Source organism: Hohaiivirga grylli, assembly GCF_039655745.1.
Lineage (GTDB): Bacteria > Pseudomonadota > Alphaproteobacteria > Rhizobiales > Beijerinckiaceae > Hohaiivirga > Hohaiivirga grylli.
Window position 1 is genome coordinate 574,434 of record NZ_JBBYXI010000002.1, and the last position, 57,671, is coordinate 632,104.

Annotated in this window: 55 protein-coding genes (2 of these 55 cut by a window edge); 32 read left to right on the forward strand and 23 right to left on the reverse strand. The window is 47.9% G+C overall.

Going from position 1 to position 57,671, the window contains the following annotated elements; all coding sequences use genetic code 11:
• The 4 genes in view from WJT86_RS06990 to hutX are tightly spaced (at most 10 nt apart) and all read left to right on the forward strand, a layout consistent with a single transcriptional unit that may run on beyond the window.
• A protein-coding gene (locus tag WJT86_RS06990) for a TonB-dependent hemoglobin/transferrin/lactoferrin family receptor (protein WP_346336828.1) crosses the window boundary here: on the forward strand, positions 1 to 174 show its 3' end. 2,043 nt of this gene lie to the left of the window's left edge; only the last 174 of its 2,217 coding nucleotides appear in the window; its start codon lies beyond the left edge, outside the window; the stop codon is at positions 172 to 174.
• 4 nt (positions 175 to 178) lie between these two features.
• A complete protein-coding gene (locus WJT86_RS06995; RefSeq protein ID WP_346336829.1) occupies positions 179 to 1,243 on the forward strand; it encodes an energy transducer TonB in 1,065 nt (354 codons plus the stop codon).
• A gap of 10 nt (positions 1,244 to 1,253) precedes the next feature.
• Positions 1,254 to 1,589, forward strand: a complete 336-nt coding sequence (locus WJT86_RS07000) for an antibiotic biosynthesis monooxygenase family protein (RefSeq protein ID WP_346336830.1) — start codon at positions 1,254 to 1,256, stop codon at positions 1,587 to 1,589.
• Between the two features lie 4 nt (positions 1,590 to 1,593).
• The gene (gene hutX / locus WJT86_RS07005; RefSeq protein ID WP_346336831.1) at positions 1,594 to 2,103 is read left to right on the forward strand and encodes a heme utilization cystosolic carrier protein HutX; all 510 of its coding nucleotides are present in this window, start codon (positions 1,594 to 1,596) and stop codon (positions 2,101 to 2,103) included.
• Positions 2,104 to 2,261: 158 nt separating this feature from the next.
• Here the strand turns inward: hutX and WJT86_RS07010 are convergent, their stop codons facing one another.
• The 7 genes from WJT86_RS07010 to WJT86_RS07040 all read right to left on the reverse strand — a co-directional run bounded on the left by WJT86_RS07010 (position 2,262) and on the right by WJT86_RS07040 (position 9,943).
• Complete coding sequence (locus tag WJT86_RS07010) at positions 2,262 to 3,488, reverse strand: molybdopterin molybdotransferase MoeA (RefSeq protein ID WP_346336832.1); 1,227 nt, start codon at positions 3,486 to 3,488, stop codon at positions 2,262 to 2,264.
• Positions 3,485 to 3,964 (reverse strand): cyclic pyranopterin monophosphate synthase MoaC, encoded by a 480-nt coding sequence (gene moaC / locus WJT86_RS07015; protein ID WP_346336833.1) that lies wholly within the window; start codon positions 3,962 to 3,964, stop codon positions 3,485 to 3,487. Before moaC ends, WJT86_RS07010 begins: the two co-directional genes overlap by 4 nt.
• A gap of 4 nt (positions 3,965 to 3,968) precedes the next feature.
• Positions 3,969 to 4,766: an indole-3-glycerol phosphate synthase TrpC gene (gene trpC, locus WJT86_RS07020; protein WP_346336834.1), complete on the reverse strand. Its 798-nt coding sequence runs from the start codon at positions 4,764 to 4,766 to the stop codon at positions 3,969 to 3,971.
• Entirely contained in the window at positions 4,763 to 5,782 is a 1,020-nt protein-coding gene (gene trpD, locus WJT86_RS07025; protein ID WP_346336835.1) for an anthranilate phosphoribosyltransferase, read from the reverse strand. Before trpD ends, trpC begins: the two co-directional genes overlap by 4 nt.
• Positions 5,783 to 5,819: 37 nt before the next feature.
• Positions 5,820 to 6,416, reverse strand: a complete 597-nt coding sequence (locus WJT86_RS07030) for an anthranilate synthase component II (protein WP_346336836.1) — start codon at positions 6,414 to 6,416, stop codon at positions 5,820 to 5,822.
• Between the two features lie 101 nt (positions 6,417 to 6,517).
• Complete coding sequence (trpE, locus tag WJT86_RS07035) at positions 6,518 to 8,035, reverse strand: anthranilate synthase component I (RefSeq protein ID WP_346336837.1); 1,518 nt, start codon at positions 8,033 to 8,035, stop codon at positions 6,518 to 6,520.
• A 12-nt stretch (positions 8,036 to 8,047) separates the two neighbouring features.
• Positions 8,048 to 9,943, reverse strand: a complete 1,896-nt coding sequence (locus WJT86_RS07040; RefSeq protein WP_346336838.1) for a SurA N-terminal domain-containing protein — start codon at positions 9,941 to 9,943, stop codon at positions 8,048 to 8,050.
• Positions 9,944 to 10,085: 142 nt separating this feature from the next.
• On the opposite strand from WJT86_RS07040, the gene tpiA reads away from it, so the two are divergent.
• The 5 genes from tpiA (at position 10,086) to kdsA (ending at position 14,507) form a co-directional block, all read left to right on the forward strand.
• A complete protein-coding gene (tpiA, locus tag WJT86_RS07045) occupies positions 10,086 to 10,850 on the forward strand; it encodes a triose-phosphate isomerase (RefSeq protein WP_346336839.1) in 765 nt (254 codons plus the stop codon).
• Between the two features lie 167 nt (positions 10,851 to 11,017).
• Positions 11,018 to 11,371 (forward strand): preprotein translocase subunit SecG, encoded by a 354-nt coding sequence (secG, locus tag WJT86_RS07050; protein ID WP_346336840.1) that lies wholly within the window; start codon positions 11,018 to 11,020, stop codon positions 11,369 to 11,371.
• Between the two features lie 118 nt (positions 11,372 to 11,489).
• The gene (locus tag WJT86_RS07055; RefSeq protein WP_346336841.1) at positions 11,490 to 13,118 is read left to right on the forward strand and encodes a CTP synthase; all 1,629 of its coding nucleotides are present in this window, start codon (positions 11,490 to 11,492) and stop codon (positions 13,116 to 13,118) included.
• 84 nt (positions 13,119 to 13,202) lie between these two features.
• On the forward strand, positions 13,203 to 13,625 hold the full coding sequence (locus WJT86_RS07060) for a DUF350 domain-containing protein (RefSeq protein WP_346336842.1): 423 nt from the start codon (positions 13,203 to 13,205) through the stop codon (positions 13,623 to 13,625).
• Positions 13,626 to 13,664: 39 nt separating this feature from the next.
• The gene (gene kdsA, locus WJT86_RS07065) at positions 13,665 to 14,507 is read left to right on the forward strand and encodes a 3-deoxy-8-phosphooctulonate synthase (protein ID WP_346336843.1); all 843 of its coding nucleotides are present in this window, start codon (positions 13,665 to 13,667) and stop codon (positions 14,505 to 14,507) included.
• On the opposite strand, the gene WJT86_RS07070 is transcribed toward kdsA, so the two are convergent.
• Positions 14,488 to 15,588, reverse strand: coding sequence for an acyltransferase family protein (locus WJT86_RS07070; RefSeq protein ID WP_346336844.1), 1,101 nt, complete (start codon positions 15,586 to 15,588; stop codon positions 14,488 to 14,490). The two genes, kdsA and WJT86_RS07070, sit on opposite strands and share 20 nt — an antisense overlap.
• 38 nt (positions 15,589 to 15,626) lie before the next feature.
• The gene (gene queF / locus WJT86_RS07075) at positions 15,627 to 16,079 is read right to left on the reverse strand and encodes a preQ(1) synthase (RefSeq protein ID WP_346336845.1); all 453 of its coding nucleotides are present in this window, start codon (positions 16,077 to 16,079) and stop codon (positions 15,627 to 15,629) included.
• Positions 16,080 to 16,243: 164 nt separating this feature from the next.
• Between queF and eno the strand changes: the two genes are divergently transcribed.
• Entirely contained in the window at positions 16,244 to 17,527 is a 1,284-nt protein-coding gene (gene eno / locus WJT86_RS07080) for a phosphopyruvate hydratase (protein ID WP_346336846.1), read from the forward strand.
• 109 nt (positions 17,528 to 17,636) lie between these two features.
• Here eno and WJT86_RS07085 read toward each other — a convergent pair whose 3' ends face one another.
• From WJT86_RS07085 to WJT86_RS07100, 4 genes are all read right to left on the reverse strand, one after another.
• Positions 17,637 to 18,473 carry a BKACE family enzyme gene (locus WJT86_RS07085; RefSeq protein WP_346336847.1) on the reverse strand — a complete coding sequence of 279 codons (837 nt, stop codon included), beginning with the start codon at positions 18,471 to 18,473 and terminating at the stop codon, positions 17,637 to 17,639.
• Between the two features lie 18 nt (positions 18,474 to 18,491).
• Positions 18,492 to 19,703 carry an MFS transporter gene (locus WJT86_RS07090; RefSeq protein WP_346336848.1) on the reverse strand — a complete coding sequence of 404 codons (1,212 nt, stop codon included), beginning with the start codon at positions 19,701 to 19,703 and terminating at the stop codon, positions 18,492 to 18,494.
• A gap of 17 nt (positions 19,704 to 19,720) precedes the next feature.
• Entirely contained in the window at positions 19,721 to 20,491 is a 771-nt protein-coding gene (locus WJT86_RS07095) for a cyclase family protein (RefSeq protein WP_346336849.1), read from the reverse strand.
• A 278-nt stretch (positions 20,492 to 20,769) separates the two neighbouring features.
• On the reverse strand, positions 20,770 to 21,465 hold the full coding sequence (locus tag WJT86_RS07100; RefSeq protein WP_346336850.1) for a TetR/AcrR family transcriptional regulator: 696 nt from the start codon (positions 21,463 to 21,465) through the stop codon (positions 20,770 to 20,772).
• A 127-nt stretch (positions 21,466 to 21,592) separates the two neighbouring features.
• On the opposite strand from WJT86_RS07100, the gene WJT86_RS07105 reads away from it, so the two are divergent.
• The 13 genes from WJT86_RS07105 to WJT86_RS07165 all read left to right on the forward strand — a co-directional run bounded on the left by WJT86_RS07105 (position 21,593) and on the right by WJT86_RS07165 (position 32,254).
• The gene (locus WJT86_RS07105) at positions 21,593 to 21,904 is read left to right on the forward strand and encodes an FtsB family cell division protein (RefSeq protein ID WP_346336851.1); all 312 of its coding nucleotides are present in this window, start codon (positions 21,593 to 21,595) and stop codon (positions 21,902 to 21,904) included.
• A gap of 180 nt (positions 21,905 to 22,084) precedes the next feature.
• Complete coding sequence (pdhA, locus tag WJT86_RS07110) at positions 22,085 to 23,131, forward strand: pyruvate dehydrogenase (acetyl-transferring) E1 component subunit alpha (RefSeq protein WP_346336852.1); 1,047 nt, start codon at positions 22,085 to 22,087, stop codon at positions 23,129 to 23,131.
• A 49-nt stretch (positions 23,132 to 23,180) separates the two neighbouring features.
• Positions 23,181 to 24,566 (forward strand): pyruvate dehydrogenase complex E1 component subunit beta, encoded by a 1,386-nt coding sequence (locus WJT86_RS07115; protein WP_346336853.1) that lies wholly within the window; start codon positions 23,181 to 23,183, stop codon positions 24,564 to 24,566.
• Between the two features lie 5 nt (positions 24,567 to 24,571).
• A complete protein-coding gene (locus tag WJT86_RS07120) occupies positions 24,572 to 24,859 on the forward strand; it encodes a DUF5076 domain-containing protein (RefSeq protein WP_346336854.1) in 288 nt (95 codons plus the stop codon).
• Positions 24,860 to 24,881: 22 nt separating this feature from the next.
• Positions 24,882 to 26,225: a pyruvate dehydrogenase complex dihydrolipoamide acetyltransferase gene (locus tag WJT86_RS07125; RefSeq protein WP_346336855.1), complete on the forward strand. Its 1,344-nt coding sequence runs from the start codon at positions 24,882 to 24,884 to the stop codon at positions 26,223 to 26,225.
• An 87-nt stretch (positions 26,226 to 26,312) separates the two neighbouring features.
• A complete protein-coding gene (gene lpdA / locus WJT86_RS07130; protein WP_346336856.1) occupies positions 26,313 to 27,734 on the forward strand; it encodes a dihydrolipoyl dehydrogenase in 1,422 nt (473 codons plus the stop codon).
• Positions 27,735 to 27,849: 115 nt separating this feature from the next.
• Positions 27,850 to 28,809, forward strand: a complete 960-nt coding sequence (gene lipA / locus WJT86_RS07135; RefSeq protein ID WP_346336857.1) for a lipoyl synthase — start codon at positions 27,850 to 27,852, stop codon at positions 28,807 to 28,809.
• An 8-nt stretch (positions 28,810 to 28,817) separates the two neighbouring features.
• The gene (locus WJT86_RS07140; RefSeq protein ID WP_346336858.1) at positions 28,818 to 29,279 is read left to right on the forward strand and encodes a type II toxin-antitoxin system RatA family toxin; all 462 of its coding nucleotides are present in this window, start codon (positions 28,818 to 28,820) and stop codon (positions 29,277 to 29,279) included.
• An 11-nt stretch (positions 29,280 to 29,290) separates the two neighbouring features.
• A complete protein-coding gene (locus WJT86_RS07145; protein WP_346336859.1) occupies positions 29,291 to 29,980 on the forward strand; it encodes a helix-turn-helix transcriptional regulator in 690 nt (229 codons plus the stop codon).
• A 91-nt stretch (positions 29,981 to 30,071) separates the two neighbouring features.
• Positions 30,072 to 30,440 carry a VOC family protein gene (locus WJT86_RS07150; protein WP_346336860.1) on the forward strand — a complete coding sequence of 123 codons (369 nt, stop codon included), beginning with the start codon at positions 30,072 to 30,074 and terminating at the stop codon, positions 30,438 to 30,440.
• Between the two features lies 1 nt (position 30,441).
• Entirely contained in the window at positions 30,442 to 31,083 is a 642-nt protein-coding gene (locus tag WJT86_RS07155) for a type 1 glutamine amidotransferase family protein (RefSeq protein ID WP_346336861.1), read from the forward strand.
• A complete protein-coding gene (locus WJT86_RS07160) occupies positions 31,073 to 31,516 on the forward strand; it encodes an EVE domain-containing protein (RefSeq protein ID WP_346336862.1) in 444 nt (147 codons plus the stop codon). The genes WJT86_RS07155 and WJT86_RS07160 overlap by 11 nt, the downstream gene beginning before the upstream one ends.
• A gap of 102 nt (positions 31,517 to 31,618) precedes the next feature.
• Complete coding sequence (locus WJT86_RS07165; protein ID WP_346336863.1) at positions 31,619 to 32,254, forward strand: hypothetical protein; 636 nt, start codon at positions 31,619 to 31,621, stop codon at positions 32,252 to 32,254.
• 239 nt (positions 32,255 to 32,493) lie between these two features.
• On the opposite strand, the gene WJT86_RS07170 is transcribed toward WJT86_RS07165, so the two are convergent.
• Positions 32,494 to 32,994, reverse strand: coding sequence for a CinA family protein (locus WJT86_RS07170; protein WP_346336864.1), 501 nt, complete (start codon positions 32,992 to 32,994; stop codon positions 32,494 to 32,496).
• Positions 32,994 to 34,178, reverse strand: coding sequence for a bifunctional 2-C-methyl-D-erythritol 4-phosphate cytidylyltransferase/2-C-methyl-D-erythritol 2,4-cyclodiphosphate synthase (locus WJT86_RS07175; RefSeq protein WP_346336865.1), 1,185 nt, complete (start codon positions 34,176 to 34,178; stop codon positions 32,994 to 32,996). The genes WJT86_RS07170 and WJT86_RS07175 overlap by 1 nt, the downstream gene beginning before the upstream one ends.
• Before the next feature lie 159 nt (positions 34,179 to 34,337).
• Here WJT86_RS07175 and dusB point away from each other — a divergent pair, with 159 nt between their 5' ends.
• From dusB to WJT86_RS07220, 9 genes are all read left to right on the forward strand, one after another.
• The gene (gene dusB / locus WJT86_RS07180; RefSeq protein ID WP_346336866.1) at positions 34,338 to 35,336 is read left to right on the forward strand and encodes a tRNA dihydrouridine synthase DusB; all 999 of its coding nucleotides are present in this window, start codon (positions 34,338 to 34,340) and stop codon (positions 35,334 to 35,336) included.
• The gene (locus tag WJT86_RS07185; RefSeq protein ID WP_346336867.1) at positions 35,337 to 36,416 is read left to right on the forward strand and encodes a two-component system sensor histidine kinase NtrB; all 1,080 of its coding nucleotides are present in this window, start codon (positions 35,337 to 35,339) and stop codon (positions 36,414 to 36,416) included. It begins immediately after the preceding gene.
• Positions 36,416 to 37,903, forward strand: coding sequence for a nitrogen regulation protein NR(I) (ntrC, locus tag WJT86_RS07190; RefSeq protein ID WP_346336868.1), 1,488 nt, complete (start codon positions 36,416 to 36,418; stop codon positions 37,901 to 37,903). Before WJT86_RS07185 ends, ntrC begins: the two co-directional genes overlap by 1 nt.
• A 159-nt stretch (positions 37,904 to 38,062) precedes the next feature.
• Entirely contained in the window at positions 38,063 to 40,309 is a 2,247-nt protein-coding gene (locus WJT86_RS07195) for a PAS domain-containing sensor histidine kinase (protein WP_346336869.1), read from the forward strand.
• Positions 40,306 to 41,676 carry a nitrogen assimilation response regulator NtrX gene (gene ntrX / locus WJT86_RS07200; RefSeq protein ID WP_346336870.1) on the forward strand — a complete coding sequence of 457 codons (1,371 nt, stop codon included), beginning with the start codon at positions 40,306 to 40,308 and terminating at the stop codon, positions 41,674 to 41,676. Before WJT86_RS07195 ends, ntrX begins: the two co-directional genes overlap by 4 nt.
• Positions 41,677 to 41,880: 204 nt before the next feature.
• Positions 41,881 to 42,135 carry an RNA chaperone Hfq gene (hfq, locus tag WJT86_RS07205; protein WP_346336871.1) on the forward strand — a complete coding sequence of 85 codons (255 nt, stop codon included), beginning with the start codon at positions 41,881 to 41,883 and terminating at the stop codon, positions 42,133 to 42,135.
• Positions 42,136 to 42,139: 4 nt separating this feature from the next.
• Complete coding sequence (gene hflX, locus WJT86_RS07210; protein ID WP_346336872.1) at positions 42,140 to 43,567, forward strand: GTPase HflX; 1,428 nt, start codon at positions 42,140 to 42,142, stop codon at positions 43,565 to 43,567.
• A 311-nt stretch (positions 43,568 to 43,878) separates the two neighbouring features.
• Complete coding sequence (locus WJT86_RS07215; RefSeq protein ID WP_346336873.1) at positions 43,879 to 49,326, forward strand: autotransporter outer membrane beta-barrel domain-containing protein; 5,448 nt, start codon at positions 43,879 to 43,881, stop codon at positions 49,324 to 49,326.
• A gap of 111 nt (positions 49,327 to 49,437) precedes the next feature.
• On the forward strand, positions 49,438 to 50,028 hold the full coding sequence (locus tag WJT86_RS07220) for a phosphatase PAP2 family protein (protein ID WP_346336874.1): 591 nt from the start codon (positions 49,438 to 49,440) through the stop codon (positions 50,026 to 50,028).
• 14 nt (positions 50,029 to 50,042) lie between these two features.
• On the opposite strand, the gene mazG is transcribed toward WJT86_RS07220, so the two are convergent.
• From mazG to WJT86_RS07260, 8 genes are all read right to left on the reverse strand, one after another.
• Entirely contained in the window at positions 50,043 to 50,873 is an 831-nt protein-coding gene (gene mazG, locus WJT86_RS07225; protein WP_346336875.1) for a nucleoside triphosphate pyrophosphohydrolase, read from the reverse strand.
• 127 nt (positions 50,874 to 51,000) lie between these two features.
• Positions 51,001 to 51,306 (reverse strand): YdhR family protein, encoded by a 306-nt coding sequence (locus tag WJT86_RS07230; RefSeq protein ID WP_346336876.1) that lies wholly within the window; start codon positions 51,304 to 51,306, stop codon positions 51,001 to 51,003.
• A 285-nt stretch (positions 51,307 to 51,591) separates the two neighbouring features.
• Complete coding sequence (locus WJT86_RS07235; protein ID WP_346336877.1) at positions 51,592 to 52,434, reverse strand: alpha/beta fold hydrolase; 843 nt, start codon at positions 52,432 to 52,434, stop codon at positions 51,592 to 51,594.
• Between the two features lie 180 nt (positions 52,435 to 52,614).
• Positions 52,615 to 53,277, reverse strand: a complete 663-nt coding sequence (locus tag WJT86_RS07240) for a DUF1345 domain-containing protein (RefSeq protein ID WP_346336878.1) — start codon at positions 53,275 to 53,277, stop codon at positions 52,615 to 52,617.
• A gap of 92 nt (positions 53,278 to 53,369) precedes the next feature.
• The gene (locus WJT86_RS07245) at positions 53,370 to 54,173 is read right to left on the reverse strand and encodes an MBL fold metallo-hydrolase (protein ID WP_346336879.1); all 804 of its coding nucleotides are present in this window, start codon (positions 54,171 to 54,173) and stop codon (positions 53,370 to 53,372) included.
• Position 54,174: 1 nt separating this feature from the next.
• Positions 54,175 to 54,972 (reverse strand): TatD family hydrolase, encoded by a 798-nt coding sequence (locus WJT86_RS07250; protein ID WP_346336880.1) that lies wholly within the window; start codon positions 54,970 to 54,972, stop codon positions 54,175 to 54,177.
• Positions 54,973 to 55,057: 85 nt separating this feature from the next.
• Positions 55,058 to 56,620 carry a methionine--tRNA ligase gene (metG, locus tag WJT86_RS07255; protein ID WP_346336881.1) on the reverse strand — a complete coding sequence of 521 codons (1,563 nt, stop codon included), beginning with the start codon at positions 56,618 to 56,620 and terminating at the stop codon, positions 55,058 to 55,060.
• Between the two features lie 33 nt (positions 56,621 to 56,653).
• A protein-coding gene (locus WJT86_RS07260) for a DNA polymerase III subunit delta' (protein ID WP_346336882.1) crosses the window boundary here: on the reverse strand, positions 56,654 to 57,671 show its 3' portion. Its footprint extends 50 nt past the window's final position; 1,018 of the gene's 1,068 nt are visible here — the last part of the coding sequence; its start codon lies off the right edge, out of view; the stop codon is at positions 56,654 to 56,656.

The window sequence follows — 57,671 nt, forward strand, 5'->3', positions numbered from 1 at the left end:
TTCTTCTATGATTACTCTGAGCATCTGTCGTTTAATGCGGGTGTCTACAACGTCTTTGACCGTAAATACTTCAGCGCTCAGGATGTTGTCGGGGTTTCAAGCAGCAGTTCAATTCTTGAGCTGTACCGTTCTCCGGGCCGAACGATCGCAGTAAACGCAACCGTTCGCTGGTAAGACGATGGTCAGCACACTGGCATGTCTGGATATTAAAGCAGTGAACGAGCGCTCCTGCGATCGTTCACTCATGTCTGAGCCATGCGGTGTGCTGCCTTACTGCCCGGTTATTAGGGCCAAGGCCTTGCTGTTTCCTGAAACGGTAAAAAATTATATTGCCGTTGAACATAAGCAACAGGTAGAGGCCTGTGCTGCCATCTGGCCAACAATTGCCCCGGAAGAATGTTGTCGCAACAGGAAAAAATCTGGCTGGAGATATTCTTTTGCAGGCGGAATTCTCTCTCTCGCTGTTCATTTAAGTGTTGTTGCTCTTGCGATTAATTTCCTGCCAGCTATGGCGGAGCTGCCTTCCGGGAGTGAGGTTGCTGTTTCTCTTGATGTTATGGATGAAGCAGCTTTTGCTGCCATGCAGGAGGGAACAAAGCAGGTTGGGGTTGAGCCTCAGATTGATTTACCTGAACCAGTCCAGCCTGATTTGAGTGGGCTCATTCAGAAACAGACCGAAGTTGCCAGTTTGCCGGAAAGTGACACTGCTGATTTTACGAAGCAGAAAACTGTTGCTGAAAAGGAAGCAATAACACTTCCCTCTAAGCCTGAACCCGTAAAGAAAGTGGTTCAACAACAAGTCAAAAAACCGGATGTGAAAAAGCCTGAAAAAACTAAACCTAAAAACACACAGATGGCTAAATCATCTGAAGGCAAGACAGGTGAGGGTACGCAGGCCCGCTCAACGACACGTTCTGTTAAAGGTAAGGGCAGTCATACATCGGGTATGGGCGGGGCCAGTGCAACAGCAGGACAGCGTTCAGCCGTTCTCGCTCATCTTAAGCGTTACAAGAAATACCCACCTTCAGCCTATTCCATGCGTTTGGAGGGCAGTGTCGGAATTACATTTTCCATTGGTGCAGATGGCCTTGTGAAAGAGGCCAGGGTGCATGCCTCGTCCGGTCAGGGAATCCTTGATCGTGATGCCTTAGCCATGCTGCGCAAAGCTCAGCCATTTCCCGTTTCCTCAGTTGGCAGCGGGATCACGATTACAACCCAGATTGGTTACGAATACCCACGTTAAGGAGATGACAATGTACGTTGGAATGAACCGTTTCAAGGTTATGAAGGAAGGTGCAGAGAAGTTTGAGGCCCGTTGGCTGTCACGCGAGAGCTATCTGCATGAGCTGAAGGGCTTCATGGGCTTCCAGATGCTGCGTGGGCCAGAACGTGAAGATCACGTTCTCTATTCTTCCTATACCCTTTGGGAAAGCAAGGATGATTTCACTGCCTGGACTAAGTCTGACCAGTTCCGCAAGTCCCATGAGCGTGCTGAAGCACCACAGGAGAAACTGACAATTGGACATCCGGAATTCGAAGGCTTTGATGTCCTACAGTCTATTGACGTTCCTTCAAAAGTAGCTGCGTAAGGTCATGAGCGTTTCCATTACCTCGCAGCAGAGGGAAGCCATCATTCAGGGGCTCTCTGATGCCCCTGATGGTGTGCTGGAAGCACTGGCTGGACGCGTTGGTGTTCCATTACGGGCTGTTCTTGATTGTCTCCCTGAAGAGAATGCAAGGCGTATTGATGCCGAGCACTTTGAAAAGCTCTGGCAGGATATGACCTCATGGGGAGAGATTGTGTTCATTGTTCACACTGAAGATGGTGTGTTTGAATGCAAGGGTACAATCCCTCAGGGGCAGGAAGGCCGTGGCTACTTCAATATCCATGGTGACAGCCCGATTGGTGGGCATATTCGTAAGGACCGTTGTGAGGCCATCTACTTTATCGACAGGCCATTCTTTGGCAAGCGCTCATGCTCGGTTCAGTTCGTAAACCGTGATGGTGGCGTGATGTTCAAGGTCTTTGTCGGGCGTGATGAGAACCGTGCGCTTAAGCCTGAACAGCTTGAAAAATTTGAGGCATTACGCCAGTCTTTTTGATGCTGCATCATTAGAATTGAAAAGCGCGGGATTATTTCCCGCGCTTTATTAAATCAGCCCTGATTCAGGAATTTATTCATGAAAGTGGGAGGCATGCTCTTAGGCTTATTGTGAGTGGCGAAAAAACTTGCTCACCACTTTTGTTTTAATGCTTGCGCTTAGAGTTCAGATAGTCGGATTATTTTGCAGAAACTTCCTGCTTTTAAAGGAGCTTCAAAAGGCTCTCTGACGATCAGGGCATCTGCTTGAGATAAAATGGACAGGAGTGATGAATCCTGTGATGCAAATGGCGTTGCAACCAGTTTGCCATTCTTATTAAAACTCAGCTTTGCCCTCAGGTTATCCTGACGTTCACCGTTTGCGGGTAGGTCGGCACCAAGGATGCATAATTCCGTCTGAATATGTCCGGCATTTGCGACATGGTTCATGCTCTTGATCGCGGGAACAACAAACAGGAGACAGGTGATATAGGCTGATACAGGATTGCCGGGGAGGCCGAAAACGAGAGTATCGCCAAGCTTGCCAAACATCAGTGGTTTTCCGGGCCGGACGGCAACCCGCCAGAACTCAGAGGACATGCCGTTTTCAATCAAGACCGGCTGAACCAGATCATAATCGCCGACCGATACACCACCCATGGTGATTAGAATATCAACCTTTTGCGTTTTAAGATGGGTGAGTGCCGCTTCAAGAGAAGCCTTGTTATCCTTGGCAATACCCAGATCTATAACATTGCCACCGTGCTGTTCGATTAAAGCTTTTATAGCGTAAGAGTTTGATGAAAAAATCTGATCTTCTTGGCGATGTGAACCGGGAAGAGCCAATTCATCACCCGTAGCCAGAATTGCAATATTGAGTGGCTGAAAGACTGTTAATTCAAAGAAGCCAGCTGCAGCTGCAAGACCAATGTGGCGGCCATCAAGTTTCTGGCCTTTTGAAAGTAATACCTGACCTGTTTTGAAGTCGGTTCCGGCATCCCTGATGTTTGTTTTCGTTTGTGGCTGAAGGATTGTTACAAAGCCATCTGCGCTTTCTGTATCCTCCTGCATGATCACCATATCTGCGCTGTCTGGAACGGGAGCGCCGGTATAAATGCGAATAGCTTCCTGAGAGCCTATCGTACCTTTGAAGCCTTTACCCGCTGCGCTTTCACCTATCAGTTTGAACTGGGATGGTATGGAGCTAATATCCGCTGATCTGACAGCATAACCATCCATTGCTGATGAGCGGAACGGGGGCTGGCTGTGCTGTGCAATCAGGTCTGTCGCAAGATAGCGACCAAGGCATTGGGCGAGGGGTAGAATACATGTTTCAAGCCGGGGCACTGCGCAACTTACGATTTGCTCAAGGGCTTTTTCAACGGAAAGGAGCCCCTGGCTACTCATCTTGCTACCTCGTAAGTTCCTGATTTTCCGCCGTCTTTATGGAGGAGGCGAATACCCTCAATCTGCATGCTGCGATCGGCTGCTTTCAGCATGTCGTAAATTGTCAGGCAACAGACAGAGACAGCTGTCAGTGCTTCCATTTCAACTCCGGTCTGGCCTGTAACCCGAGCCTCAGCTGAGACACGAATACCGGGAATGTTTTCATCAAACTGACAATCAATACTGATTTTAGAAAGCGACAATGGATGGCAAAGAGGGATCAGATCATGGGTTTTCTTTGCAGCCATAATCCCGGCAATACGTGCCGTTGCAATCACATCACCCTTTTTGGAGTTACCGCTACGAGCAAGTTCCAGCGTTTCCTTTTGCATAACAATCTGGCCTTCTGCAATAGCCGTTCGGGCTGTTGCGTCCTTGCCGGAAATGTCAACCATATTGGCATTTCCGGATTTGTCCAGATGTGTCAATTTGTTCATTTATTCAAAGGGTTCCGAATAGAAGATCATTCGTTGCCTGAGCAACATCCTGCTGGCGCATCAGGCTTTCACCGACAAGGAATGTCCGAATATTAAATGGTTCCAGACGAACAATATCCTCGTGGGTAAACACACCACTCTCCGAGACAATAATACGATCATCCGGGATATGAGGTGCAAGAGCCTCACTTACCGAGAGCGAAACTTCAAAGGTCTTGAGATCCCGGTTGTTAATACCAATAAGTTTGGTTCCCAGTGGGAGAGCCCGATCAAGCTCTTCCCGGTTATGAACCTCAACCAGAACATCCATCCCAAGGTCATGGGCAGTCTGTACTAACTCTTTGGCTTCCGCATCGGTCAGGCTAGCCATAATAACAAGAATACAATCAGCACCCCAAACTCGGGCTTCAACAACTTGATAAGCTTCAAACAGAAAGTCCTTACGTAACGCTGGCAGAGGGCAGGCGTTGCGGGCATCCATCAGATATTCAGGTTTACCCTGAAATGATGGTGCGTCAGTTAAAACGGAGAGGCATGATGCCCCGCCATCCGTATAGGCACGGGCAAGAGATGGCGGGAAGAAGTCTTCCCGTATCAGCCCTTTCGATGGGCTTGCCTTCTTGATCTCTGCAATCAGTGCCGGGCGATCTTCCGCAAGGTGATGCATGATACTGTTTGCAAAACCGCGGGTAGGAGAAGCCGTTTTAAGTTTACCTTCAAGCTGGGCAAGGGGCACCGCAGCTTTTGCGGCAGCAATCTCTTGACGCTTATAAGCTTCAATCTTTTCAAGAATATTTGTCATGATGCGCTATTCGATACAGAGATAAGACGTTCCAGAGCCATCAGGGCTTTTCCGCTATCAAGAGACTCTTGGGCCATCTTGACGCCTTCCTGAAGAGTAGCGGCTTTTCCGGCAACAACAAGGGCACCAGCTGCATTCAGAACCGCCACATCACGATAAGGGTTCTGGGCGCCATCAAGAACAGCGCGAAGAGCCTTGGCATTATAATCCGGGTCGCCCCCTTTGAGGTCGGCAGGCTCAGCGCGTTTAAGGCCAACTTCCTCCGGTGTGACTGAGAAACGGCGCAGCTCACCATTCTCAACCGCAACAACATGTGTTGGGCCCGTTGTTGTCATTTCATCCAGCCCGTCAGAGCCATGAACCATCCAGACCCGTTCTGACCCCAGATCGCGCAGAACCTTGGCAAGTGGTTCAAGCCACATCTCGGCCGGGACACCAATCAGATTGTATTTTACACCAGCCGGGTTTGCGAGAGGGCCAAGTAAATTGAACAATGTACGTGTGCCAAGTTCAACGCGGGCCGAAGCAACATGGCGCATTGAGGCATGGTGGGTCTGAGCAAACATGAAGCAGAGACCAGCTTCCTTGAGACACTTCTCAATGCCGGCTGGTGTAAGCCCCAGTTCAATACCAAGGGAACTCAGAACATCAGCTGAACCGGATTTTGACGAGGCGGCTTTATTGCCGTGCTTGGCAACTGTTACACCACAGCCGGCAATAATCATCGCGGCAAGCGTCGAGATATTATAGGAACCGGAATGATCTCCACCTGTCCCAACAATATCGACAGCGCCTTCAGGTGCTTTAACACGAAGCATCTTTTCTCGCATCGCGGTAACGGCACCCGTAATTTCTTCAACAGTTTCACCACGAACCCGCAAAGCCATAAGGAAACCACCTGCCTGTGCCGGGGTGACTTCGCCTGAAAGCAGGGCATCAAACGCAGCCTTGGCTTCTTCTCTTGTGAGAGAAGCACCAGTTGCGACCTTTGCCAGATAGGGTTTGAAGGATTCCATTTGGTTCTACCTTAGTTTCTTTCGTTCTTTATCGGGTTCAGGCTTGTTTCTTGTTCCAGTCGTCTGCAAGCGCAAAGAAGTTTCGCATCATTGTCGTGCCGTGCTCAGACATGATGCTTTCTGGATGGAACTGAACACCATGAACCGGAAGTTCTTTATGGGATAACCCCATAATCAGTCCGTCTTGAGTTTCGGCCGTAACCACTAACTCAGACGGGCATGTTTCTCTGTCAACAATCAGAGAATGATAACGGGTGGCTTTGAATGGGCCGTTAATGCCCCTGAAAATTGTCTGGCCCTTATGCTCAACATCAGAAACCTTACCGTGCATTGGTACGGGCGAGCGAATGACGGAGCCACCAAAGTGTTGCCCCATTGCCTGCAAGCCAAGGCAAACACCAAACATCGGAATATGGTCCTTTGCTTTTGCAAGCAGATCCAGGCAGATACCAGCTTCATTGGGTGTGCAGGGGCCAGGAGACAGCACAATGGCACGAGGTTTCTTGGCAATGATATCTTCACTGGTCAGAACGTCATTACGGATGACCTCGATGTTGTCGACCAAAGGCCCAATCAGATGAACAAGATTCCAGGTAAAGGAATCGTAGTTATCTATAACGATGACCTGTGACATGAATCTATCCCGTAACAACGGCGCATTCGCGCAGCTTATTAAGTCCCGCGTTTAGATTTGCGCCCTCAAACAATTTTGGTCAAGGGCACAAAGGTTTGATTTCATTGCCCGAAGTGTGAGCGGCTGGCAAAGTGCACAGCTTCCTCAGCAGCTTTGAAAAGGGCTTTGGCTTTGTTTATGCATTCCTGCTGCTCAGAGGCCGGGTCGGAATCGTAAACGATGCCGGCGCCAGCCTGAACATACATACGTCCATTCTTGACGAGTGCGGTGCGCAGGACAATACAGGTATCCATCTCGCCATCAGCACTGAAATAGCCGATACAGCCAGCGTAGACCCCGCGCTTTTCTTTTTCCAGTTCATCAATGATTTCCATTGCACGAACTTTTGGGGCTCCAGAGACGGTACCCGCCGGAAAACCTGCCTGAAGCGCATCAAGTGCATCATATTTTTTCACATCGAGGTCGCCCTCAACATTGGATACGATGTGCATGACCTGACTGTAATATTCCAGGAAGAAGCTGTCTGTGACTTTGACAGAGCCAATTTCAGAGACACGACCGACGTCATTCCGCCCAAGGTCAAGGAGCATCAGGTGTTCAGAACGCTCCTTCGGGTCAGCCAGCAGGCTTTCTGCATGCGCTTTATCTTCAGCCGCGGTTTTACCCCGCGGACGTGTTCCTGCAATTGGGCGGATAGAGACTTTTCCATCTCTGACACGAACCAGAATTTCTGGGCTCGAGCAGACAATTTGAAAATCCTCCAGATCAAGGTAGCCCAGAAATGGAGCAGGGTTTGTTCGCCGCAATGCCCTGTAAAGAGCGAAGGGCGGTAATGGGAAATCTGTTTCAAACCGCTGAGACAGCACAACCTGAAAGACATCGCCTGCACGCACATATTCTTTGGCGCGTGCGACCATATCTGCGTATTCTTCAGGAGTTGTGTTGGATACGGGATCAGAGACTGAAATATCCTGATCGGCGCGGTCTGTGATTGAGATTGACTGTTCCAGAGCAATTTCAACCTGCTGTAATCTTTCAATCGCAAGATCGTAGGCTTTCTCTGCATTCAGTTTCTGATCTGGACGCACAGGTGTGACAAGCGATATCTGGTCAAGGACACTGTCAAAGACCATCATGATTGTTGGGCGGATCAGAATTGAATCCGGAACCTGAAGAATATCTTTATTGGGATATGGCAGACGTTCCATCTGTCGAACCATGTCATAGCCCAGATATCCGAACAGTCCTGCTGCCATTGGGGGATAATCTTCACCAAGGGGCAGGGCACTTTCTGCAAGGACGGCCCTCAGGCTTTCCAGGGCCTTGGCTTCATGGTTTTCGAAAGATGTTTTGTCGATTAATGCATTGCGGTTAATCGCGGCCTGACCGTTCTGGCACTTCCAGATCAGATCAGGTTCCAGACCAATCATGGAGTAACGGCCACGTGCCGCTCCACCTTCAACTGATTCAAAGAGAAAGGCTGCCCCGTTTTTCGGCTGTCTCAGCTTCAGGAATGCAGCAACCGGTGTCAGTAAATCGCCAACCAATGTGGTTTTCACTGCAATAGGGTTGCCTGCATTATATTCCTTGGCAAAGACCGCGAAATCAGGGGTAACCATTTAAACCTCTTTTTATTCTCCGTTGCCACCAAACAGTCGGTCTGCAACGTTTTGATTGACAACAACGCCAATTTCTTTCTGGGCACGATTGATGAACTCCACCAGGAGGTCATCACCTAAGCCGACAGAGAGCTGATTACTGAGCTGTTCAACATCCTGATCAAATTTTTTGAACTCAGGAACTGTTGCTGCAGTGACCACAAAGATAACCTTGCCGTTTGGCCCTGTTACAAATGTCGCCTTATTGACAGGTGTTGCGAATATCTGACGAAGACCATTGGCGCCAATATCAGCAGGAGCTGTACTGGTACGCACAAGATCCTGAGCTGACTTAACTTCAGCTTTAATCGTTGCTGCCTGTTTCTTCAGGTCATCAACACTTTTAATGTTAGCCAGCTGTTCATCAGCAATCTTGGACAGACGCGTATCAATTTCACCCTGTTTCCAGATATCCGTAATCTGAGGGCGAATTTCATCCAGTGTGCGGTCTCGTGAGGCGATTACGTTGGTGACATGATACCAGATATAACCGCCATTATCGGTGCTCAGTGCCGTATTATCGACGCCGATGTCAGAGGCAAAAACAGCCTGGATAAGACGTGAGGCATCGGGCAGACCTTCAACCTGCTTGCCGTCTGTATCAAGACCAGCCTTATCAACGGCTTTGATTTGAATGAGCTGCAGGTTTTTCTCTTTAGCAACATCTGGCAGGGAGCGGCCCATTGCTGTTGCGTCTTCGATGAAATCCCGCATGTCAGAAATCTGATTTTCAGCACGTGAGCGGACCAGATTTGTCTTGATCTTGTCTTTGACAGCATCAAAACCAGTCTTGATATCTGTAACACGCAGAATGGCTGGGCCAAGGCTGCCATCAACAACGGCACTGACTTTGCCTTTCTCAAGAGAGAAGGCCGCATCAGCAACCTTTGGATCAAAGATATCTGATTTCTGTAATGAGCCAATTGAGAGGGCTTCTGGTGCGATATTCTTTTCTTTTGCAAGCGAATCGAATGTTGCCTTGCCAGAGTTCAGACGATCCTGAGCATCTTTGGCCTCATCAGCGTCTGCAAAAATAATCTGCTGAATTGTTCTGTACTCAGCATCAGCAGACTGGGTTGTCTTGCTGGCCTCATAGGCCTTGCGAACGTCTTCATCCGTGACGGGAGCAAGTGAGGGCAGAGTATCAGGCAAAACGGCAATTGCATCAAAACTACGATATTCCGGTGCACGGAACTGAGCCTTGTTTGCGTCATAAGCCGTCTGAAGCTGTTCATTTGTTGGAGCCGGTATTTCACCAGCTGCAGCATTGTTCAGAACATAATAGCTGACATTACGTTTCTCATGGAAAAGACGGAAGGAAAGCTGCTGCATGGCCTCCGGCATTGTCAGGCCAGATGAAAGTGTGGAAATAATCTGGTTGCGCATCAGTTCAGAGCGGAAATTCTGGATAAAACCAGATTCCGTCATATTGGCCGTGTCCAGATATCTTTTGAAGGCTTCTGCATTAAAGCCATTCGTCTGCTGGAATGCCGGAATGCTGTAAATCGCCTGACGAACCATATCATCACTGATCGCAAGTCCCATGACGCGTCCGGTTTCGTCCAGAACGGCCTGAGATGCCAGCTGTGATAATACCTGGCGGTCAAGCTGCATGGCTCTGGCTTCAGTTGGCGACAACTGCTTACCAAGACGTTCCTGCAGAACGCGCTGCTGCTGGTTGAAAGCTGTCTGGTACTCAGCGAATGAGACCGTCCGCTTGCCAGCTTTGACAACTGTATCCGGTGCCGTTGTTTGCAGATAAGGTGTTACAAACACCATCGCAAAACTGATAATCAGAATTCCAAACAGAAATGAAATGATAATTTTACCAAGCCAGTTCTGTTGAGCTTTGCGCAGACCTTCGAGCATTGTTCTTCCGCTTTATAAAAAACCTATCAGACGCGGATAACCTATTGTGGGGCCGATAGGAAGAGGGAAGGTTGGATTCTGGCACAATTCTCTGCTAGTTGTGACGGAATAACATTCTGTTTTGGTCTTCAGGAGTTGTCTTATGAGTAATTCTTTTCCTCGTCCTCTCGTTGCTGGTAACTGGAAAATGAACGGTTTGCGGGCGTCTCATGAAGAGCTGATCAAAATGCAAAAGGGTTATTCAGCGGAACTCAAGGGAAAAGTTGATCTGCTGATCTGTCCACCGGCAACACTTGTGCATGCTTTTGCCCATGCGAATCTCGGATCCCGTATTGGAACAGGAGCTCAGGATTGTCATGCCCAGCAATCTGGCGCTTATACAGGCGAGATATCAGCAGAGATGTTAGCAGATTGTGGTGCATCTTATGTGATTGTCGGCCACTCGGAACGTCGTCAGTATCAAAAGGAAAAAGATGCTGATGTTGCGGAAAAGGCAACAGCTGCTCACCAGAATGGCCTGATTGCCATTGTCTGTGTTGGCGAAACGCAACAGGAGCGCGAGGCCGGTCGCACACTGGCCGTTGTCCGTAAACAGCTTAAAGGCTCGATACCTGCCGGTTCTTCTGCAGATAATCTGGTTGTTGCCTACGAACCTGTCTGGGCTATTGGAACGGGACTGACACCAACAGCGAAAGATGTTGAAGAAGTACATGCCCTGATCCGCTCCGATCTGCGTCGTATTCTTGGAAAAGTTGAAGCAGACAAGGTGCGCATTCTTTACGGCGGTTCAGTTAAGCCGTCTAATGCCAAAGAGCTTATGTCTGTTCCAAATGTGAATGGTGCGCTTGTGGGTGGAGCAAGTCTCAAAGCTGATGATTTTCTGGGCATTGCAACTGCTTACTTGTGATCTTATATAATTCAGGTCACGGATTTTTTCGGAAAACATTCACTTTTTCGGAATAAATTCGATTTTCGGTCTTTGAACACAGGATGGCCTGTGCTAGAGGCTGAGGAAGAACATTTGGCAAGTAGCGGCTTGGCGAGAGCACGGCCGCTTGAGGTTTTTGGAATTTCATGAGTACGCTTCAAACGGTTATCATTGTTATTCATCTGGTTCTGGTGCTGGCACTTATCGGTGTCGTATTGCTCCAGCGTTCAGAAGGTGGTCTCGGCCTTGGTGGTGGAGGCGGCGTTTCTGGCTTTATGACCGGGCGTGGCTCAGCCAACGCTTTGACGCGTGCGACGGCATTTCTGGCAACTGGGTTCTTTATTACCAGTTTGACCCTGACAATTCTTGCCACCCGTAGCTCTGGCCCTCAGTCAATTCTTGATCAGGGTGCGCCACAGCCTGCGACAAGCCAGCCAGTTGCTCCTGCAGCCCCGGCTGCTCCGGTTCCGACAGGGCCACAGGTCCCTCAGTCGCAGTAATCGGAAAGAACCTGGTTTCACGAAGGGCCGTTAGTCGGCCCTTCTTTTTGTGGAAGGTTTGGCAAAGTGAATATTCAGCTTTGTCGAATCATCATTTTTGCTTTACGGATTTAGGTCCATGACGCGGTACATTTTCATAACTGGCGGCGTGGTGTCTTCGCTCGGCAAAGGTTTAGCTTCGGCAGCCTTAGGAGCGCTTCTCCAAGCTCGCGGATACAAAGTTCGGCTTTGCAAGCTGGACCCATATCTCAATGTCGATCCGGGCACGATGAGCCCGTACGAGCACGGTGAGTGTTTCGTAACCGATGACGGGGCGGAAACCGACCTCGACCTCGGTCACTACGAGCGCTTTACCGGACGTCCTTGTACGAAGGGTGATAACATCACCACTGGTCGGATTTATTTGGACATCATCACCAAGGAACGTCGTGGAGATTATCTCGGTGCGACGATTCAGGTTATCCCGCACGTTACAAATACAATCAAGGATTTCGTCCTCTCGACAGATGGCGAGTTTGATTTCGTGCTGGTAGAAATTGGTGGCACAGTTGGTGATATCGAAGGACTGCCGTTCTTCGAAGCCATTCGCCAGCTCAGTCAGCAGCTGGATCGTGATCAGTCCGTCTTCGTGCATCTGACACTTCTGCCTTACATTCCATCAGCTGGTGAGTTGAAGACGAAACCAACACAGCATTCGGTTGCCGAGCTCCGCTCAATTGGTATTCAGCCAGATGTTCTTCTGTGCCGTACGGATCGTCCAATTCCCAAGGAAGAGCGTCGTAAGCTTGGCCTGTTCTGTAACGTTCGCGAAAGCGCTGTTGTAGAGGCTCGTGATGCCCGCTCAATCTATGATGTGCCATTGGCTTATCATGAAAAGGGTTTGGATACTGAGGTTCTGGCAGCATTTGGTATTAAAGATGCTCCAAAGCCTGACGTTGCACGCTGGCTGGAAATTTCAGAGCGCATTGCCAATCCGGAAGGTGAGGTCAATGTTGCGATCGTCGGTAAATATACCGGCCTGAAAGATGCTTATAAGTCTATCATTGAAGCGCTGACCCATGGCGGCATTGCAAATAAGATCAAGGTCAACCTGAAATGGATTGATAGCGAGCTGCTCGAGACAGAAAAGCCAGCTGATCACCTTGGTGATGTTGATGCTATTCTGGTTCCCGGTGGATTTGGTGAGCGTGGTGCAGAAGGCAAGATTGTTGCTGCCCAGTTTGCTCGCGAACGCAAGATTCCATATCTCGGAATTTGCTTTGGCATGCAGATGGCAGTTGTTGAAGCTGCCCGCAATCTGGCAGGTGTGAAGGATGCAAGCTCCAGTGAGTTTGGCCCAACACCAGAACCCGTTGTTGGTCTGCTGACAGAGTGGCTGCAGGGCAATGAACTGCAAAAGCGCAATATCGGTGATGACCTTGGTGGAACAATGCGCCTTGGTGCTTACCGTGCTCAGCTTGTTGCTGGCTCTAAAGTTGCTGAAATCTACGGCACTACCGACATTTCAGAGCGCCACCGTCACCGTTATGAGGTGAATATGGCTTACAGACAGCGTCTTGAAGACAAGGGAATGGTGTTCTCTGGTCTTTCACCAGATGGCCTGTTGCCTGAAATTGTCGAGCTGAAAGAGCATCCGTGGTTTATTGGTGTTCAGTTCCACCCAGAGCTGAAATCGAGACCATTTGATCCTCACCCATTATTCAAGAGCTTTATAGAAGCTGCCGTTGAACAAAGCAGGCTCGTATAAAATAAACAGCATATCGGGGGTGAGTAATATCACCTCCGATTTTATTTAAGCTGCTATAAAAAAATTAACAGACAGGAAACGACTATGGGTTCAGATATTTCGTTGTGGTTTGATGCTCTCCTGAATTTTTGCGCGCTGTTTGGCATCGCGCTTGTTCTTTCGGCTGTTTATCTTGTTATCTACGTCTTGTTGACGGCTCATAACGAGATCAAGCTTATCCGACGGAATAATATCTCTGCCTCGGTTGCATTAAGCCTCAGTCTTGTTGGTTTTTCGATGCCTTTGGCGAGCTCATTCGTTCATTCTTCTACAATTCTGGAATGCGTCGCCTGGGGGCTTGTTGCTCTTGTGGTTCAGATTGTTGTTTACTGGATCGTTCGTCTGATTATTCCAAACCTGTCCCAGAGAATTGCCGCCAATGAATTGGCTGCCGCTTTATTCCTTGGGGCTGCATCTGTTGCAGCCGGGCTGGTCAATGCATCAGCTATGGCAATCAGCACGTCGTGATCTAGGCACCTGATTACTGTATTTTTTGTTGGAGTTATTATGTCTACTGCCGCCAAGCCCCAGAATGTCGTTACCGTTGGTTCTGTTCGTTTTGGTAACGAGCTGCCTCTTTCGATTATTGCTGGTCCCTGTGCTATGGAGAGCCGTGAGCATGCCTTTGAAATGGCAACTGCTCTGAAGGAAATCACAGAACGGCTTGGAATTGGGCTGGTTTACAAATCCTCTTTTGATAAGGCAAACCGGACATCCGGCTCCAGTGCACGCGGTATTGGTCTGGATAAGGCACTGACCATCTTCTCTGATATCAAGGAAACCTTTGGGTTGCCGGTTGTGACGGATGTTCACGAAAAAGAGCAGTGTGCTGAAGTTGGTAAAGTTGTCGATATTCTGCAGATTCCAGCTTTCCTTTGCCGTCAGACAGACCTGTTAATTGCTGCTGCAAAAACAGGTAAGGCCGTTAACGTCAAAAAGGGCCAGTTTCTCGCCCCTTGGGATATGGCCAATGTTGCTGCTAAAGTAACAGATGCTGGTAATCCAAATGTCATGCTCTGTGAGCGTGGAGCATCTTTCGGTTATAATACACTGGTGTCTGATATGCGGTCTTTGCCGATTATGGCAACGACAGGCGCACCGGTTATATTTGATGCAACCCATTCGGTTCAGCAGCCGGGTGGTCAGGGGACAACATCAGGCGGTCAGCGCGAGTTTGTTCCTGTTTTGGCACGTGCTGCGGTAGCGGTTGGTGTTGCAGGTGTATTCATTGAAACCCATCAAGACCCGGACAAAGCTCCATCAGATGGTCCAAATATGGTGCCATTGAAGGAACTTGAAGGCCTTCTGCGTGATCTCAAAGCTTTTGATGCTATCGCAAAGAAGCTGTAATACCTGATCGGTTTTCTGGAAAAGCGGCCTGAGTGCCGCTTTTTTTGTTTAATAAACGGTCCCGAAGAAAGCGATTGCTGGGTTCTTCAAACAATCGGTAAAGGACGATGGCTACCAGTGAGGAAAGCAGTGCGGCAAGGATAACAAAGCCAATGAGCGGTAATGTATCGCCAACGACAGACATCCAGATATTTCGAAGGGGCCGCAGTACGAACGGATGTACAAGGTAAAGACTGTAGGATGCATTCCCCAGAGCAACTAAAAAGAACAGGGGTTTTTGTACCTGCTTTGTGCAAAGGGCTACTGCGGAGACAATCAGGAGCGCTGGTATTCCCCACCTGATAGCTTCCGGAGCAATGAATGACAGAGCCGGTATATTGATCATACCAATAAGACCAACCGCACAAATAATAAGGGCTGATATGCCGCCAAGTCTTATGTTTTTTAGGTAGGCAACGGCTAAAAGGCAGCCAAAGATAAATTCCAGTACAAGAGATTGGGTCCAGAAGGCTATGTGGGTCTGTTCTGGACGAATAAATAGCCCGTACAAGGCAAGAGACACCATAATGGCTGTCAGAAATGCAATGCCGTATCTGATCGGAAAGAAAAGAGCGACTGCAAAAAGAATATAGAAGAACATTTCCATATTCAGCGTCCAGCCAAGGGAAAGAACTGGCCTGATCTCTCCGGCCGCACGGACAGCTGGGATAAAGAAATAAGACGAAATAATATACTGCCAGTTACCTAATGGGACATTGAGAAGACTGGGAATAACGAGAGCCCCTGCAATCATCGCTGTCGTCAGGAGCCAGTAGAGCGGAATAATTCTGATAAGGCGCCGAACCAGAAAAGTCTGCCATCCATTCGGTTGGTTGAATAAACCGTGGGATGAATAGACCATAATAAAGCCTGAGATGACGAAGAAAATATCAACGCCAATGCCCCAGTTAAACCATCCATAATTAATCGTTGATTGCCCCGTCGTGGAGGCAATCATCATTGTCTCATAAAATGAGTGCCCAATGACGACCAGCAGGGCTGCAATAGCCCTTAGAGCCTGGATGTTTAGATTTTGCCGCATACACCTTCATAATTTGGAGTTTGAAGGGCTGAAGTGGCTCAGCCCCGTCCTCTATAAGGTGCAACACCTTGCTCTGGCAACCAAAGATTGGCTGGCACTTCACCTGTCTGCCAGAAAACATCAATCGGAATGCCACCACGCGGATACCAGTAACCACCGATACGGAGGTATTTAGGCTCCAAAAGATCAACAAGGCGTTTGCCAATTGCAACCGTGCAATCCTCATGGAAGGCACCATGATTACGAAAACTCGTCAGATAGAGTTTCAAGGACTTTGATTCGACAAGCCATTGACCGGGTACATAATCAATCATCAGTGTTGCAAAGTCCGGCTGTCCTGTAACCGGGCAGATTGAGGTGAATTCCGGACAGGTAAAGCGTGCGACATATTCGACGTCCGTATGTGGATTTGGGACGCGGTCCAGCTGTGCAGCCTCAGGAGACTGGGGAATTTCACTTTGTTGTCCTAATTGTAGCATCTTATCGTTCATCTAATTACCTGCTATGCTGTATCGTCACCCTTATGTGACTAAAGTAGAAATCTGTTCCGAAATGACGGAAGCTTCTTGCTCTGTTTCATATTTCGGTCAATAACCTGCTTCATAGTCCATAATTGGCGTATATTCACGCCGTTTATTTCTCAGGAGAGGTCTCAATGACAGCAATCGTCGATATTATAGGACGCCAGATACTTGATAGCCGTGGAAATCCTACCGTTGAAGTAGATGTCATCCTTGAGGATGGTTCCCTTGGTCGTGCTGCTGTCCCATCAGGGGCCTCAACGGGTGCGCATGAAGCTGTTGAGCTGCGCGATGGTGATAAGAGTGTTTATCAGGGTAAGGGCGTTCTGAAGGCTGTCGAAGCTGTCAATACAGAAATCCTTGAAGCAATCGGTGGTCTGGATGCCGAAGATCAGGTTCTGATCGATGAAGTCATGATTGAGCTTGATGGCACACCAAACAAGGCTCGTCTTGGCGCAAACGCTATTCTTGGTGTTTCTCTGGCTGTTGCCAAAGCTGCTGCTGATGCAGCTGCTCTGCCTCTCTACCGTTATATTGGTGGCACACAGGCCCGTATCCTGCCGGTTCCAATGATGAATATCATCAATGGTGGCGCTCATGCCGATAACCCGATTGATTTTCAGGAATTCATGATCCTGCCAGTTGGTGCAGATTCAATTGAAGAAGCTGTTCGTACAGGTGCGGAAATTTTCCATACTTTGAAGAAGTCCCTACATGATGCTGGTCACAACACCAACGTTGGTGACGAAGGTGGTTTTGCTCCAAACCTGCCATCTGCAGAAGCAGCACTCGACTTCATCATGAAGTCAGTTGAAAAGGCTGGCTATAAGCCAGGTCAGGACGTCTTCATTGGTCTTGATTGTGCCGCAACTGAATTCTTCAAGGATGGCGTTTATAACTACGAAGGCGAAGGCAAGAAGCGTTCCATTCAGGAACAGGCTGAATATCTTGCCAAGCTGGCTTCCGACTACCCAATCGCAACAATCGAAGATGGTATGGGTGAAGATGACTGGGAAGGCTGGAAGATACTGACCGATCTCATTGGCAAGAAGTGCCAGCTCGTTGGTGATGATCTGTTCGTCACGAACGTTGATCGTCTGTCTCAGGGTATTGATAAGGGGGTTGCCAACTCTCTGCTCGTTAAGGTCAACCAGATTGGTACGCTGACAGAAACACTGAATGCTGTCGATATGGCTCACCGTGCAGGTTACACGGCTGTTATGTCTCACCGCTCCGGTGAAACGGAAGATTCAACAATTGCTGATCTTGCTGTTGCAACCAACTGCGGTCAGATCAAGACAGGTTCACTGGCCCGCTCTGACAGACTGGCAAAGTACAACCAGCTGATCCGTATTGAGGAAGAGCTCGGCCCGCAGGCAATTTATGCAGGTCGCTCCGCTCTGAAGGCTCTGCGCTAATCCATAAATAGAGAAGGGCGGTTTATCCGCCCTTTCTTTTGGCCAATATAAAACGCCCCGCTTGTTTTCACGAGCGGGGCGTTTCATTTAGCAGAACCTGAAAAAGAACTTAGGGAGTTCTCAGGTTCAGCATCTCACGAGCATCATTCGGTGTTGCAACTGTTCTGTTGGCTTCTTTTGTCAGACGAACAGCACGCTCTACGAATTCAGCGTTAGACTTTGCCAGGCGGCCTTTGGAGTACAGAACGTTATCTTCCATACCGACACGGATGTGGCCACCCATTGCAAGAGCTGCAAGAAGGATAGGCATATGGCCTTTACCAATACCAATTGCAGACCATTTGGCTTCTTTTGGCAGAAGGTTCTTGAGGTAAACAAGGTTCTCAACTGTTGCTGTTGAACCACCTGGAGCACCAAGAACGAACTGATAATATGCAGGAGCCTGCAGGAAGCCCTTCTTGATGTAGTATTCTGAGTTGTAATACATACCGGCATCAAAGATTTCGATTTCTGGCTTTACGCCATTCTCAATCATTGTTGTGCCGAGCTTCTCAAGAAACTTCGGATGGTTCACAAACAGGGTTGAATGACCCCAGTTCATGGTTCCGCAGTCATATGAACCCATTTCTGGCTTCAGTTCGACCAGATGCAGCATACGGGTTTCGTCTGTTGCATTGAGATCGCCGGAAGTTGTCAGGTTGAGAACGATATCGCAACGCTCACGGATCAGGCCAACAGTCTCACGGAACTTGTTGACGTCCATTGTGCCTTTGCCTTCGTCATCACGCATGTGGAGGTGGGCAATGGTTGCGCCAGCCTGCCAGCATTCATAGACATCTTCCGCAATTTCCTTTGGTGTTAAAGGAATATTTGGATTGTGTTCCTTTGTCGGGAACGCACCGGTTGTTGCAACCGTAATGATTGTTTTATCAGCATCATCACTCATAGAAGTAACTCCTAAAATTTAAGCTTTTTTGTTGTCAGCATCGATGTTTGGCAGAGCAAACATAACGATGGCAGCAATTCCAAAGAAGGCTGAACAGATCATAAGCCCTGTTGCAAAGCTGTATTGTGTTGCGATAACGCCCATAAAGAATGGTGCAAAAGCTGAGAGGCCACGACCAACGTTAAAGCAGAAGCCTGCACCAATTGTACGAACGCGTGTGGGGAACAGATCTGGGAAGTAAGAGCCCATCAGACCGACGAAGGCGGTAAAGAAGGCATAAACTGGGCCCATGATCAGCAGGGATGTTTCACCTGTCATGGAAATATAGATTGGCAGTGTAATTGCTGTTCCAAAGAATGAGATAATAAGGGCCTTATGGCGACCAATTTTATCTGCAATGTAGCCAAATACATTGTAACCAACAAACATACCTACGTTCAAAATAACAAAGAACAAGAATGCTGTTTCATCAGGTAGTCCCCGTTCTTTAATCAGGAACATTGGCAGCCATGTGCTACCACCCCAATAACCAATCAAGCCGCAGCTTGCTGCAAGTGTTCCGAAAATAGTTTTCTTCCTCAGGCTGGAAGAAAAAATTTCCCCAATTGAAACTTTTTCGCCTTCTTTTTGAGTAGATTTTTGCTTTTGCCATACTTCAGATTCAGGAACGAAAATCAGGAAGTAAAAAGCAGCCAAAATTGAACCTGCGCCTGTGAGGAACAGGGCATGCCAGCCAAAGTTTGGAATAATGAGAACCGCGAGATAGGAAGCAAGGCCTGCACCAACAGGAAAAGAACTCAGCACAAATGAGGCTGCACGCCCACGTTGATGAGCCGGCCATGTTTCTGCAATGTATGAAACAATGATGCTCCAGACACCACCGAGGCCAAGACCTGCGAGGAAGCGCAGAACAAGGATTTCCCACCAAGTTGTGGCAAAGTAGATAGCAGCAGTCAGAATACCGAACAGGAAAAGACTCCAGAACAGAGTTTTACGACGGCCGTAGTTATCTGCACACCAGCCAATTACGACACTGCTGAGGCCAACACCAATCATAGTTGCTGTTGCGAGCAACCCACCGTCAGCATTTGTGATTCCTAAATCTGTAATGATGTACTTCATTGCCATGGCGAGCAGGAAGATATCCATGGCATCGAATGTGTAGCCAAAGAAGCCACCGATGAGGGTATGCCATTTGACGTCTAGTTTACCGGGTTTTGAATGTGTCATTGTAAGCCCCCAGAATGTTATTTGTCGAAAATAGCAACTGTGCGGCACCAGCCACCACTTGTTGCTTTAATTTTGACAGGGAAGCAGGAAATTTTGAAACCGAATGGCGGGAGCTGATCAAGGTTGGTCAGCTTTTCCATCTGGTAGTATTCCTTCTCGATACCGGCGTAGTGGCCTTCCCAGATCAGAGATGCGTCTCCAGTTGCTTCAAATTCCTTGGCGATCAGGCCAAGAGGACGATCCCAGCTCCATGCATCTGTCCCGACGACTTTCACCCCACGGTCGAGCAGATAAAGAGTTGCCTCGCGGCTCATGCCGCAGCCAGTAACCAGATATTCTGGTGTACCCCAAGCTTTGTCAGCACCAGAGCGGATAACGACAATATCAAGAGGCTTAAGTGTGTAATTAATACGCTTCAATTCTTCTTCAACGTCTGCGGCCATAATTCTATAGCCCGTCGGTTTGTTGGAGAAATCAAGCACAACACCATCGCTGTAGCACCATTCCAGAGGGGCCTCATCGATTGTTCTGGCGCGTTCCCCATTATTCATTGTTGGGTGGAAGTGCCAGGGGGCATCCATATGGGTGCCGCTGTGTGTTGTTAATTTAATATATTCTATTGCCCATCCGAGACCATTTGGCAGGTCTTTATCTGTTGCGGTTGGGAAGAACTGACGCATGTGTTCTGCGCCTCTTTTATGATCCCAGTATTCAATGGTTGTTGGCATAGATGGGGGATCACACGGTGTGTGATCTTCGATTGCGACACTTAGATCGACGATTCTCATTGTTTCCCTCTGCCTTTCTCCTGCATCGAGCAGAAAACTTCCAGCTGTTGACGGTTTGTTACCGTTCGTTGTTGGACGAGTGTCCAAATATTATTTAACATAAATTAATAAATCGTCCAACGTTGTTTATGGCTGGAGAAAAGCTTTCTAAAAAAATAAAAATAATAGCGGTATCAATGTGTAAATGCGTATCAGCAGAATATTAGTCTGCTGATATCAGGTGCGACATAATGATACATGTGAGGCGAGGGGCTAGCCTAGGGAGGCGCTGGCTCCGCTTATTCAGATTTCAGGATATCCAATGAATGCAAGATTTCGAGCGGTGATGCAAAAACGAATTTTTCATTCTGTCCCAGAGCAGTAAGGCCATGAGTAATAAAGCTCACCATATAGGCGCAGGCATCTTCGATCTGTTCTGTTGAACAAAGTCCATTTGAGAGGCCGCGTATGCGGTCCACTTCAGCAAAGGTGTTGCACATGAGGCCAACCATGAAGTCAAATCCCCATTGAATACTTGCTTCCTCTGCATTGGGTAATGACCGGCGCATCTCTTTCAGGAATATCTGGGCACTTGGATCAAACAGTTCCTGTAGGACTTTGAGGTTATAGCCCAGAAGACCAGCAACCAGACGGGCGTAGTTATTCCAGCCTGGCCCACCAGACATCGACCAGTAAAGGTATGGGGTGATGAAGGCCGCAACAAGCTGCTGGACGGGTAGGGGATTACCGTCATTCTTTTCAAGATATTTATAGAGCAATTCTTTACGGCAGCGGCTCAGTAAATCGATTCTACGATGAATGACCGCATTAAAAAGGTCTTCCTTGGAACCAAAGTGATAATGTGCAAGGCCCAGCTTTACATCTGCCATACCTGTAATCTGGCGGATTGAAACTGAGTCGTAACTGTTAAGGGCAAACAATTCTTCTGCTGCATCAAGAATTTTATCTCTTGTTGATTTGCTTTTTTTGCCCATAGCTTTGCATCTCTTCGGTTTTTGTTGCCGTAACGCTTGGGGATGTTTGCAAAATTTTCTGTCTTTTTCAAGCTTATAAAGAATAATGTTAACTCGATGATAACCACATTCATGACATTCATTAGCTATGGTTATTCGTCGTCGCGCCCGAGCATTTCTTATTCCACTTTTTCTCTACGCTGTTTCAGCGGGGCTGGTTGGTTATTTTATCCATCATGCTCACACTGGTACACGGGGAACAGAGGCAAAGCGTGCTCTTAAAACCCAGGTTGTGGTTCTGGAAGCGGAGCTCGAGACCGCAAATGCTGAAAAAGCTGAGTGGGAACATCGTATTGGTTTGCTGAAAGCTGACCAGATTGATCGAGATCTTCTGGAAGAGCGCGCACGCACCCTTATTGGAATGGTACACAAGAACGATGTCGTGATTATGGGGCAATAATCTGAAATAACTTGTAAAAAAGTGATTAACTAAAATTTGGTTTATTTGAAATAAGTCTTTTGATTCTGATGGATAAGTCTGTTGCAGCGCTGCAACAGACAAGAACAATAGTGCTCGCTTTATCTGTTTTAATGGAGTAAATCTTGGTCTGAAGGAAAGTCCAATTTTCCGGAGGAGCCTATGGCTGTAGCAGCCCGCAAAACTCGCCGCAACGATACGGGCGCGGCAAAGAAAACTTCAAAGAAATCGACTGGCGCTCAAGTGCCGGCCTTTACGAAGGACGAAGATCTCTACGCCTATCGTGAAATGCTTTTGATCCGCCGTTTCGAAGAAAAGGCCGGTCAGATGTATGGCATGGGCCTAATCGGCGGTTTCTGTCACCTTTATATTGGTCAGGAAGCCGTTGTTGTTGGTATGCACATGGCATCTCAGGATGGCGATCAGCAAATTACCGGTTATCGTGATCATGGTCATATGCTTGTCTGCGGCCTTGACCCTAAGGGCGTCATGGCTGAGCTGACAGGTCGTCAGGGCGGATTGTCCAAGGGTAAGGGCGGTTCGATGCACATGTTCTCCAAGGAAAAGCATTTCTATGGCGGGCATGGTATCGTTGGCGCTCAGGTTTCACTTGGTACAGGTCTGGCTTTTGCGAACCATTATCGTGATAACAAGAATGTCTGCATGACATATTTCGGAGACGGCGCCGCCAATCAGGGGCAGGTCTACGAAAGCTTCAATATGGCTGAGCTGTGGAAGCTGCCTGTTGTTTATGTTATCGAAAACAACCGCTATGCCATGGGTACTGCGGTCACCCGTGCATCCGCGCAGACAGACTTCTCACGTCGTGGTCTCTCATTCAACATTCCGGGTGAGCAGGTTGATGGCATGGATATCCGTGCCGTGCGTGAAGCTGCAAGCCGTGCTCTGGCTTTTGCCCGTTCCGGCAAGGGCCCATACATCCTTGAGATGCTGACTTACCGTTATCGTGGTCACTCGATGTCTGACCCTGCGAAGTATCGCAGCAAGGATGAAGTCACACGTATGCGTGAAGAGCACGATCCGATCGAACAGGTTCGCCGTCGTCTGCTTGAGACCTGGAAGCTCTCTGAAGAAGAGTTGAAGGCAATCGACAGCAAAGTTCGCGAGATCGTAAACGAGGCAGCCGAGTTTGCCACGCACGATGCAGAGCCTGATCCGTCAGAACTCTACACCGACATCCTGCGCTGAGCGGTGAATACCGCTTCCGCTCACCTCTTGAAGATTCAATGAGTGAAACATGGCAATCGATATTTTGATGCCCGCACTTTCTCCGACAATGGAGCAGGGCAAATTAAGCAAATGGCTTAAAAAAGAAGGTGATATGGTGAGGTCCGGTGATGTTCTCGCCGAGATCGAAACCGATAAGGCAACAATGGAAGTTGAAGCCGTTGATGAGGGCCGTCTGGCAAAAATCCTCATTGCGGAAGGCACAGACAATGTTGCTGTAAATACGCCTATCGCAATCATCGCTGATGAAGGCGAAGATATTTCCACACACGTTTCTCAAGGTGCTCCGGCAGCTGCCAGTGCGCCTCAGGAAGCTCCTGCCTCAACACAGGCACCAGTTCCGGCTGCTCCGGCTACTGTATCAACGGGCGCAAATGCTTATGATGCAAGCTCGGAAATTCCAGCTGGTACGGAAATGGTCACAATGACCGTTCGTGAAGCCTTGCGTGATGCTATGGCTGAAGAAATGCGTGCTGACTCTGACGTTTTCGTCATGGGTGAAGAAGTTGCAGAATATCAGGGTGCCTACAAGGTCACTCAGGGACTTCTGCAGGAATTTGGCCCTCAGCGCGTCGTTGATACACCAATCACCGAACATGGCTTTGCCGGTATGGCCGTTGGTGCGGCTTTTACAGGCCTGAAGCCAATTGTTGAATTCATGACATTCAATTTTGCCATGCAGGCAATTGACCAGATCGTCAACTCAGCTGCTAAGACGCTTTATATGTCTGGTGGTCAGCTTGGCTGTTCTATCGTGTTCCGTGGTCCAAACGGTGCAGCAGCCCGCGTTGGTGCCCAGCATAGTCAGGATTACGCAGCCTGGTATTCCCATATTCCAGGCCTGACAGTTGTAACACCTTATACAGCTGCAGATGCGAAAGGGCTTCTCAAGAGTGCCATTCGCAGCCCGAACCCTGTTATCTTCCTTGAGAATGAAATTCTGTATGGGCACTCATTCCCTGTGCCTAAGTTGGAAGACTTTACTGTTCCTTTAGGAAAAGCGCGTATTGCCCGTCAGGGTAAGGATGTTACCATTGTTTCCTGGGGCTATTCGCTTAACCTCGTTGGTAAGGCGGTTGAGGCTCTTGAAGCTGATGGTATTGATGTTGAGGTCATTGACCTTCGCACCATTCGCCCGATGGACAAGGATACAGTTATTGCTTCTGTCATTAAGACAGGCCGCTGTGTCGTTGTTGAAGAAGGCTGGCCGCAGTCAGGTGTCAGCTCGGAGGTGGCAACCATTATTATGGAAAACGCCTTCGACTATTTGGACGCTCCTGTTGCTCGTATAACTGGCAAGGATGTTCCGATGCCTTATGCTGCCAACCTTGAGAAACTTGCGCTCCCGTCAGTTGATGACGTGGTGCAGGCTGTTAAGGCCGTTTGCTATAGGTGAAACACATGACCGCTCCCAAATTTGAAGCTTTAAATGTTCCTCCAGATTGCGTTGAAAAAGGCGGGGTCGAGGTCCTGCGGGCTTCAGTTGTTGATGGCGCGGTCAGTATCGCGATGCGCCGCTCGTTTGATGACCCCTTTACATGGGGGGTTCTCTTGGCTGATCTGGCCAGACATGCGGCGCGTATTTATGCGCTTGAAACGGAGCTCACGGAGAGCCAGGCCTTGTCCCTTATTCAGGACGGTCTCTCTTCTGAGCTTCTGAATCCGACCGATACGGATTCAGCGCTCTAACCGATTTTTCAGGATAGTAGCAATGTCCATCAACATTCTTATGCCTGCACTTTCCCCTACAATGGAAAAGGGCAACCTTGCCAAGTGGGTGAAGAAAGAAGGCGACAAAGTAAGCCCCGGTGATGTCATCGCTGAAATCGAAACCGATAAGGCAACGATGGAAGTCGAGGCAATCGACGAGGGTGTTCTCGCAAAAATTCTTGTTCCGGAAGGAACCGCAGATGTACCAGTCAACCAGTTGATCGCTGTGATGGCTGAAGATGGTGAAGATGCGAAAGCCGTTGCTGCATCAGCCGGGCAGGGTGGTAATTCTGCTCCTGCGGCTGCGCCAGCACCAGCCGCATCACCCGCTCCGGCAGCACCTTCTGCACCTGCACCAACAATGCATACGCCTGCTTCGCCAATCTCCGCTAATACAGGTAAAATCTTTGCTTCACCCCTGGCTAAGCGCATTGCAAAGATGAATGGTATTGATCTGACAAACGTAAAGGGTACAGGCCCACGTGGTCGTATCGTTGAACGTGACGTTCGTGCCATCCTGTCTGGTGATGCACCAAAAGCTGCTTCGAGCGCTCCTGCTGCTCAGTCAGCAGCAGCTCCTGCACAGCAGACACTGGCAACAAGTGCTTCCTCTGACAGTGTCAAAGCCCTTTATGAAGCTGGCTCTTATGAGGAAATCTCGCTTGACGGCATGCGCAAGACAGTTGCCAAGCGTCTTGTTGAATCCAAGCAGACTGTTCCGCATTTCTATCTGTCGATTGATATCGAACTCGATCAGCTGATGGCTCTGCGCGGTCAGGTTAACTCATCTGCTCCGAAAGATGCTGATGGCAAGCCTGCATTCAAGCTGTCTGTCAATGACTTCGTAATCAAGGCTCTGGCTCTTGGTCTCCAGCGTGTTCCTGCTGCGAATGCAGTCTGGGCTGATGACCGTATTCTGAAGTTCAAACATTCAGATGTTGGCGTTGCTGTTGCGATTGAAGGCGGCCTGTTTACACCGGTTGTCCGTAAGGCTGAAACCAAGACACTCTCTGCCATTTCTAACGAAATGAAGGATATGGCAGCACGTGCACGCACACGTAAGCTGCGTCCTGAAGAGTATCAGGGTGGTTCAACAGCTGTTTCAAACCTTGGTATGTTTGGCATCAAGAACTTCTCCGCAGTCATTAATCCACCACACGCCACAATTCTGGCAGTTGGTGCTGGTGAAGAGCGCGTTGTTGTCAAGAATTGCCAGCCAACCGTTGTACAGGCCATGACGGTAACTCTGTCTTGCGACCACCGTGTGGTTGATGGCGCTGTTGGTGCAGAACTTCTTTCTGCCATCAAGGGGCTGATTGAAAACCCAATGACAATGCTTGCCTGATTGAGCGACTGGCGCGGGTTAACGTGCCAGTTTCATTTTATGCAGGAAGCTCCCCTGAAAAGTTCAGGGTTGATAAGGAATAAAGCTATGTCTGACACTTATGACATTATCGTCATTGGCGCGGGTCCGGGCGGCTATGTTGCTGCTATCCGTGCTGCACAACTTGGTTTTAAAGTTGCTGTTGTCGATCGCCAGCATCTGGGTGGTATCTGTCTGAACTGGGGTTGTATCCCAACCAAGGCTCTGCTGCGTTCAGCTGAAATCTATAACTACATGCACGAAGCCAAAAACTTCGGTCTGTCAGTTAAAGATGCCAATTTTGACATTAAGGCAATCATTGAACGTTCTCGTGGTGTTGCCAAGCGTCTTAACGGTGGTGTTGAGCTTCTGCTTCGCAAGAACAAGGTCGACGTGATCTGGGGCGAAGCCTCCATTGAATCCGTTGGCGTTGTAAAGGTTTCTCCAAGCGACCGTGCTGCTCCTCCAAAGGGGGCTCTCGGTGTTGGTACCTACAAGACAAAGAACATCATCATTGCAACAGGCGCACGCCCACGTGTTCTGCCAGGTCTTGAGCCAGATAAGAACCTGATCTGGACCTATTATGAAGCAATGGTTCCTGAAAAGCTGCCAAAGTCCCTGATCGTCATGGGGTCTGGTGCTATCGGTATCGAGTTTGCTTCTTTCTACAACACAATGGGTACTGAAGTGACCGTTGTAGAGGTTCTGCCGCAGATTCTGCCGGTTGAAGATGCTGAAATCGCTGCATTTGCCCGTAAGGCTTATGAAAAGCAGGGTCTTCGCATCATGACCCGCGCTAAGGTTGTCAGTGTCCAGAAGGGTGCAGACAGCATTACAGCGACAATCGAAGAAGCGAATGGCACAACCCGCCAGATTACAGCAGAAAAGCTGATCTCGGCTGTTGGTGTTGTTCCAAACACTGAAAACCTTGGCCTTGAAAAGCTGGGTGTTACCGTTGAGCGTGGTATCATCAAGACAGATGGCCGTGGTGCAACCAATGTTCCAGGTATTTATGCCATTGGTGACGTTGCTGGCGCACCTATGCTTGCCCATAAGGCTGAGCATGAAGGCGTTATCTGTGTTGAGACAATCAAGGGTATGGAAACAGAACCTATGGATCGTAACAAGATTCCTGGCTGTACCTATTCTTCACCACAGATTGCCAGCGTTGGTCTGACAGAAGCCAAGGCTATGGAAGCTGGCTATGACATTCGTGTCGGCCGTTTCCCGTTCCTTGGTAACGGTAAGGCTATTGCCCTTGGTGAGCCTGAAGGTCTTGTGAAGACAATCTTCGATCGCCAGACTGGTGCTCTGCTTGGTGCCCACATGGTTGGTGCTGAAGTGACAGAGCTCATTCAGGGCTTCATCGTGGCCATGAGCCTCGAGGCAACCGAAGAAGATCTGATGCACATTATCTTCCCGCATCCAACACTGTCAGAAATGATGCACGAAAGTGTGATGGATGCTTATGGTCGCGTGATCCATATGTAATTAAAACTGCCACCCGTGGCTTTTTGCTGCGGGTGGCATAAATACAAAACGGTTAAAGCCGCGGGCAACGCAGCTTTTCTTCCTTATGGAAACTAGGGGCGGGAAGTAGGATATTATGGCTGTTGTCATAGATTTGTTGAAGAATGATCCCCGCATCAGGCATCCTGAAAAGGCTCATCGTCCAGACCAGCCTGTGCAACTGCGCAAACCTGACTGGATCAGAGTGAAAGCCCCGGGCTCACCCAAATGGGCTGAAACCAATAAAATCGTCCGTGATAACAAGCTGGTTACAGTCTGCGAAGAAGCAGGCTGCCCGAACGTCGGTGAATGCTGGGAAAAGAAGCATGCCAGCTTCATGATTATGGGGGACACCTGCACACGCGCCTGTGCCTTCTGTAATGTCCGTACAGGTATGCCGGGCCCCTTAGATGCGGATGAGCCTCTGAATATTGCTATCGCCGTTAAAAAACTCGGACTAGAGCATGTTGTTATCACCTCTGTTGATCGTGATGATCTCAGTGATGGTGGTGCAGAGCATTTCGCTCAAGTTATTCGTGCTATCCGCGAACATTCTCCGCAAACAACAATTGAAATTCTGACGCCTGACTTTTTGAGAAAGCCCGGAGCGCTTGAAGTTGTTGTTGCCGCCAAGCCTGATGTTTTCAATCATAATCTGGAAACCGTTCCCTCAAAATATCTGAAGGTTCGCCCGGGCGCTCGTTACTTCCATTCCATTCGCTTGCTCCAGCAGGTGAAAGAACTTGATCCGACAATCTTTACGAAGTCCGGAATCATGGTTGGTTTTGGTGAAGAGCGGAATGAAGTTCTCCAGTTAATGGATGACTTACGTTCGGCTGATGTTGATTTTCTGACGATAGGTCAGTATCTCCAGCCTACACGTAAACATCATCCGGTTATCCGTTTTGTGACACCAGATGAATTCAAGGGGTTTGAGACGGCAGCTTACGCCAAGGGATTCCACCTGGTTTCGGCTTCACCGTTAACACGCTCCTCCCACCATGCTGGTGAGGACTTCAAGAAATTGAAAGCCGCACGACAGTCAAAACTTGGATAAGAGCTTTTATGCCTGCGTTCCGGACGCAAAAAACAGTTCCGCATTCTGCTGAAGAGATGTTCGCTCTTGTGGCGGATGTCGAACATTATCCAGAGTTTCTTCCGCTTTGTGAAAGCATCAACATCAAGCGTCGATTTAAGAATGATGCAGAACTTGATGTTTTCATTTCAGAAATGGTAGTTGGCTACAAGGCAATATCAGAATGTCTGACAACACGTGTAACGGCAGATAAAGACAATCTGCATATTCTTGTCGAATATGTTGATGGCCCGTTTCGCCATCTTGAGAACCACTGGCGGTTTAAGGATGAAGAGGGTGGCTGCCTTGTCGATTTTTATATTACCTATGAATTCAAGAACTTTGCTCTTGGTGTCTTGATGGGGTCTGTCTTTGATAAGGCTTTTCGCCGCTTTGTTACGGCTTTTGAAGACCGGGCCGATAAGCTTTATAGCAAAAGGACCAAGTCATAAAGGATACCGGGGTGTCGCGTTCACAGCGTCTGCTGTCTCTCATTCAAATACTCCGAAGGCACCGTTTTCCAGTTTCAGGAAATACACTTGCTGGAGAACTGAATATCAGCCTCAGAACTCTTTACCGGGATATTGCAACCCTGCAGGAGCAGGGAGCCGATATTCAGGGAGAGGCCGGTGTTGGATATGTTTTACGTCCCGGTTTTATGCTTCCCCCCTTAATGTTTTCGGAAGAAGAACTTGAGGCTTTGGTGCTTGGTATGCGTTGGGTTTCAAGAATGACGGATGAGAGCCTTGGTGCCAGTGCCCGGAATGCCCTCGCGAAAATCTCCTCTGTTCTGCCTGATGATATGAAGGATAGTCTAGAGGCAAACACGCTGCTTATCGGTCAAAGGACATCTGAAGAAACAGGTGGCATTAATTCTGCTGATCTCAGAAAATGTATCAGAGAAGAAAGCAAGATTGAAATCCGGTACCTTGATGCCCAGAATAATGAAACGACACGTATTATCTGGCCATTTGCCATTGGGTATTTTGAGAATGTGAAGATGCTTGTTGGCTGGTGTGAGTTAAGGGCAGGCTATCGCCATTTCCGGGCGGATAAAATTATTGAATTCAGAATGATTGGGCAGCGTTACCCCCGTAGACGTCAGGTGCTTTTAAAAGAGTGGTATATGCAAAGCGGTATTAAACCGCAGTAATCATGCTGACAAAAACTGACAGTAGGGCAGGTTAGGTATCTTCAAGTCGCAACCGCATGTGCATGGTTGCTTTTTTAGAAGGATACACAAAATGTTCGAGCCCAATCTCACTATTCTGTATGTCGATAGTCCGGCAAAGAGTGAAGCGTTCTATGTAAATCTGTTAGGACGTAAACCCGTTGAAAGTTCTCCGACATTTGCAATGTTTGCCTTTCCATCAGGAATGCGCCTCGCATTCTGGTCAAGGCATACGGTGGAACCTGCCATTGAAAACATCTGCTGGAGTGGGGAATTGGCTTTTCCACTATCGACGAGACAAGATGTTGATGCAGCTTTTGCGATGCTGAGTAACAATGGTCTGAAGATCATTCAACAGCCGCAGGTTATGGATTTTGGCTACACATTTGTGGCGTTAGATCCAGATGGATATCGGCTGCGTATTTATTGCCCGGAGCTCTGATATGCGGCGAGGAACAGTACATTTAGCAGTGTATGACACCATGTCTGATTGGGAAGTTGGATATGTTGCGGCATATATCAACTCTCCCGAGTTTCAGAAGGAGCCAGGCCGTTTTCAGATTAGAACTGTCGGTAAATCTCCTGATCACATCACCAGTAAAGGTGGATTGAAAATTCTGCCGGATATCAGTCTGGATATGCTCTCAGCATCTGACAGCTGTATGTTGATCATACCGGGTGGTGATATTGCTGCATCAGGAGGAATTGCCGATTTCGTTGTTGCTGCCGAGCAGTTTCTGAAAACAGGTATTCCGGTTGCTGCGATCTGTGGAGCAACGGCAGCTTTAGCACAGGCAGGTTTACTGAACGACATACCTCATACGAGTAATGCCAAGGCTTTTTTGGAGACAACAGGATATAAAGGGGCTGAGTATTATCGTGAAGAACCGGCTGTTACCGCTGGTAATCTGATTACCGCCAGTGGTGTTGCACCAGTTGAGTTTGCTTTGGAGATCTTTCGAAAACTAGATCTGTATACTGAGCGTACTCTGAACTCATGGAAAAACCTTTATAAATATCAAAAGGCAGAAGGTTTCTTTGAGCTTTTTGCCGAACAGGCAGAGAAGGGTGATCATGTCTCTTAAGCAGCCTGATACATCCCCTCGATGCTGGGTTGCCGTTGCATCGGCTGACCATGTTATGGTCGGCCGGGCAGGTGGCTTCATGCAGGTTTGTCACGGTAAGGGCGGCCCACTTCGGCGCATCAAGCCCGGAGACCGTGTCGTCTATTATTCTCCGTCGCAACAGTTCAAAGGCAAGGATAAATTACAGGCCTTTACAGCTATCGGCATTGTTGAGGAGCGTGACCCGTATCAATTTGACATGGGTGGTGGTTTTATCCCGTTTCGACGGGATGTCTCATGGTTTGATGCCAGACCTGTTCCTATTCGGCTTTTGTTAGAACAGCTTGATTTCACATCGGGCAACAAACACTGGGGCTATCAGCTTCGGTATGGTCTTTTCGAAATAAGTACACATGATATGGAGCTTATAATGCGTGTGATGACGGAGGTTTAAGAATAAGAGTTAATTGGAGGTTTTTATTCTAATATTCAGATGTATTTTTATTTGAAATATTTTACTCTTCCCTAAATGTGGTTCCACTCAGGAGGGGTAATAGTGACAATAAGGTTCTCAAAAAATAAAGGTGCTTTTGTTTTAAGCTTAACTGCCTCTTTATTCTTGTTCGCAGGATGTACACCTAAACCATCTGAGAGATATATGCTTTCAAGTGCCAAAAGCTTACAGCAAGGTGGAAGTCGCGTTTTTGGTTACGCAGCAAATCCTGACAGAAAAGAACTTGCAGGCTATTTAGCCGATGCAATGCAGGCGTGCCTTATTAATAGCAATAGCTCTTACTCCGGGATGGTTGTTCAAGGTCCTAAATTCGTAAAATCTGGAACATGGCAAATTGTATTGGCTGACCCAAATGTAAAAGCTGAGGACAGTCGTGAAGTTGTTGTGACAGTTGGCAATCCACCTGAAAGAGTTGGTATTCTTAAATACGTACCAAAAGAAGTTTCAATGGGTAAGGTCAGTATCGGTATCAAGCGCACCGGAGCTGTAAACCGCTCAGACCTTGTTATTGGAATTGTTATGGATACAGCAGCCGGCCTTGCACCATGTGCGGCTGTTCCTGCTACTGGAATGCCATTAGGAGGCAATAAAAGAACCCAGGCTCCAAACGCAGGCGTTATACGACCAACATTCGTTCCTCCGCCTTCACCAATGCATTATCCTAAATTTTATCGCTGAATGAAAAAAGGGCTGGAAATACTCCAGCCTTTTTTTAAGTAAACCAGTAACGGGTTAGATCAAAAAAATTGAGGTTGAGAACGTTACTGAAACCAGCCTGTACAGAACACCGCCATGACCTTCAGTCATACGTCTTGAACACTCTTAATTGAATCGTGTGCAAGCAATTACTGGTTCTCATGAATAGTATTTGATGAGAAAAAAAAGCATGCAGGTAAAGGGCTGTTTTTGCGCCTAACTTAGTCAGTCATAACCGTCAGCATATCCAGTGCTGTACGAACTGCGCTTAAGCGAACTTCGGTACGGTTTTGGCTTTCAAACAGGCATTTCTTAACAACCGGCTGTTCATTGCGATGAACTATGGCCAGAAATACTAACCCGACGGGCTTATCCGTACTACCACCCGTTGGGCCTGCTATTCCGGTAACAGAAATCGCAACATCTGCCAGAGAATGTTCTAATGCACCGATGGCCATGGCTTCTGCAACTTCTGCGCTAACAGCACCATGCTTTACAATGAGCTCTTCTGGTACGCCAATTGATTGCGCTTTGGCCTCATTTGAGTAAGTGACAAAACCACGCTCAACAACAGCTGATGAGCCAGAGACATCCGTCAGGCAGCCTGCAATCAATCCACCCGTACAGGATTCCGCCGTGACAATTTTCAAGCCAGCTGCTGCATAGCTCTGGATGATTTTTTGAGCTTTTTCCTGAATATCATCTGGGAAGATTGAACTCATTAAAAGTTCTCCGGAATCCTGATTGTTGCAACTGATTGTGCTGCCAAACCTTCGTGTCTGCCAATAAAGCCAAGCTTTTCCATTGTGGTTGCTTTAATAGAAACACTGCTTTCAGGTATGCCAGCAATTTCAGCAATGCGTTTACGTATTTCTTCGCGATAGGGTGACAGCTTCGGAGCTTCACACATCATAGCCGTATCCAGATGGTCAATGATACCGCCTCGATCCCTGACACGCTGGCAGGCAAAAGCCAGAAACCGGTCGGAAGAGGCGCCTTTCCATTGCGGATCACTGGGGGGAAAGTGGGTTCCGATATCACCATCCGCAATGGCACCCAAAACGGCATCGGTTAAGGCATGTAAAACAACATCTCCATCAGAATGAGCAAGGACCCCTTTATTATGAGGGATTTTTACGCCACCAATCCAGACATGATCGCCCTCTGTCAGAGCATGAACATCGTAGCCAAGACCTGTACGGGTAATCATATGATGTCCTTCATGTTCAAGAGTTTGTTCCATTTTCTCAAAATCAGCCTGATAGGTGAGTTTAATATTTAAGGGATCACCCTCAAAAACTGTAACACTATGACCGGCCCATTCCATCAATGCCCCGTCATCCGTGAAATCATTACGGCCTAATGTCTGTGCGTCATGATGTGCTTGTTGTAATACAGCCTGTCTGAATGCCTGCGGTGTTTGAACTGCGCGTAACGCATTACGATCAGGTGTCGCAATCACACGACCATTGTCGTCAACCTGCTTGATCGTATCCGTAACAGGTGTGCCCGGAACAGCAGCAATGTCATTTTGGACTGAATTGATTGCCCGGTTTATGAGTTCAGCAGATACATTTGGCCTTGCAGCATCATGAATGAGAACAACATCAACAGATTGCAGGGCTTTGATACCTGCATAGACAGATTCCTGACGTGTTGCTCCACCCCAGACAGGAGGGCAAAGTTTATGTTTATGGATAGAAATCTCAGCAATGGCCTGATTGTATAGAGCCAGATCATCCTGATGAATGACAACCTGAATTTTCGCAATAGCCTCATGAGACAGAAAGCATTCTAGTGTTCTTTCCAGAACGGACTTTCCCCCTAACAGACGGTATTGTTTCGGGAGGTCGCCGCCAAGCCGCGCGCTTCTACCGGCCGCTACAATGATGACACCCGTTTTCATGAATACAGATCCTCAAGAATGCTTTTTTATTGTTCTAACTCATTTTTGGGCTAAAGAAACTGTCATTTCAAAAATGATATGCATTACCTGTTGCTTGCGAAAGCCTGCTAGGCTAATTTTTAGGCACGATGAAATTTGATTATAAAATAGGCGCCCAAGATGTTGCATAGCTGGTCCATCGGCAATGTTGCAATACAAGGGCGAACAATTCTAGCTCCACTTTCAGGAGTGACTGACCTGACATTTCGCCAGATCGCCAAGCGTTTTGGTGCGGCTCTTGTTGTTTCTGAAATGGTTGCATCAGATGGTTTGGTGCATGGCAGTGAAGAAGCCCGCTTACGTTCTGATGGCGCAGGCATTACGCCCCATGTTATTCAGCTGGCTGGTCGCACACCATATTGGATGGCAGAAGGGGCAAGGGTCGCAGAAGCATCCGGTGCTGCTATTATTGATATCAACATGGGCTGCCCAGCCAAGAAAGTAACGGGTGGCTACTCCGGCTCCGCACTGATGCGTGATTTGCCATTGGCAACAGATATTATCGCGGCAACAGTTGCTGCGTGCTCAGTACCAGTCACTGTTAAAATGCGCCTTGGTTGGGATTGCTCATCAATTAATGCACCAGAACTTGCACGTCGTGCACAGGACTTAGGCGCTCAGGCCATTACCGTTCATGGACGGACACGGCAGCAGTTTTATAAAGGGCAGGCGGACTGGAATGCTATTGCAGAAATTTCAGAGGCTTTGGATATTCCGGTTATTGCGAACGGTGATATCTCTTCAGAAGCAGATGCCCGCGCATGTATGGCTGCCGCCAAAACAGATTTCGTGATGATTGGACGTGCCTCCATGGGGCGGCCCTGGCTGGTTGGGCAGATCGGGGCGGCCCTTGATAAGCAACCAGTTCCGATGCCAACACCTGAAGAGCGTGCTTTAGCTGCATGTGAGCATTATGAAGGGCTGCTTTCAAGCTATGGCCCAAGAATAGCAATAAAGCATGCTCGAAAACATCTTGCAGCCTATGCTGATATTGCGGTTCAGGATGGCTTTTTGGTTAGTGACGAAGATCGCCGCGAGCTTGTTATTTCACAAGACCCTAAAAGGGTTTTTGAATTGCTTTCACGTCTCTTTTCCCAACCCGGGAGGAAAGCTGCATAAATGTTTGATGCCAATGACATCCTGACGGCTCTGCCATTGCCTGTTGTTCTTCTGGGAGAACATAACGAAATACTTTATGCAAACTCTGCTGCTGAAACTTTCTTTGCTGTCAGTGCCAAAGTCATGCTGCGTCAGACATTAAGTGATCTGGTGCCCTTTGGTTCGCCAGTCTTTACTCTTGTGGAGGACGTGCGCCAGAAACATACGAGTGTCACTGAGCACGGACTTGATATCGGCACTCCGAAAATCGGCCTTGATCGGCAGGTTGATATCTCCGTTCAGCAGATGGATACCGATCAGGGGCAGGGCATTCTTCTTATGCTCCGAGAGCGTACAATGGCGGAGAAGCTTGACCAGCAACGCGTTAATAACCGCGGAGCGACACGCTCTCTTTCTGCTCTTGGTTCAATGCTGGCCCATGAAATCAAGAATCCATTATCTGGAATTCGTGGGGCCGCTCAGCTTCTGGAATTGTCTGGAAGTGAGGATGATCGCGCACTCACACAGCTAATCTGTGATGAAACAGATCGCATTGTGAAGCTCGTTGACCGTATGGAAGTTCTCGGCCTGACGTCTCCCTCAGAACGGGAACCCGTCAATGTTCATGGCGTAATGGATCAGGTTAAGCGTGTTGCGCAATCCGGGTTTGCCAGCAATATCCGGTTTGTTGAAGTATATGATCCATCACTGCCGCCTGTTTTAGCCAATCGTGACCAGCTCGTTCAGGTGCTGCTGAACCTTGTAAAGAATGCCGCTGAAGCTGTTGCAGATAAAAGAGATGGGGTCATTACCCTGACAACGGCCTACAGGACAGGTGTACGTGTTCAGTTTCAGGGAACACGGGAGCGCATCAGCTTACCAATTGAGCTGTCCATACAAGATAACGGACCGGGTATCCCTGAAGATATTCTGCCTGATCTTTTTGATCCGTTTATCACAACCAAAGCGCAGGGGTCTGGTCTTGGCTTACCGCTGGTGACCAAGATCATTAATGAGCATGGCGGCATTGTTGAATGCGATCCGACAAGCGGCAAAACAACTTTTCGCATTCTCATGCCCATGTATCGGGAGAGCTTTTAATGTCCTCAGGAAACATACTTCTGGCTGATGATGATATGGCCATTCGCACCGTTTTAAACCAGGCGTTGTCGCGGGCCGGATATCAGGTGCGCTCAACGGGGAATGTCGCCACACTCTGGAACTGGGTTTCACAAGGAGAGGGTGATCTTGTACTGACAGACGTTGTGATGCCGGATGGTAATGTTTTTGATTTGTTGCCTAAAATCAAAAACTTAAGGCCAGAACTTCCAGTGATAGTTATGAGTGCGCAAAATACCTTTCTGACAGCCGTTAAAGCTTCAGAACGAGGCGCATATGAATATTTGCCAAAGCCTTTTGATCTGAAAGAACTGATCAATACGGTTGGCCGCGCTATGACACAAAAACGTGATAATTTGGCTGGAATAGCAACAGCTAAAGAGGAAGAGAATATTCCCTTGGTGGGCAGATCGCCTGCTATGCAGGAAATTTATCGTTCCCTCGCACGTCTGATGCCAACCGATCTGACCGTCATGATTACGGGTGAATCCGGAACTGGTAAGGAGCTGGTTGCCCGCGCTCTGCATGATTATGGCAAGCGCAAGCACGGGCCATTTGTTGCCGTCAATATGGCTGCTATTCCGCGAGAGCTGATTGAATCTGAGCTGTTTGGACATGAAAAGGGGGCCTTTACAGGAGCGGATAACCGAAGCAGCGGCCACTTTGAGCAGGCAGAAGGCGGAACCCTTTTTCTGGATGAAATCGGTGATATGCCGATGGATGCGCAAACACGGCTCCTGCGCGTTCTCCAGCAAGGCGAATACACCACCGTTGGCGGACGAAAGCCCATTAAAACCAATGTCCGTATTGTTGCGGCAACCAACAAGGATCTCCGTGGACAGATCAAGGAAGGGCTGTTTCGGGAAGATTTGTTCTTCCGGTTAAATGTTGTACCGCTTCGTTTGCCGCCTTTGCGGGAGCGTCTTGAAGATATTCCCGATCTCATTCGTCATTTCTTCTCTCTTATTGAGCAGGAAGGCCTTTCTCGAAAACAGCTTGATGCTGGAGCAATGGACCGTCTGAAGAAGTATCAGTGGCCCGGAAACGTCCGCGAACTTGAAAATATGGTGCGCAGGCTCGCAGCTCTGTATCCTCAGGATATTATCAGCTCAGCAATTATTGAAGTTGAGCTTGGGCAGAACCAGCATGCACAGACACTCGACTATGCCCCAAGATCAGCTGAGCGGACATCTGGACAGGCTGGCACAGCTCAGCTTTATCAGGGCAGTCTATCTGAGGCTGTTGAGCAGCATCTTTCAGAGTACTTCGGGAAATTTCCGGACAGTCTTCCACCGGCCGGGTTGTATCACCGAATCATTCGTGAGGTAGAAACACCTTTACTGGTTGCGGCCCTCGCTGCCACCAATGGTAATCAGATCAAGGCAGCAGAGCTTCTGGGAGTAAACCGAAATACATTGAGAAAGAAGCTTAGAGATTTGAATTTAAAAACAATTCGGATCAATAGCTGAGCAGGTTGTCTACAGTTCGGACGTCTGGCAGGTGTAATAATTTGACCACAGTGTGGTTATCATGCATCACTGTTGCGACCATTCGTATATTTGCCGCATTTCTTTCTGATGAGGAAGATATCGAATAACCGACTAAAGCAACAGACGGGCTTTTCCGAATTGGGATATAGCAGAACACAAAAAAAGGCCCCACTTGCAAACGATGGTAATAAGCGTGGTGCGCATATCATCGGTTTGACAGCAGTCTTTCTATCTCTTTTTGTTGCGGCACTGACATTTGCAGTTCTGGCAGGTCTAACACCTATTTTGCCAACGCATAATGTTGTTCTCACGGTTTTCTTTATCAATTTTGCCGTTGTTTTCCTGCTAATCTTGGTTATTGCCTGGCAGGCCCGGAAAGTCTGGAAGGCCCGCACAGCAGGTCTAGCTGCTTCAGGGCTTCACCGTCAGGTGATGGGGTTGTTTGGCCTTGTCGCCATTCTGCCGGCAGTATTTCTGGCTGTTGCGGGAACAGTGACATTGCGACGTGGCCTGAATCCCTGGTTTACGGGTGATGTTCAGAACCTGATGAATATGACACTGAGCATGGCGCAGGCCTACCGGGAAAGCCAGTGTCAAAGTCTGGCTCGCGAAACGCAGCTGATGGCTGCTGATTTGACGCGTGCCCGCGTTCTCTATTCCGTTGACCGTGAGGTCTTCCGTGAGTTTATGCGGTCAAGGGCCGTATTTCTTGGTTTTCCTGTTGCTCTGCTTTTAGAACCAACAGATGCTAAAGTTATTGAGAAGGTAGAAATTCGGAAGCCTGATAACTTCAGCTATCCGGATGCCAATGATATTCGCGATGTAAGTGATAAGGACGCAACCTGTCTTATTCCCCGTGAAGGCAATGTCTATAGCGCAATACTAAAAATTCCTGATCTGGAAGGTAAAATCCTTTATGTTGCGCGTGGCGTCGATCCGTTTGCCACTATGTTCCCGGCAATTGCCGAGGCGGGTGTTACAGAATATCAGCTCATTGAGCAGAAGAACGCTGCTATTCAGATTACCTTCCCGATCATGTTCGCCCTTATCGCCTTGATTGGGTTGCTGTCAGCAACATGGTTTGGTCTGAACTTTGCCAATCGGCTGGTCGCGCCAATCCGCCGTCTTATTCATGCGACAGATCAGGTTGCGATTGGTAACTTTTATGTTCAGGTGCCTGTCAGGTCTCAAGATGGCGATATCGCTCATCTTGGTGAAACCTTCAATAAAATGACTTCTGAGCTGAGAAATCAGCATGATGGCCTGACTGAAGCGAATGAAATAATTGATCGTCGCCGCCGCTTTACGGAAGCCGTACTTGCCGGTGTTTCGGCGGGGGTTATTGGTCTAGACGAGAAACGTAAGATTTCTCTGGTCAATCCATCCGCAACAGTACTTTTGCAGGAGACAGAAGAGGCGCTTATTGGTCGTCACATTACAGATGTGCTTCCTGAAATTACGCCAATTCTGGATGAGACGGAAAATTCTCGTCAGAAGTTCTCCAGCGGACAAATGACAATTAAACGTAATGAGCGTGAAAGAACGCTCAACATCAAGATTACCAATGAGATAAACAACAATCAGGATAATGAGCTGGTTATCACTATTGATGACATTACAGACCTTATTCTGGCCCAGAGAACATCAGCCTGGGCCGATGTTGCCCGACGGATCGCCCATGAGATCAAAAATCCTCTGACCCCAATTCAGTTGTCGGCAGAGCGGATACATCGCAAATACGGCAAGGTTATCATAACTGACCGCGAAGTGTTTGATCAGTGTACGGCAACGATTGTACGTCAGGTTGAGGATATCAAGCGGATGGTGGATGAGTTCTCTTCATTCGCCCGAATGCCCAAGCCAACAATCGGTGAAGACGATCTGGTTGAGACTGTCCGTCAGGTTGTCTTTATGCTGCGCATTTCCAACCCGGAAATCCAGTTTATTGATGAACTTCCAGAAAGAGCGGTTCGTCTGAAGTTTGATCGCCGGCTTTTGTCTCAGGCATTCACGAATATCATTAAGAATGCCACAGAGGCCATCACTGCTATTCCGGATGAAGATCGCGGACAGGGCGTCATTAGAATCTCCATGACGAATGATCTGGAATCCGGGATTGTACTCATTACCGTGACCGACAATGGTAAGGGCTTCCCGGAAGAAGGGCGTCAGAAGCTTCTGGAGCCATACATGACAACCCGAGAGGGTGGGACGGGCCTGGGCCTGGCAATTGTTGCGAAAATTTTGGAAGACCACGGTGGTGGTCTTGAGCTTGCGGACAACCCCGATGGACGGGGAGGTCAGGTTCGGATGAGGATATCGCGCCTCATAGGAACTAAAGAAATACATGAACGTGAACAAACTGAAGATAGGGTAACGACATGAGCGCAGATATTCTCATCGTCGATGATGAAGCTGATATTCGTGATCTGGTCGCAGGTATCCTCGAAGACGAAGGGCATCGGACAAGAACAGCGAATAACTCTGATGAAGCTTTGGCAGCGATCGAAGCACGACGGCCTCATCTTGTCTTTCTAGATATCTGGCTTCAGGGCAGTAGACTGGACGGGCTTCAGGTTCTCGAACTGATCAAGGCAGAACACCCAGATCTGCCTGTTGTGATGATTTCCGGCCATGGCAATATCGAGACGGCCGTCTCTGCCATCAAGTCTGGTGCTTATGATTTTATCGAGAAGCCATTTAAAGCTGACCGGCTTGTTTTAGTTGCTGAACGCGCCCTTGAAACTTTCAGGTTACGCCGTGAAGTTAAGGATCTGAAAGCCCATTCTACCCAGGCCAGCAAGATCATTGGCTCTTCACCTGCCGCCAATCAACTCAGACAGAATATAGAACGCGTTGCAGCAACAAATGCGCGTGTCATGATCACGGGTTCCCCGGGTGCTGGTAAAGAACTGGCAGCGCGTACAATCCATGCTCTGTCCAGCCGGGCGCAAGGCTCCTTCGTTGTCATCAATGCGGCTATGATTACTCCGGAAAACATGGAAGCGGAGCTATTTGGTGTTGAGGGAGGAGACGGGAAAGCACGTCGTACGGGCGCTTTGGAAGAAGCCCATGGCGGCACCCTTTATATCGACGAGATCGCTGATATGCCTCGGGAAACTCAGAACAGGGTTTTACGTGTGCTTGTTGATCAGAACTTCCAGCGATTAGATGGGACAACGCGTGTCCATGTCGATGTCCGTATCATCTCTTCTTCCAGCCGTGATATCGCAGCTGAAATTGAGAGCGGACGTTTTCGTGAAGATCTGTTCCATCGTCTCTCTGTTGTTCCCATCAGGATTCCGTCGCTATCGGAACGGCGGGAGGATGTGCCAGAGCTGATTGAGTATTTTATGAACCAGATTACTGCAGCAACTGGCCTTGCCCAACGCAAGATCAACACCGATGCTATGGCTGTTCTGCAGTCTCATGACTGGCCCGGAAATATTCGTCAGCTACGTAATAATGTTGAACGTCTGATGATTCTTACAAGCGGTGATCCAGAGTCAGAAATCACGACCGATATGCTGCCGGCTGAAGTCGGAGCAATGATTCCTTCAACGCCGACAGGGACGGGCGGAGAGCGTCTAATGAGTCTGCCATTGCGTGAAGCGCGTGAAATCTTTGAGAAGGAATATCTTCTTGCACAGATAGCTCGCTTCAGCGGCAATATTTCGCGGACAGCTGAATTTATCGGCATGGAACGCTCCGCATTGCATAGAAAACTTAGGTCTTTGGGGTTAGGCGGATAGAACTTTAGAACAAAAAATGACTTAAGATTGGGGAACGAATACGCATCTCGCGCATTCTCCTCTTGCTAATCTTTGCAGTTCGCCGTGTAATGTACGCGCAACGACGGAGAGAGGCTCAGCCGGCAGACATCCGTCAATATTAATAAACTATCAACTACAACCCTGTAGGTTAGTCGGCAACTCAGGGAAAAGAGGCAAACTCCAATGGCGGGCGAGCGCACGCAAAATCTGCAAGATACTTTTCTTAACCACCTTCGTAAAAGCAAAATTCCTCTAACGATCTTCCTCGTTAATGGTGTGAAGCTGCAGGGTGTTGTTACCTGGTTTGATAACTTCTGTGTTCTCCTCCGCCGGGATGGGCATTCACAGCTGGTTTACAAGCATGCCATTTCGACAATTATGCCGGGGCATCCTGTGCAGTTGTTTGATCAGGTAGATGAAGTAGACGAAAAAGTCTGATTCTATGGAGTTGCCAGAACCTCCCTCTCGGCGGAAGGCAACTTCTCAGGAACCTGAGAAAGAAATTGCGTCCGGCACCAATACCCTTGTTGTCGGACCATACCTTTCCCGTTCCGCAAAAAGATACCAGTCATCAATCAAGACTGGTGGAAACTCCCCGTTAAAAGGGGATGTTGATGAAAACTCTCGCCCACCTGAATCACGCTTGGAAGAAGCGTCAGGGCTGGCTGCAGCAATTGACCTAACCATTATTAGCTCTCAACTAGTGACCTTGCAGGCTATCAGGCCGTCAACCTATATTGGCAAGGGAAAGCTTGAAGAGTTTGGTGAGTTCATTCAGGAACATGAGATTGGTCTCATTGTAATGGATTGCGCCTTAAGCCCGATCCAGCAGAGAAATCTGGAGCGGGCATGGAAAGCCAAGGTCATTGATCGAACCGGGCTTATTCTTGAAATATTCGGTCGTCGTGCACGCACTAAAGAGGGAACGCTTCAGGTTGAGCTCGCCCATCTGAATTATCAGAAGGGGCGGCTTGTGCGCGCATGGACCCACCTTGAGCGTCAGCGTGGTGGTTTTGGCTTTTTGGGTGGCCCCGGTGAAACCCAGATGGAAGCCGATCGACGGATGATTCAGGAGCGGATGAACCGCATTGAACGCGATCTGGAGACGGTGGTGAAAACCCGCACACTCCACAGAACCAAAAGAAAGCGTGTTCCTTATCCTGTTGTTGCGCTTGTTGGTTATACCAATGCGGGAAAATCAACATTATTCAACAGACTGACAAAAGCAGATGTGCTTGCAGAAGATATGCTGTTTGCAACACTTGATCCAACCACTCGGGCAGTCAAACTGCCTCATGGCAATCAGGTTATCTTGTCCGATACCGTTGGCTTTATTTCTGATCTGCCAACCACATTGGTTGCTGCCTTCCGGGCAACACTGGAAGATGTTGTTGAGGCAAACATCCTTCTTCATGTGCGGGATATCTCACATATTGAAAGTGAGGCACAGGCTGAGGATGTTGAAAGTGTTCTGGCCGAACTTGGAATTACCGGAGAAAGTGGGCACAAGATCATTGAGGTCTGGAACAAGGCTGATCTGTTATCTGAAAGTGACCGGGTTCTTTTTTCAGGCAAGTTCATCGACCGGCGTATCAAGAAGCATATTCCAGTTCTGACATCTGCCCTGACAGGTGAGGGGCTGGATGAGCTTTATGATGCGATTGAAGGCCTGATTTCTGAGAATAGACAGGTCTTCTCAATCGAGGTCTCTCCGGAGAAAGGCTGGGATATTGCTTGGCTTTACGAAAACTCAGAAGTTCTGGACCGGAGAAATAACCCTGAAACAGGAATAACTTATCTTGTTGTCCGGGCACCTAAAGAAAAAGCTGACCATATCCTGAAGCTATTTCCTCAAGCCAGCTTGCGGTAAATTTATTCATTACATTTGATCGTTGAAAAAAATATATCGCAATATGTTATCTTATTAATGACATATTGAGGCTGTAGAGCCCTTTCACATTATATTTTAGTAAAACTTTAGTTTTGAATTTTCCATAAAATAAATTATATTATCGAAGCATATTTTGTTTTTATGAAAAAATAGTCGGCATTATGAATATTCGAATAGATATTCACTGATAAAAAAAGCCAAAAAACAACCAGAATAGTAAAAAGAATAGCAGTAGGGGTTCGTTATAAATGTTTTTTAATAGAGAGACATTGTCTCTTAGAGGCAGGATAATGATACTTCTCGGTGGTGTATGTGCCCTGAGTATGATAACTGCAGCCTCTGCGCAGACGACAACACCACAAGATGCCAATAATTCCTCAATTATTCTGAGTGATGATGTCCTTATCTCTACAACAGGAACGGGCACGGCTAGCTATAATCTCTGGGCGCGTAATAACGGTATCATTACAGCGACCACTAATAATTTCAGCCTGACATCGCAAAGCACTTCTGTTCTTTATGCTCAGAGTGGCGGGCAAATCACACTTGATGGAACAGGAGGATTCCTAAATATCACCGGTGGAGTTCTTTTTGCAGGGGGCGGCATTGTTCATGCTACAGGGGCAAACAGTCTGATTTCTCTGACTGGAGCTTATATCACGACCAGTCAAGAGATTGGCGGCAGTGTAACTGGGGCTTATGCTAATTTAGGGGCAACATTATCTTTAACGGATACAACTATTTCGCTGACCGGCAGCTCAACAAATAATGTACCGACAGGTATCGTTGGTTTTTCTCTGGTCGGAACAACAAGTTCTGCCAATCTTTCAAATGTGACATTCAATATTGCAACCACTTCGACTTCAGGTGGATCTGTTGCCATTCTGGTAACTGACAGGGCAAACCTCACAGCTGATAACCTGAACATCAATCTAACCTCAGGAGGACGCTCAGGATCAAAGGTAGGTTTGTCGGTTACCAACAGTCAGGTAACGATATCTGATCTCGTCATTACCGGAGTAAGTACCTCAACTTTAAATGCTACTGTAAGTGGTGTATCAGTATTAGGTGCAGCAAGTATCGTTACGATAAACGGAGGAACGATCAGTGGGGCTGGCATTACTGCCGGGATATCAGCAAATAGCTATGGTACAATAAATGCCAATAATCTCAATGTATCCTCCAGCAAGAGTGCTGCCATAACGCTGGCTCAATCCATTAATAGCGGAATTCTGAATATCAGTGGTGGTAACTACGCAGCGCCAGCAAATGGCTCAACAACAGTATCTGCCTCCCATATGGGAAAACTGACTATTAAAGATGGTGCCGTTATCTCAAATATCGGCTCCACAAATGCTACAGGTGGTTATGCTGTCTATGCTTACAGTACAGTGGGGGCATCCTCTTATACCGATATAATCCTTGATGATGCCATCATAGATGCCAATGGTTACAGTGCCACCTATCGTGTGATTGGTGCTTATGCGGCTGGCTCTGCCTCCACTATTACGATGGATAACAGTACGATCAATGTTTCCGGTGGTGTCGTATCTCTTTCTGGTCTTGCATCCTATGGCGTTCTTGTGAACGGGACAGGAACCTCTTTTACCGGTACCAACAGCACGATAACCTTTTCAAGAAAAGATGCCTCGACGACTATTTACGGGGCTGCCGTTCAGGCTCAGGCCGGTGGTGTTGCATCTCTGGATGGCATGACAATCCAGCAGAACGGAAACTATTCTTATGGCATTGCGGCAACAGGAACCGGGTCAAAGATAACGGTTACCAATACTAGCGTGACATCACCGGGTACGGCTATCAATGGTGCTGGTCTGGCTGTTTCCTCGGGCGGTGAACTGCATATCACGGGCAGTACGGTCAGTTTTGCAGGAACGGGCAGCTATGGGGCCCTGCTAAACGGGATAAGCGGTACAACCAATATTCTGTCGGTTACGGATACGGAACTGACAAGCACTGGAGCTGCTGCAATTGCAATTGCAGAGGGAACGACTGGTGACGTAACCCTGAACGGAACAGGCACCAGTATTACAGGTAACGGCATCTGGCTCAATGTCAGTGGTGCTGGCAGTTATGGTGACATTATCATTAGGAATGGCGCAACAGTTCGCGGCGCCGCATTTACCGCTACGGGCAATACAGCCGATGTTGCTATGTCCTTCAATGCCGTGTGGGAGATATCGGGAGCATCACAGCTGTCCAATCTGTCGGTGGATGCCGCCACAATCAAATATATAGCCTCTGGTACAACACTGAATGTTACAAATGAAATCCAGCTAAAATCCGGAGGTGGTACGTTTGACACCAATGGCTATGATAACACGCTTGCCACCAAGCTGACAGATGTCGGAGCACTGACTAAAACCGGCTCCGGTACACTAACCTTAACTGCTGTCAATGATTATGCCGGTGGTACAACTGTTGCAGGCGGTGTTCTCCGGTTGATAGGTGATGGAGCGATTGGAGCGGGAATAGCCCAGATTGATGCGGGTGGAACCCTGTTTGTTGATCTGCCGAATAGTGGCGATTATGCCTTCAATAACGAGTTGATCGGTAATGGAACATTACAGGCCGCACTTGCAGATACAACGAAGTCTTTTGATTTTGGTATATCTGTTGGCACAGGCTTTACTGGTACATTCCGTATGGGAACGGGGCGTTTTGATCTCTCAGGAAACAATACTGCCGTTCTGACCAATGCAACCCTTCAAGCTGATACAGGCTCGATAGTTACAGTTGGTGCGGGCTCTCAGGCTGTCGGAAACCTGACATTTAACGGGGGTCGGTTACACTATGCTGATGTTTCCGTTCCCGCGGACATCAATACTGCTGATCTTGTTACAACCGGAAATGTCTCTGTTACCTCTAATGGCGGCATCGTAGCTGTCGATACAGCCGTTGCAGGCATTGTTATTCCAACCACGCCTTCAGACCAACTTAACCTTCTGTCTCAGGATGATAATGCACAGGTCAAACTGATTGATGCGAGCGGGACTGTTACAGGGGCGGGGGGCCTTACTCTGACAGATCTTGATGGCAATGTCATTTCCATGAGCAACCATCAGGTTGACATCATCTCTGGCGGTCAGACTGTTGCTGTTGGGAGCTATGATTATATTTTCTCCGGCAAAGATAATGATGGCGTTTATCTGGGCTATGGCCTCAAGCAGCTTGATCTGCAAAGTGGTCAGACGTTAACCCTGACACCTGATCTCGGTGCATCCGGCGGTGCTACTGATATGTCTGCCAAGATCACAGGCTCAGGTAATCTGGCCATTGATGCAGCAGGTGCTTCAGATGGTATTGTTTCCCTGTCCAATGCTACGAATGATTACCGGGGTATCACACATGTCTTGAGTGGGACCCTGCAGATGGCTAATGACCGGGTTCTCGGTCTGACCTCTGATCTTCAGATATTATCTGGCACAACCTTTGATATGAACGGGTTCTCACAAGCAGTTGGTGCAATTCATGTAGCCAGCGGTGGTGAGCTGAACCTGACTTCAGGCTCAACCCTGACCATCACAGATGCACAACGGGCGGTTGATGATACAGATGGGGGGGCTTTAGAGAACAATACTCTATTTGGCAGTGGGACCCTGGTGATTGACCCATCCATTCTGCATGTGAATGGTGTTCAGCAGGGCTTTACAGGTAATATTCAGATTACAGGTGGTTCAGAGCTTCAGCTGAACAATGTGAACGCCTTTGATACGACAACCTCCATTGAAGTTGTGGGGGCTGAAGACAAGGTCATCTTTACCGATCTTGCAGCATATAACCCGAACTGGACATCTGAGGTGACTGGCACAACAGCAGCCAGTTTCAAGGGAGCAGGCTCGGTTGAAGCAACATCCGGGTCAGACATCACACTGGCAGGTAACAGCTCCGGGTTCTCCGGTTTGTTTATTGCGGATACCAATGCTGTATTACGTGCCTCAGCGCAGCAGAACATCGGTACCGCTTCCATTCAGGCCGATGGGATATTTAATTTTGATGTCATTTCCGACCCATGGCATCTTGATAATGCTGTAACAGGTTCTGGGGAAGTACTGAAAACAGGTAATGGAGCTCTGATTGTTAATCAGGCTCTGGCAGGCTTCACAGGGCTGACACAGATAGATTCCGGAGCATTTGTTGTTGGCGACAGCTCGACAACTGGAGCTCTTGTTACTGGTTCTGTGAATGTTGCATCTGGCGCTGTTCTTTCCGGAACCGGTACCGTTGAAGGTCCTGTTCGGAATGATGGTGAGATCGTTGCCTATAATGTTTTTAACAGTGCAGCCGCAATATCCAACCTGACGGTCGGCCCTCTGGCCAATGCAGGCAGTATTAATCTTGCAGGCTCTGAAGTTGGTAATACGCTAACAGTTGTGGGTGGCCTCACCAGTCAGAAGGGTACCGTTACACTCAATACGGTTCTTGGTGATGATGCTTCAAAGACTGATCGACTGATACTTGATGGCGGTGCGACGACAGGCTCAACAAACCTGATCATCCATAACCAGAATGGGGCAGGTGGGCAGACTGTTATTGGCATACAGGTTGTTGAGGCCAGAAATGGTGCGACAACACAAGCTGATTCATTTGTTCTTGATCCATCTTCAGATGGTTATCGCTCAACAACAGCAACCCTTGCTTCCGGTGCGTATGATTATCAGTTGATCAGAGGCGGCCATGGTGGGGATGCCAACAGCTGGTATCTCTCCTCCAGCACCCAAGAAATCTCTTCCGGCAATGGGAACGGGAATGGAGGCGGACAACCTGTTTACCGTCCTGAAGCAGGTGTCTATCTCGCTCAGGCTCAGGTGGCACGTTCCATGTTCCTGATGACCTTTCACGATCGTGAGGGTTATGTGCAGATGAATTCAGCCGGACAGGCCCCGAAATATGCAGGCTGGGCCCGCATTGTTGGAAGTCACGAGAATAGTCGCGCTGCCAATAATGCACTTTCAACCTCAACAGGAACGGTTAAGGCACAGATGGGTCTTGATCTGTTCCAGTGGGAAAGTCAGCTGTTTGGCAGCTTCTACGCTGGTATTATGGGTGGTTGGGGCCATTCTGAACTGGAAGCAAAGAGCCGTCAGGGTAGTATGGCTAAAGCCAATGGCAAGACAGATGGTTACTCCGTTGGTGTGTATGGAACCTGGTATCAGAACGATAAGGGGCAGGGCGGTGCTTATGTTGATACCTGGGCACAGTACAGCTGGTTCAACAACGAAGTGAGAGGTATTGGTTTACCGGTCGAGAAGTTTGACTCTCAAGCATTCACAGCATCTATCGAAGGTGGATACAGCCTTCTTCTGAATGAGAGTGATAATTTCAAGCTGTTCCTGGAGCCACAGGCGCAGCTGGCCTATGTCAGCTATCACTCGGACAGCCATAACGAAGTGAATGGTACTCGTGTTCGTTACAAAGCTGGGAATGGGTTGATTGCCCGCATAGGAGCGCGTCTCTACAGCGTTCATATGACGGGACGGGACCAGATTGTACGCCCCTATATTGAAGCCAACTACTGGTACAACCAGAAGGGTGGTAAGCTTTATATGAATAATGATCTGGTACCCGGTAATACACCGCGCTCATCTGGAGAGATTAAGGCTGGTCTGGCGGCCCAGATCAATAAAAACTTCCAGATATGGGGAGATGTAGGGGCCCGCTTTGGTGGCAACAAATATAGCTCATTCACAGCTCAGGCTGGCCTGAAATACAGCTGGTAGTAAAGTCATTCCATAAAAGGCTGCCGACGGGGTTTTACTCGTCGGCTTTTATTTGACGCTTTATTAAAAGCCTCCAATTATCATCAGCGCGTTAGATACGGCTTATGCCCAATGGACTATAATATGTTGGAAGCTCTGAACCCTAGTTGGTTTCTGTCATTAAATGCGACGCCGGATACAGCACATAGTGTGCTTGTATTTGCCCGTTTCTGCGCAAAATATCTGGTTTTTATTATCCCGATAACATTGTTGTATTTATGGTGTTTTCGCGGGAGCCTTGGGCGTATACAGGCAATGTTCTGTCTGGCCACCATTCTTATGGCAATGGGGATTGCAGAGATTGTACAGCTTTTCTATTTCCATCCGCGCCCATTTATGGTGCCTTTAGGCCATTCTTGGTTGCATCATGCACCCAACACATCCTTCCCGAGCCATCACGGTACCTTTTTCTTCAGTGCAGCCATAGCGTTACTTGTCGCTCATGTTAGAGGTGCGGGTTATCTGGTCTTGGCAACAGCTCTTATTGTTGCTTGGTCTCGGGTTTTTCTAGGTGTTCATTTCCCTCTGGATATGGTCGGGGCTCTCATTGTCTCAGTTGTTGCCTGTATTCTGGTCGTGCCCTTATGGAGAAGATGGGGAGATAGGCTAACGACAATTTGTGAGACAATCTATTTTCGTTTTTTGCCTTACAGATTCAGGTGAAATGAGAAAGGGGATTATTCGTTTTCAATCCTTTTAGCCTCATTCCAGAGCATATCCATTTCCTGAAGATTACTATCAGACAGTGAAAGGCCTTTTTCGGCAAGCTGTTGCTCTATCCATTTGAAACGACTTTCAAACTTTTTATTGGTTCGGCGTAATGCACTTTCCGGATCAATCTTGAGATGGCGCGCCAGATTCGCAACCGAAAACAGTAAGTCGCCAATCTCTGCCTCTACATGATCGTGGTTAGTCGTCTCCAAGGCTTCTTCAACTTCTGCAAGCTCTTCTTTTATTTTGGCGACAACCTCAGCTGTAGTTGGCCAGTCAAAGCCAACCTTCGCTGCCTTTGATGTGAGTTTGTCGGCACGGATGAGGGCAGGGAACGGCTGTGGGATATCATCAAGATAGTATTTACGAGATGAGCTGTTTTCGAGCCCGAATTTCTGTCGCTCAATAGCCTTCTCTCGTTTTTCTTCAGCCTTGATCTCATCCCATAATTCTTTGACCTGAGCAGGTGTTAAATCCCGTGCATTGCCAAAGACATGAGGATGCCGCCTAATAAGTTTACGTGTAATTGCCTCGACAACATCACCAAAATCAAACTGGTTTTCTTCACTGGCCATTTGCGTATAGAAAACAACCTGTAACAACAGATCGCCCAGCTCTTCTTTCAGGTCTGGCATATCCTGCCGTTCAATGGCATCAACGACCTCATAGGTTTCTTCGATCGTATATTGTGTGATTGTCTTGAAGGTCTGTTCCAAATCCCATGGGCATCCTGTTTCAGGAGTGCGCAAGGCCTTCATAATAGCGATAAGACCAGAAATATCCTTTGAGGGCTTCATAATAATCCAAACATCCTTGGCAAATAGGCAATATTCTCTGAGAGTGTGCTATTGAATTCTTTATTGGAGCTTTAAATAAAAATTGCCACCCCAATTCTGAGGTGGCGTTTTAAAATTTATTGATTGCTCAAGGAAAGAATTTTTCACCAAAGGTAATTTTAGTCATGGGTTCATTCACGGTAAATATCTTATATCGGATATTCTGAGCACCCATTTTTTTTGCACGCTCTACGTGCATATCAGCATACTTCTGCGCATGTTCTTCTGTTTGAAAACGATATAGACCGCCAGCTTCGCCCGTTTTAAGGTTTTGCGTCCAGATTTTTGAGACGAAGCCCGGCTCGTGTGTAATGCTTTCAGCAAGAGCTTGCGTATCGCGGTTGATAAGAACTTCATGCGGGAACTGAAAATCAAATTGCAGAATAACAGACATGTTCTTGGCCCATAAGTTTAATTTTGTATCTGACCAGCATAGTTGCTAGGGCCGTTGATTACAATGCGCCAAGACTGCGGCTCATATGAAATGCTGATGCCGATAAACGGAAACGCTCAAGAAGAAGGCACTGAGTTCAAATAAAATCCGCATCCGCATCTCAATATAAGTTCCATAATATATCTTATGCGAATTTAATTTAGGCATATCAGGGTATAGCCCTCTCAGAAAAAAAGCGGGCCATAATTATGACCCGCCGCACTATTTTTAAACCTGAAGCTGATCTTAGCTCTTCAGGAATGCCAGAATATCAGCATTGATCACCTCAGCATGGGTTGTGTGCATACCGTGCGGATAGCCTGGATAGATCTTAAGGACTGAGTTTTTAATCAGTTTATCCTGAAGGATGGCTGCTTCCTTGTAAGGAACAACCTGATCATCATCACCCTGCATGACCAGAACTGGTACATCAATGGCCTTCAGATCTTCAGTCTGATCAGTTTCAGAGAAAGCTGCAACGCCCTGGAACTGAGCTAACTGGCCACCCATCATACCCTGACGCCACCAGTTATGAATTGTGCCCTGAGAAACTTCAGCGCCTTTACGGTTAAAGCCATAAAACGGACCGGAAGCCACATCTTGATAGAACTGTGCTCTGTTCGCAATAATGGCCTTACGAAACTCATCAAAAACTTCAACTGGTGTGCCGTTAGGATTTGAAGCTGTTTTGACCATGAGTGGTGGAACGGAACTGATCAGAACTGCTTTGGCAACCCTACCCTGTGGGCCTCCAAACTTAGCAATATAGCGTGCAACCTGACCACCACCTGTGGAGTGGCCAATATGGACGGCATTCTTAAGATCAAGATGCTCAACAACAGCCGAAGTATCAGATGCATAATGATCCATATCATGTCCGGTATCTGTCTGTGTTGAGCGACCATGTCCGCGACGATCATGGGCAATCACACGATATCCTTTGTCCAGGAAAAACAGCATCTGTGCATCCCAGTCATCAGCCGACAGCGGCCAGCCATGGTGGAATACAATTGGCTGAGCAGACTTTGGACCCCAGTCCTTGAAGAAAATATCTATTCCATCCTTGGTTTTCACAAAACTGTTTGTCATCAGGAACTCCTCTTTGAGATGAGCATCAGGGATTAAACCTCGTGCTTTCTCTATAACAATTAAGTCTGTTTTATCTTTTTCAAGGAGGTCCTTTGCCAAAAATTTTTTCGCCATTAGGATGAACTGTGAAAGATGTGTGATGAGACACAGGGATAATTGTAGCAGCTGCCATAACAGGCGTTAAGACAAACTCGCCGCAACATTAACGAAAATACCTAATATGCTGATATTAAAAATAAATGATAACACTGACTGTAGCAAAACAATCTTTCGCATTGATGTATTGCCAATTGACACATCGGCCGTCTGTGAGGCTACAGAGATTGTGAAAGAAAAATAAAGAAAGTCCCAATATCCGGGATTATCCAGCTTATCAGGAAAATTGAGAGCCCTGCTCTTGCTGTTTGTTTTTTGATAAAAGATATGTGCGTAATGGATTGTAAATGCGGTAGGAATAAGAAGCCACGACGAAAGTAAGGTTGCTCCGGATAACCCCAGTCGAACCACTTTATCAACCCCATCAGCATCTTTTGCATTTGCCAGCTCAAGAAAAATAACACCAAGACTGGTTACACAGGCAATACAGACCAGAAACAGAACGGTTGCAGCCGTCTCATCCTCCGACTGTGCAACCTGCTTGATATGGTGTGGTTCAGAACTGAGTATCAGAAGCCATAACAAGACAATATATATCCAGGCTATGACATTCCAGCTGACCATACCGCGAAACAATAACGACATATTGCCCGGCATCATCAGAAAGCAGACAGCTCCCGCAGCAATGGCAATGAGTAATTTGGGGTGAGCGCGCACAAGGGTTTTACTAAACGAAAGAATGCGCATTTGTCTGATATCCCAAACGATGACACGAAACAGGATATTTAAAGATAGGTCAGAACTGATACATCAGGCAAGTATTTAGTAAATATAAAGTTTTACTCGGAAATTGTTACAGTTAACCCATCATATGCCGGCTCTATGTGAGACGGTAAACGTTGACGTAGAACCTCATAATCAAGATCATTATGAAGGTTGGTCAAAATAGCATGTTTGGGCTTCAGGAACTCAATGTATTCAAGTGCTTGCTCAACATTCAGATGTGTTGGATGTGGTTTATCCCGCAATGCATCAAGCACTAATAAATCAAGATATTTCAGAACCTCAAGGCTCGCATCCGGAATTCGACTAACATCAGGAGCATAAGCCATCTTACCAAAACGGAACCCGAAACTGTCAATATCACCATGATGTAGCAGGAAAGGAAGTGCACTCACCGCTCCTCCCGGCCCGTTGATGATCAGTTCTCTGCCAACCTCCAGAAGATGATCCTCCAAAATTGGCGGATAACTGCTTCCTGCCGGTGTTTTAAAACAATAACCAAAACGGTGCAGCAGGAGATCCATCGTCTGTCTCGAGGCGTAAACTGGCATACGTCGGTGCATATCAATGACAAGCGGACGCAAATCATCAATGCCATGGGTATGGTCAGCATGCTCATGCGTATAAAGCACCGCATCAAGCCGTTGAGGTCCAACACTCAACAGCTGTTCCCTCAAGTCTGGTGATGTATCGACTAAAACAGAAGTTGTACCATGCTCATTGTAACGTTCGACGAAGACGGAGCACCGCCGACGGCGATTCTTGGTGTTTGTAGGGTCGCATGCACCCCACCCTGCTGAAGCGGCTCTTGGTACGCCGCCAGATGATCCGCAGCCCAATATTGTGAGCCTCAGCGCCATATCAGCCTTCCCTGCCATCCATTTTAGCCGCCTTTGTAAAAAGTCGGTAGAAATTGTCAGTCGTCTGGTTACAGAACGCATCAAACTCCATTCCAACCGTTTCTGCAACAACCTTTGCTGTAAAGGCCGTATAGGCTGGCTCATTCGGTTTGCCCCGATGAGGCATTGGGGCCAGATAAGGTGCGTCTGTTTCAACAAGAATACGATCAACTGGTGTTTTAGCTGCAATATCCCTGATTTCCTGCGAATTGCGGAATGTCGCAATACCCGAAAATGAAAGATAAAGACCAAGCTCTACACCAACTCTGGCCAATTCTTCTCCTGAAGAGAAGCAATGAAGAACAGCTTTAAAAGCCCCCTTACCCATTTCCTGTCTCAGGATATCAATCATATCCGTATCGGCCTGACGGGCATGAATAACAAGCGGCAAGCCTGTTTCCCTTGCAGCTGCAATATGGGTTATGAAAACCTGTTTCTGGATATCACGTGGGCTGTTATCGTAGTGATAATCTAATCCTGCCTCACCAATAGCAATGCATCTTGGATGAGCATTCGCAAGCTTTACAAGTGTTTCACTCTTGGTATCAGGCTCATCCGCGGCATTATGTGGATGCGTCCCGACTGAGAAAAAGATCCGATTATCTTTTTCAGCAATCGCTTTATAGGTTTCATATCGGGCAATATAGGTCGAGATTGTAACCATACGCTCAACACCAGCCGCCGTTGCAGCTGCCAGAACGTCATCTAACCTGTTTTGAAGCTCTGGAAAATCCAGATGACAATGACTGTCGACTATCATTAAAGCCTACACAAAATACATTAATATCAAATCATTAGAAGAAGAACCTCTTGCGCCATTTCAGATGAAAGAGGTTTGATCATAATTAGTTTTCAGCCTCTTCAGGCTCAACATAGCGCGGGAAGATTGGCTGAGGTGCAGGTAGCACATCACCACTCTTCAGAGCTTTATTCTCGGACACATCTGCAAACATGCGACTGTTCTGATCAACAGCCAGAATATCGAGAAGCTTGCCTGCGGATGTTGGAATGAATGGAGCTGTCATAATTGCAATACACCGCAGAACTTCAGCTGTGACATACAGAACCGTCTGCATGCGCACTTCATCTGTTTTACGCAATATCCAAGGTTCTTGTGTTGCAAAATAACGATTGGCCTCTGAAACGACAGCCCAGATATCAGCCAGAACCGTATGCAGCGCAAAGTCCTTCATTGATGCACGGGACTTTTCAGGTAAGGCATAAGCAGCCTTCAAGAGAGCCAAATCTGCATCAGTATAAGCGCCCTTCTCTGGTATCTTACCATCACAGTTCTTGGCAATCATTGAAAGCGAACGCTGAGCCAGGTTACCAAGATCATTGGCAAGGTCAGCATTAATGCGATTGACGATTGCCTCATGTGAATAATTACCATCCTGACCGAATGGTACTTCACGCATGAAGAAATAGCGTAACTGGTCAACACCATAGGATTGAACCAGCTCCAATGGATCAATCACGTTACCTACGGATTTAGACATCTTTTCCCCGCGATTAAACAGGAAACCATGCCCAAAGACGCGTTTTGGCAGCTCAATGCCTGCAGACATCAGGAAAGCTGGCCAGTAAATAGTGTGGAAGCGGATAATATCCTTGCCGATAATATGTGCATCAGCCGGCCAGAAATCGCGGCGAGGATTACTTTCATCCGGGAAACCACAACCCGTAATATAGTTGGCCAAAGCATCAACCCAGACATACATGACATGCTTCGGTGCATCTGGCACCGGAATACCCCAATTGAAAGTCGTGCGGCTGATGGAAATATCCTGAAGGCCGGATTTTACAAAGCTGACAATTTCATTGCGACGTGTTTCAGGGCTAACGAATTGTGGCTGCTCTTCATAGAGCCTCAATAGCTTATCCTGATAGGCAGACAGCTTAAAGAAATAACTCTCTTCGACAACCCACTCAACGGGAGCACCTGACGTGATAGAGCGCTTGGTACCATCTGGATCCGTGACAATCTCGTCATCTGAGAAATAGCCTTCATCACGAACGGAATACCAACCTTCATATTTCCCAAGGTAGATATCGCCATTGGCTTCCATACGGCGCCACAGCTCCTGACAGGCCTCATAATGATCTTTGTCAGAGGTGCGGATAAAACGGTCAAAGCTGCAGTTCAGCTGTTCTGCAACATTCTTGAACTGCGGAGAAACCTCATCAACCAGTTCTTTTGGTGTCATGCCGCGTTTCATGGCCGTCTGCTGAATTTTCAGCCCGTGCTCATCCGTCCCCGTCTGAAAATAGACATCAAATCCATCAAGACGTTTGAAACGTGCAATTGCATCAGTGGCCACAACCTCATATGCGTGCCCAATATGCGGGGCACCATTTGGATATGAGATGGCCGTTGTGATGTAGAACTTGTTTTTACTGTCGGCCATAATACACCAATCTTCTCTTCCTAGTATCCGTCATTATTGATGCGCGCGCAGAACCTGCGACAGCTCATCAAAAAGCCATAACACCAATGGTCTGCGGTCAAGATTATAAACATCTGTTTCGCGAACCATTTTATGCAACTTCTCACATACCTCAACAAGCTGTGCAAGGCTGGAAATATTCCCTGAGCTCTCGGAATGCAGCTTAGCTGATATCCAGTGATCAACACATTCCATTGCCAGATCAAAATCATTGACTGCATCTTTATGAGCAAGGCTCTCCGCAAGCATTGTCACCCGCTTATCATCAACATGGGGTAGCTCATGCAGGACAGACTGAACGTGCTTGATCAGGGCTGCCTTCTTTTCGTCAAGCATTTCCAGGGTCTTGCGAACCGAACCCTCACTATAGGCAATTGCCTGATCCATTAAAGTCGAGGGAGCAGATGCAAAAGGCTCACCAATTCCACTGATAACCTGTTTAATCTGTCCAGCAGATAACGGCGACAACGTCAGCTTGCGACAGCGCGAACGAATTGTTGGCAGAAGGCGTTGAGGTGAATGGCTCACAATCAGGAATATCGACAGAGGCGGTGGTTCTTCAATAAGTTTCAGCAAGGCATTGGCACTGCTGTTATTCAAATCATCCGCGCTGTCGACAATACAGACCCTGTAGCCGCCATCTGCTGATGTTGTCTCAAACAGGCTCATTGCCTTGCGGGCGGCATCAACCGAAATGATGGACGGAATTGTTTTTCGTTCAGCTGAGTAAGAACGCCTTAAAACCGTAAGATTTGGTTGAGAGAAGGCTTCTATCTGCCTGGAAACAATATGAGTGGGCGGTACATAAAGCCCCTGACCTGTCTGTGGCGGGGTTGCGCCATAGGCAAGCAGATAGCGTGCAACCCGATAAGCTAGCGTTGCCTTCCCTATGCCCTGCATGCCACCAATCAGCCAGGCATGGTGCAGTCGTCCAACCTGAAAACTCTCAATAAAAGCTGCCTCACCACTCTCATGCCCAATAAAATCATACTGGTTTCTGGGATGCGGAGCT

Bases quoted from the DNA above. Each gene is read 5' to 3' on its own strand.
- WJT86_RS06995 (WP_346336829.1), top strand. From the start codon at position 179: ATGGTCAGCACACTGGCATGTCTGGATATTAAAGCAGTGAACGAGCGC.
- WJT86_RS07000 (WP_346336830.1), top strand. From the start codon at position 1,254: ATGTACGTTGGAATGAACCGTTTCAAGGTTATGAAGGAAGGTGCAGAG.
- hutX (WP_346336831.1), top strand. From the start codon at position 1,594: ATGAGCGTTTCCATTACCTCGCAGCAGAGGGAAGCCATCATTCAGGGG.
- WJT86_RS07010 (WP_346336832.1), bottom strand. From the start codon at position 3,488: ATGAGTAGCCAGGGGCTCCTTTCCGTTGAAAAAGCCCTTGAGCAAATC.
- moaC (WP_346336833.1), bottom strand. From the start codon at position 3,964: ATGAACAAATTGACACATCTGGACAAATCCGGAAATGCCAATATGGTT.
- trpC (WP_346336834.1), bottom strand. From the start codon at position 4,766: ATGACAAATATTCTTGAAAAGATTGAAGCTTATAAGCGTCAAGAGATT.
- trpD (WP_346336835.1), bottom strand. From the start codon at position 5,782: ATGGAATCCTTCAAACCCTATCTGGCAAAGGTCGCAACTGGTGCTTCT.
- WJT86_RS07030 (WP_346336836.1), bottom strand. From the start codon at position 6,416: ATGTCACAGGTCATCGTTATAGATAACTACGATTCCTTTACCTGGAAT.
- trpE (WP_346336837.1), bottom strand. From the start codon at position 8,035: ATGGTTACCCCTGATTTCGCGGTCTTTGCCAAGGAATATAATGCAGGC.
- WJT86_RS07040 (WP_346336838.1), bottom strand. From the start codon at position 9,943: ATGCTCGAAGGTCTGCGCAAAGCTCAACAGAACTGGCTTGGTAAAATT.
- tpiA (WP_346336839.1), top strand. From the start codon at position 10,086: ATGAGTAATTCTTTTCCTCGTCCTCTCGTTGCTGGTAACTGGAAAATG.
- secG (WP_346336840.1), top strand. From the start codon at position 11,018: ATGAGTACGCTTCAAACGGTTATCATTGTTATTCATCTGGTTCTGGTG.
- WJT86_RS07055 (WP_346336841.1), top strand. From the start codon at position 11,490: ATGACGCGGTACATTTTCATAACTGGCGGCGTGGTGTCTTCGCTCGGC.
- WJT86_RS07060 (WP_346336842.1), top strand. From the start codon at position 13,203: ATGGGTTCAGATATTTCGTTGTGGTTTGATGCTCTCCTGAATTTTTGC.
- kdsA (WP_346336843.1), top strand. From the start codon at position 13,665: ATGTCTACTGCCGCCAAGCCCCAGAATGTCGTTACCGTTGGTTCTGTT.
- WJT86_RS07070 (WP_346336844.1), bottom strand. From the start codon at position 15,588: ATGCGGCAAAATCTAAACATCCAGGCTCTAAGGGCTATTGCAGCCCTG.
- queF (WP_346336845.1), bottom strand. From the start codon at position 16,079: ATGAACGATAAGATGCTACAATTAGGACAACAAAGTGAAATTCCCCAG.
- eno (WP_346336846.1), top strand. From the start codon at position 16,244: ATGACAGCAATCGTCGATATTATAGGACGCCAGATACTTGATAGCCGT.
- WJT86_RS07085 (WP_346336847.1), bottom strand. From the start codon at position 18,473: ATGAGTGATGATGCTGATAAAACAATCATTACGGTTGCAACAACCGGT.
- WJT86_RS07090 (WP_346336848.1), bottom strand. From the start codon at position 19,703: ATGACACATTCAAAACCCGGTAAACTAGACGTCAAATGGCATACCCTC.
- WJT86_RS07095 (WP_346336849.1), bottom strand. From the start codon at position 20,491: ATGAGAATCGTCGATCTAAGTGTCGCAATCGAAGATCACACACCGTGT.
- WJT86_RS07100 (WP_346336850.1), bottom strand. From the start codon at position 21,465: ATGGGCAAAAAAAGCAAATCAACAAGAGATAAAATTCTTGATGCAGCA.
- WJT86_RS07105 (WP_346336851.1), top strand. From the start codon at position 21,593: ATGGTTATTCGTCGTCGCGCCCGAGCATTTCTTATTCCACTTTTTCTC.
- pdhA (WP_346336852.1), top strand. From the start codon at position 22,085: ATGGCTGTAGCAGCCCGCAAAACTCGCCGCAACGATACGGGCGCGGCA.
- WJT86_RS07115 (WP_346336853.1), top strand. From the start codon at position 23,181: ATGGCAATCGATATTTTGATGCCCGCACTTTCTCCGACAATGGAGCAG.
- WJT86_RS07120 (WP_346336854.1), top strand. From the start codon at position 24,572: ATGACCGCTCCCAAATTTGAAGCTTTAAATGTTCCTCCAGATTGCGTT.
- WJT86_RS07125 (WP_346336855.1), top strand. From the start codon at position 24,882: ATGTCCATCAACATTCTTATGCCTGCACTTTCCCCTACAATGGAAAAG.
- lpdA (WP_346336856.1), top strand. From the start codon at position 26,313: ATGTCTGACACTTATGACATTATCGTCATTGGCGCGGGTCCGGGCGGC.
- lipA (WP_346336857.1), top strand. From the start codon at position 27,850: ATGGCTGTTGTCATAGATTTGTTGAAGAATGATCCCCGCATCAGGCAT.
- WJT86_RS07140 (WP_346336858.1), top strand. From the start codon at position 28,818: ATGCCTGCGTTCCGGACGCAAAAAACAGTTCCGCATTCTGCTGAAGAG.
- WJT86_RS07150 (WP_346336860.1), top strand. From the start codon at position 30,072: ATGTTCGAGCCCAATCTCACTATTCTGTATGTCGATAGTCCGGCAAAG.
- WJT86_RS07155 (WP_346336861.1), top strand. From the start codon at position 30,442: ATGCGGCGAGGAACAGTACATTTAGCAGTGTATGACACCATGTCTGAT.
- WJT86_RS07160 (WP_346336862.1), top strand. From the start codon at position 31,073: ATGTCTCTTAAGCAGCCTGATACATCCCCTCGATGCTGGGTTGCCGTT.
- WJT86_RS07170 (WP_346336864.1), bottom strand. From the start codon at position 32,994: ATGAGTTCAATCTTCCCAGATGATATTCAGGAAAAAGCTCAAAAAATC.
- WJT86_RS07175 (WP_346336865.1), bottom strand. From the start codon at position 34,178: ATGAAAACGGGTGTCATCATTGTAGCGGCCGGTAGAAGCGCGCGGCTT.
- dusB (WP_346336866.1), top strand. From the start codon at position 34,338: ATGTTGCATAGCTGGTCCATCGGCAATGTTGCAATACAAGGGCGAACA.
- WJT86_RS07185 (WP_346336867.1), top strand. From the start codon at position 35,337: ATGTTTGATGCCAATGACATCCTGACGGCTCTGCCATTGCCTGTTGTT.
- ntrC (WP_346336868.1), top strand. From the start codon at position 36,416: ATGTCCTCAGGAAACATACTTCTGGCTGATGATGATATGGCCATTCGC.
- ntrX (WP_346336870.1), top strand. From the start codon at position 40,306: ATGAGCGCAGATATTCTCATCGTCGATGATGAAGCTGATATTCGTGAT.
- hfq (WP_346336871.1), top strand. From the start codon at position 41,881: ATGGCGGGCGAGCGCACGCAAAATCTGCAAGATACTTTTCTTAACCAC.
- hflX (WP_346336872.1), top strand. From the start codon at position 42,140: ATGGAGTTGCCAGAACCTCCCTCTCGGCGGAAGGCAACTTCTCAGGAA.
- WJT86_RS07215 (WP_346336873.1), top strand. From the start codon at position 43,879: ATGATACTTCTCGGTGGTGTATGTGCCCTGAGTATGATAACTGCAGCC.
- WJT86_RS07220 (WP_346336874.1), top strand. From the start codon at position 49,438: ATGGACTATAATATGTTGGAAGCTCTGAACCCTAGTTGGTTTCTGTCA.
- mazG (WP_346336875.1), bottom strand. From the start codon at position 50,873: ATGAAGCCCTCAAAGGATATTTCTGGTCTTATCGCTATTATGAAGGCC.
- WJT86_RS07230 (WP_346336876.1), bottom strand. From the start codon at position 51,306: ATGTCTGTTATTCTGCAATTTGATTTTCAGTTCCCGCATGAAGTTCTT.
- WJT86_RS07235 (WP_346336877.1), bottom strand. From the start codon at position 52,434: ATGACAAACAGTTTTGTGAAAACCAAGGATGGAATAGATATTTTCTTC.
- WJT86_RS07240 (WP_346336878.1), bottom strand. From the start codon at position 53,277: ATGCGCATTCTTTCGTTTAGTAAAACCCTTGTGCGCGCTCACCCCAAA.
- WJT86_RS07245 (WP_346336879.1), bottom strand. From the start codon at position 54,173: ATGGCGCTGAGGCTCACAATATTGGGCTGCGGATCATCTGGCGGCGTA.
- WJT86_RS07250 (WP_346336880.1), bottom strand. From the start codon at position 54,972: ATGATAGTCGACAGTCATTGTCATCTGGATTTTCCAGAGCTTCAAAAC.
- metG (WP_346336881.1), bottom strand. From the start codon at position 56,620: ATGGCCGACAGTAAAAACAAGTTCTACATCACAACGGCCATCTCATAT.